The 57,671-nt window shown below is 49.8% G+C and carries 57 protein-coding genes, 1 riboswitch and 1 other annotated feature (1 of these 59 only partly in view); of the genes, 3 read left to right on the top strand and 54 right to left on the bottom strand.

The genetic code is table 11. The features are described 5' to 3' along the window. Window positions 1-53 precede the first annotated feature (53 nt). The 18 genes from C508_RS0104425 to C508_RS0104340 all read right to left on the bottom strand — a co-directional run bounded on the left by C508_RS0104425 (window position 54) and on the right by C508_RS0104340 (window position 16,756). On the bottom strand, window positions 54-413 hold the full coding sequence (locus C508_RS0104425; protein WP_018702342.1) for an HNH endonuclease: 360 nt from the start codon (window positions 411-413) through the stop codon (window positions 54-56). Window positions 414-602: 189 nt separating this feature from the next. Next, window positions 603-1,322, bottom strand: coding sequence for a hypothetical protein (locus C508_RS0104420; RefSeq protein WP_018702341.1), 720 nt, complete (start codon window positions 1,320-1,322; stop codon window positions 603-605). 117 nt (window positions 1,323-1,439) lie between these two features. Further along, a complete protein-coding gene (locus tag C508_RS0104415; RefSeq protein WP_026319353.1) occupies window positions 1,440-1,805 on the bottom strand; it encodes a type II toxin-antitoxin system PemK/MazF family toxin in 366 nt (121 codons plus the stop codon). 5 nt (window positions 1,806-1,810) lie between these two features. After that, window positions 1,811-2,302 carry a hypothetical protein gene (locus tag C508_RS0104410; RefSeq protein ID WP_018702339.1) on the bottom strand — a complete coding sequence of 164 codons (492 nt, stop codon included), beginning with the start codon at window positions 2,300-2,302 and terminating at the stop codon, window positions 1,811-1,813. Then, the gene (locus C508_RS0104405; protein WP_018702338.1) at window positions 2,299-3,645 is read right to left on the bottom strand and encodes an SNF2-related protein; all 1,347 of its coding nucleotides are present in this window, start codon (window positions 3,643-3,645) and stop codon (window positions 2,299-2,301) included. Before C508_RS0104405 ends, C508_RS0104410 begins: the two co-directional genes overlap by 4 nt. Next, on the bottom strand, window positions 3,626-3,907 hold the full coding sequence (locus tag C508_RS0104400) for a VRR-NUC domain-containing protein (RefSeq protein WP_039796750.1): 282 nt from the start codon (window positions 3,905-3,907) through the stop codon (window positions 3,626-3,628). Before C508_RS0104400 ends, C508_RS0104405 begins: the two co-directional genes overlap by 20 nt. Window positions 3,908-4,142: 235 nt before the next feature. After that, window positions 4,143-6,530, bottom strand: a complete 2,388-nt coding sequence (locus tag C508_RS0104395; protein ID WP_018702336.1) for a virulence-associated E family protein — start codon at window positions 6,528-6,530, stop codon at window positions 4,143-4,145. Then, on the bottom strand, window positions 6,527-6,937 hold the full coding sequence (locus tag C508_RS0104390; protein ID WP_018702335.1) for a hypothetical protein: 411 nt from the start codon (window positions 6,935-6,937) through the stop codon (window positions 6,527-6,529). Before C508_RS0104390 ends, C508_RS0104395 begins: the two co-directional genes overlap by 4 nt. Before the next feature lie 13 nt (window positions 6,938-6,950). Further along, window positions 6,951-7,733 carry a phage antirepressor gene (locus C508_RS0104385; protein WP_018702334.1) on the bottom strand — a complete coding sequence of 261 codons (783 nt, stop codon included), beginning with the start codon at window positions 7,731-7,733 and terminating at the stop codon, window positions 6,951-6,953. A 14-nt stretch (window positions 7,734-7,747) separates the two neighbouring features. Next, window positions 7,748-9,682: a DNA polymerase gene (locus C508_RS0104380; RefSeq protein ID WP_018702333.1), complete on the bottom strand. Its 1,935-nt coding sequence runs from the start codon at window positions 9,680-9,682 to the stop codon at window positions 7,748-7,750. 56 nt (window positions 9,683-9,738) lie between these two features. Beyond that, window positions 9,739-10,281, bottom strand: coding sequence for a DUF2815 family protein (locus tag C508_RS0104375; protein ID WP_018702332.1), 543 nt, complete (start codon window positions 10,279-10,281; stop codon window positions 9,739-9,741). Next, window positions 10,278-11,411 (bottom strand): DUF2800 domain-containing protein, encoded by a 1,134-nt coding sequence (locus C508_RS0104370; protein ID WP_018702331.1) that lies wholly within the window; start codon window positions 11,409-11,411, stop codon window positions 10,278-10,280. Before C508_RS0104370 ends, C508_RS0104375 begins: the two co-directional genes overlap by 4 nt. Further along, a complete protein-coding gene (locus tag C508_RS0104365; RefSeq protein ID WP_018702330.1) occupies window positions 11,411-11,704 on the bottom strand; it encodes a hypothetical protein in 294 nt (97 codons plus the stop codon). Before C508_RS0104365 ends, C508_RS0104370 begins: the two co-directional genes overlap by 1 nt. Window positions 11,705-11,718: 14 nt before the next feature. Next, the gene (locus C508_RS0104360; RefSeq protein WP_018702329.1) at window positions 11,719-12,114 is read right to left on the bottom strand and encodes a DUF7768 domain-containing protein; all 396 of its coding nucleotides are present in this window, start codon (window positions 12,112-12,114) and stop codon (window positions 11,719-11,721) included. 41 nt (window positions 12,115-12,155) lie between these two features. Further along, the gene (locus C508_RS0104355; protein ID WP_018702328.1) at window positions 12,156-12,479 is read right to left on the bottom strand and encodes an HTH domain-containing protein; all 324 of its coding nucleotides are present in this window, start codon (window positions 12,477-12,479) and stop codon (window positions 12,156-12,158) included. Between the two features lie 309 nt (window positions 12,480-12,788). After that, on the bottom strand, window positions 12,789-14,690 hold the full coding sequence (locus C508_RS0104350; protein WP_018702327.1) for an ImmA/IrrE family metallo-endopeptidase: 1,902 nt from the start codon (window positions 14,688-14,690) through the stop codon (window positions 12,789-12,791). 101 nt (window positions 14,691-14,791) lie between these two features. Continuing rightward, window positions 14,792-16,003 carry a helix-turn-helix domain-containing protein gene (locus C508_RS0104345; protein ID WP_018702326.1) on the bottom strand — a complete coding sequence of 404 codons (1,212 nt, stop codon included), beginning with the start codon at window positions 16,001-16,003 and terminating at the stop codon, window positions 14,792-14,794. A 27-nt stretch (window positions 16,004-16,030) separates the two neighbouring features. Beyond that, window positions 16,031-16,756 carry a DUF5986 family protein gene (locus C508_RS0104340; RefSeq protein WP_018702325.1) on the bottom strand — a complete coding sequence of 242 codons (726 nt, stop codon included), beginning with the start codon at window positions 16,754-16,756 and terminating at the stop codon, window positions 16,031-16,033. 236 nt (window positions 16,757-16,992) lie between these two features. Between C508_RS0104340 and C508_RS0104335 the strand changes: the two genes are divergently transcribed. Further along, window positions 16,993-17,775 (top strand): MvaI/BcnI family restriction endonuclease, encoded by a 783-nt coding sequence (locus C508_RS0104335; protein WP_018702324.1) that lies wholly within the window; start codon window positions 16,993-16,995, stop codon window positions 17,773-17,775. 83 nt (window positions 17,776-17,858) lie between these two features. On the opposite strand, the gene C508_RS0104330 is transcribed toward C508_RS0104335, so the two are convergent. From C508_RS0104330 to C508_RS0104260, 15 genes are all read right to left on the bottom strand, one after another. Next, the gene (locus C508_RS0104330) at window positions 17,859-18,758 is read right to left on the bottom strand and encodes a DNA methyltransferase (protein WP_422664640.1); all 900 of its coding nucleotides are present in this window, start codon (window positions 18,756-18,758) and stop codon (window positions 17,859-17,861) included. Then, window positions 18,733-19,620, bottom strand: coding sequence for a DNA-methyltransferase (locus C508_RS0104325; protein WP_018702322.1), 888 nt, complete (start codon window positions 19,618-19,620; stop codon window positions 18,733-18,735). The genes C508_RS0104330 and C508_RS0104325 overlap by 26 nt, the downstream gene beginning before the upstream one ends. Before the next feature lie 72 nt (window positions 19,621-19,692). Further along, window positions 19,693-19,878: a helix-turn-helix domain-containing protein gene (locus C508_RS0104320; RefSeq protein WP_316843012.1), complete on the bottom strand. Its 186-nt coding sequence runs from the start codon at window positions 19,876-19,878 to the stop codon at window positions 19,693-19,695. Window positions 19,879-20,186: 308 nt separating this feature from the next. After that, window positions 20,187-21,554: a 23S rRNA (uracil(1939)-C(5))-methyltransferase RlmD gene (rlmD, locus tag C508_RS0104315; protein ID WP_018702320.1), complete on the bottom strand. Its 1,368-nt coding sequence runs from the start codon at window positions 21,552-21,554 to the stop codon at window positions 20,187-20,189. 10 nt (window positions 21,555-21,564) lie between these two features. Further along, complete coding sequence (locus C508_RS0104310) at window positions 21,565-24,000, bottom strand: Lon protease family protein (RefSeq protein WP_018702319.1); 2,436 nt, start codon at window positions 23,998-24,000, stop codon at window positions 21,565-21,567. 126 nt (window positions 24,001-24,126) lie between these two features. Further along, the gene (aroF, locus tag C508_RS0104305; RefSeq protein ID WP_018702318.1) at window positions 24,127-25,140 is read right to left on the bottom strand and encodes a 3-deoxy-7-phosphoheptulonate synthase; all 1,014 of its coding nucleotides are present in this window, start codon (window positions 25,138-25,140) and stop codon (window positions 24,127-24,129) included. Between the two features lie 131 nt (window positions 25,141-25,271). Beyond that, window positions 25,272-25,479, bottom strand: a binding site (T-box leader). Window positions 25,480-25,718: 239 nt separating this feature from the next. After that, window positions 25,719-27,158, bottom strand: a complete 1,440-nt coding sequence (gatB, locus tag C508_RS0104300) for an Asp-tRNA(Asn)/Glu-tRNA(Gln) amidotransferase subunit GatB (RefSeq protein ID WP_018702317.1) — start codon at window positions 27,156-27,158, stop codon at window positions 25,719-25,721. Continuing rightward, complete coding sequence (gatA, locus tag C508_RS0104295) at window positions 27,158-28,627, bottom strand: Asp-tRNA(Asn)/Glu-tRNA(Gln) amidotransferase subunit GatA (RefSeq protein ID WP_018702316.1); 1,470 nt, start codon at window positions 28,625-28,627, stop codon at window positions 27,158-27,160. The genes gatB and gatA overlap by 1 nt, the downstream gene beginning before the upstream one ends. A 15-nt stretch (window positions 28,628-28,642) precedes the next feature. After that, window positions 28,643-28,933: an Asp-tRNA(Asn)/Glu-tRNA(Gln) amidotransferase subunit GatC gene (gatC, locus tag C508_RS0104290; protein WP_018702315.1), complete on the bottom strand. Its 291-nt coding sequence runs from the start codon at window positions 28,931-28,933 to the stop codon at window positions 28,643-28,645. 61 nt (window positions 28,934-28,994) lie between these two features. Beyond that, on the bottom strand, window positions 28,995-31,025 hold the full coding sequence (ligA, locus tag C508_RS0104285) for an NAD-dependent DNA ligase LigA (RefSeq protein WP_245553714.1): 2,031 nt from the start codon (window positions 31,023-31,025) through the stop codon (window positions 28,995-28,997). 11 nt (window positions 31,026-31,036) lie between these two features. Then, window positions 31,037-33,241: a DNA helicase PcrA gene (pcrA, locus tag C508_RS0104280; protein ID WP_018702313.1), complete on the bottom strand. Its 2,205-nt coding sequence runs from the start codon at window positions 33,239-33,241 to the stop codon at window positions 31,037-31,039. A 15-nt stretch (window positions 33,242-33,256) separates the two neighbouring features. Beyond that, the gene (locus tag C508_RS0104275; protein ID WP_018702312.1) at window positions 33,257-33,490 is read right to left on the bottom strand and encodes a putative Se/S carrier protein; all 234 of its coding nucleotides are present in this window, start codon (window positions 33,488-33,490) and stop codon (window positions 33,257-33,259) included. Between the two features lie 100 nt (window positions 33,491-33,590). After that, window positions 33,591-33,803 carry a sulfurtransferase TusA family protein gene (locus C508_RS0104270; protein WP_018702311.1) on the bottom strand — a complete coding sequence of 71 codons (213 nt, stop codon included), beginning with the start codon at window positions 33,801-33,803 and terminating at the stop codon, window positions 33,591-33,593. A 15-nt stretch (window positions 33,804-33,818) separates the two neighbouring features. Continuing rightward, window positions 33,819-34,871 carry a YedE family putative selenium transporter gene (yedE, locus tag C508_RS0104265; RefSeq protein WP_018702310.1) on the bottom strand — a complete coding sequence of 351 codons (1,053 nt, stop codon included), beginning with the start codon at window positions 34,869-34,871 and terminating at the stop codon, window positions 33,819-33,821. A gap of 99 nt (window positions 34,872-34,970) precedes the next feature. Further along, complete coding sequence (locus tag C508_RS0104260; RefSeq protein WP_018702309.1) at window positions 34,971-36,605, bottom strand: putative manganese-dependent inorganic diphosphatase; 1,635 nt, start codon at window positions 36,603-36,605, stop codon at window positions 34,971-34,973. A gap of 161 nt (window positions 36,606-36,766) precedes the next feature. On the opposite strand from C508_RS0104260, the gene C508_RS0104255 reads away from it, so the two are divergent. Continuing rightward, the gene (locus C508_RS0104255) at window positions 36,767-37,591 is read left to right on the top strand and encodes a tRNA 2-thiocytidine biosynthesis TtcA family protein (RefSeq protein WP_018702308.1); all 825 of its coding nucleotides are present in this window, start codon (window positions 36,767-36,769) and stop codon (window positions 37,589-37,591) included. A 145-nt stretch (window positions 37,592-37,736) separates the two neighbouring features. Here C508_RS0104255 and C508_RS0104250 read toward each other — a convergent pair whose 3' ends face one another. From C508_RS0104250 to cobT, 3 genes are all read right to left on the bottom strand, one after another. After that, window positions 37,737-38,663, bottom strand: coding sequence for a FliG C-terminal domain-containing protein (locus tag C508_RS0104250; protein ID WP_018702307.1), 927 nt, complete (start codon window positions 38,661-38,663; stop codon window positions 37,737-37,739). A gap of 137 nt (window positions 38,664-38,800) precedes the next feature. Then, on the bottom strand, window positions 38,801-39,892 hold the full coding sequence (locus tag C508_RS17800) for a nicotinate-nucleotide--dimethylbenzimidazole phosphoribosyltransferase (RefSeq protein WP_018702306.1): 1,092 nt from the start codon (window positions 39,890-39,892) through the stop codon (window positions 38,801-38,803). Continuing rightward, the gene (gene cobT / locus C508_RS0104240) at window positions 39,892-40,944 is read right to left on the bottom strand and encodes a nicotinate-nucleotide--dimethylbenzimidazole phosphoribosyltransferase (RefSeq protein ID WP_018702305.1); all 1,053 of its coding nucleotides are present in this window, start codon (window positions 40,942-40,944) and stop codon (window positions 39,892-39,894) included. Before cobT ends, C508_RS17800 begins: the two co-directional genes overlap by 1 nt. Before the next feature lie 91 nt (window positions 40,945-41,035). Beyond that, window positions 41,036-41,236: riboswitch (cobalamin riboswitch) on the bottom strand. A 185-nt stretch (window positions 41,237-41,421) separates the two neighbouring features. Here cobT and C508_RS0104235 point away from each other — a divergent pair. Continuing rightward, window positions 41,422-41,796 (top strand): P-II family nitrogen regulator, encoded by a 375-nt coding sequence (locus tag C508_RS0104235; RefSeq protein ID WP_018702304.1) that lies wholly within the window; start codon window positions 41,422-41,424, stop codon window positions 41,794-41,796. 110 nt (window positions 41,797-41,906) lie between these two features. Here C508_RS0104235 and fucO read toward each other — a convergent pair whose 3' ends face one another. The 18 genes from fucO to C508_RS0104145 form a co-directional block, all read right to left on the bottom strand. Then, window positions 41,907-43,067: a lactaldehyde reductase gene (gene fucO, locus C508_RS0104230; RefSeq protein WP_018702303.1), complete on the bottom strand. Its 1,161-nt coding sequence runs from the start codon at window positions 43,065-43,067 to the stop codon at window positions 41,907-41,909. Between the two features lie 12 nt (window positions 43,068-43,079). Next, complete coding sequence (locus C508_RS20800) at window positions 43,080-44,117, bottom strand: PocR ligand-binding domain-containing protein (protein ID WP_018702302.1); 1,038 nt, start codon at window positions 44,115-44,117, stop codon at window positions 43,080-43,082. 39 nt (window positions 44,118-44,156) lie between these two features. Continuing rightward, window positions 44,157-44,708 (bottom strand): BMC domain-containing protein, encoded by a 552-nt coding sequence (locus tag C508_RS0104220; protein ID WP_018702301.1) that lies wholly within the window; start codon window positions 44,706-44,708, stop codon window positions 44,157-44,159. 21 nt (window positions 44,709-44,729) lie between these two features. Then, window positions 44,730-46,070: a 4Fe-4S dicluster domain-containing protein gene (locus tag C508_RS0104215; RefSeq protein ID WP_245553713.1), complete on the bottom strand. Its 1,341-nt coding sequence runs from the start codon at window positions 46,068-46,070 to the stop codon at window positions 44,730-44,732. Window positions 46,071-46,093: 23 nt separating this feature from the next. Beyond that, a complete protein-coding gene (locus C508_RS0104210) occupies window positions 46,094-47,533 on the bottom strand; it encodes an aldehyde dehydrogenase family protein (protein ID WP_018702299.1) in 1,440 nt (479 codons plus the stop codon). Between the two features lie 63 nt (window positions 47,534-47,596). Then, window positions 47,597-48,601 (bottom strand): cob(I)yrinic acid a,c-diamide adenosyltransferase, encoded by a 1,005-nt coding sequence (locus tag C508_RS0104205; RefSeq protein ID WP_018702298.1) that lies wholly within the window; start codon window positions 48,599-48,601, stop codon window positions 47,597-47,599. Window positions 48,602-48,625: 24 nt separating this feature from the next. Beyond that, complete coding sequence (locus C508_RS0104200; protein WP_018702297.1) at window positions 48,626-49,426, bottom strand: HFCD family protein; 801 nt, start codon at window positions 49,424-49,426, stop codon at window positions 48,626-48,628. Window position 49,427: 1 nt separating this feature from the next. Next, window positions 49,428-50,087: a phosphate propanoyltransferase gene (gene pduL / locus C508_RS0104195; protein ID WP_018702296.1), complete on the bottom strand. Its 660-nt coding sequence runs from the start codon at window positions 50,085-50,087 to the stop codon at window positions 49,428-49,430. A 24-nt stretch (window positions 50,088-50,111) separates the two neighbouring features. Beyond that, complete coding sequence (gene eutM, locus C508_RS0104190) at window positions 50,112-50,390, bottom strand: ethanolamine utilization microcompartment protein EutM (protein WP_018702295.1); 279 nt, start codon at window positions 50,388-50,390, stop codon at window positions 50,112-50,114. Next, a complete protein-coding gene (locus tag C508_RS21030; RefSeq protein WP_018702294.1) occupies window positions 50,387-50,992 on the bottom strand; it encodes a BMC domain-containing protein in 606 nt (201 codons plus the stop codon). The genes eutM and C508_RS21030 overlap by 4 nt, the downstream gene beginning before the upstream one ends. 4 nt (window positions 50,993-50,996) lie before the next feature. Then, complete coding sequence (locus tag C508_RS17795; protein WP_018702293.1) at window positions 50,997-51,488, bottom strand: glycerol dehydratase reactivase beta/small subunit family protein; 492 nt, start codon at window positions 51,486-51,488, stop codon at window positions 50,997-50,999. Between the two features lie 5 nt (window positions 51,489-51,493). After that, window positions 51,494-53,329, bottom strand: a complete 1,836-nt coding sequence (locus C508_RS0104175) for a diol dehydratase reactivase subunit alpha (protein WP_018702292.1) — start codon at window positions 53,327-53,329, stop codon at window positions 51,494-51,496. A 9-nt stretch (window positions 53,330-53,338) separates the two neighbouring features. Beyond that, window positions 53,339-53,854, bottom strand: coding sequence for a diol dehydratase small subunit (locus C508_RS0104170; RefSeq protein WP_018702291.1), 516 nt, complete (start codon window positions 53,852-53,854; stop codon window positions 53,339-53,341). 21 nt (window positions 53,855-53,875) lie between these two features. Continuing rightward, window positions 53,876-54,526: a propanediol/glycerol family dehydratase medium subunit gene (locus C508_RS0104165; protein WP_018702290.1), complete on the bottom strand. Its 651-nt coding sequence runs from the start codon at window positions 54,524-54,526 to the stop codon at window positions 53,876-53,878. Between the two features lie 19 nt (window positions 54,527-54,545). Continuing rightward, window positions 54,546-56,216 carry a propanediol/glycerol family dehydratase large subunit gene (locus C508_RS0104160; protein ID WP_018702289.1) on the bottom strand — a complete coding sequence of 557 codons (1,671 nt, stop codon included), beginning with the start codon at window positions 56,214-56,216 and terminating at the stop codon, window positions 54,546-54,548. A gap of 18 nt (window positions 56,217-56,234) precedes the next feature. Beyond that, entirely contained in the window at window positions 56,235-57,032 is a 798-nt protein-coding gene (gene pduB, locus C508_RS0104155) for a propanediol utilization microcompartment protein PduB (protein ID WP_018702288.1), read from the bottom strand. Between the two features lie 25 nt (window positions 57,033-57,057). Then, the gene (gene pduA, locus C508_RS0104150; RefSeq protein WP_018702287.1) at window positions 57,058-57,333 is read right to left on the bottom strand and encodes a propanediol utilization microcompartment protein PduA; all 276 of its coding nucleotides are present in this window, start codon (window positions 57,331-57,333) and stop codon (window positions 57,058-57,060) included. Continuing rightward, on the bottom strand, window positions 57,330-57,671 hold the 3' portion of the coding sequence (locus C508_RS0104145; protein ID WP_018702286.1) for a EutP/PduV family microcompartment system protein. It continues 144 nt past the right edge of the window; the window shows 342 of its 486 coding nt (coding positions 145-486); the start codon falls outside the window, past its right edge — the gene reads right to left on this strand; the stop codon is at window positions 57,330-57,332. The genes pduA and C508_RS0104145 overlap by 4 nt, the downstream gene beginning before the upstream one ends.

The following is a 57,671-nucleotide window of genomic DNA, read 5'->3' as shown; positions in this document are numbered from 1 at the left end:
GGGCGGCGGTCTTGGCGCTGGCGGCTCACAGAGATTCAGACCGCCCCTGGGGGTTAGTACTTGAATTCCTGGTACCGGTCCTCGGTCATTGTTTTTGTATCGTGGCATGATTTGCACAATGGTTGCCAGTTGCTTTCATTCCAGAATAGTTTACGGTCGCCTCGATGGGGAACAATGTGATCCACCACCGTGGCTTTCTCAAGCCGCCCGTTTTCAAGGCACTTCGCGCACAATGGATGTGCTTTTAAGAACCTTGCTCTTACCCCACGCCAGCGACTGTTATATCCTTTTTCCTTCGTGCCTTTCACGTCGTGACGGTGCATCGTCGCGTGTTCCTCACAGTACTGCGAACCGTAAGAAATGAGCCTCGCGCAGCCGGAATGCTTGCATGGGATGTTCGGTCTTTTCGGCATAATTGTTTTCTCCTTTCATATGTACGGATGCGTGAAAGGATGAAAGACGCATCCGGCCAAAGAAAAAGAGCCTGGGGGAGAACCCAGACTCTGTATGCTTTCCTGGCAATTATAAGTATAGCGCGGTCGAAATGAAAAAGCAGTACACCTTTAGTACACCTTCAGTAAACCATTCAGCGAAATATACTCTTATTCTTTGAATGACACATATCCAAAATGATACTGAGAATTTGATATGGTCTGTTTTAAATCTCTTCCAGTACTTGTTATTTGCATCATGCTCGCATTAATTTTTGTTTCATCTTGAATGTTAACAAGTTTAATCCAAATGCGCGCCTTTTCACCATCAAATTCAACCGGAAGCCCTTCTTCAGGACATTCCACCGGAAGCTTAGCAGAAAACACTTCCAGAACATCAGCGCTAAATGCGATGTCATTATCGAAATTTTCGTTGTTGACTGCAAAAAGGATTTTCACCTTTTTCCCAGCCGCAATCTGATTGTTGTAATGCTTCACTCGATCCTGACTCATCCCATAAAACAAAGACTGTGTAGAAAACCAAGTAAAGCCTCTGATCTTTTCATCGTTAATATAAACCCTAACTGTTTCTTCTCCATCAAGTTCATCGCCTTCATTTGTTGTGGATATTCCCAGCTTCATAAACAAGTACTCTGGTATTGAATCATCAATCTTACTATCTCGATCAGCAATCATGTTCTTCACCCCCTCAACATTTAAGTACTTTTTTTTGAGGTTCAAATACAATTCTTCGTCTTTAGCCAGCATATACATTTCTACTACATCATTAAGTGCTGCCGTTTTTGTAATCCCCTTGATTGTCACAAACTCGTTAAACATATCCTGAATTGTGTCTGCTACGGTAATCGTCATATAATTTTGTCTTCCCATATTACACCTCCATATTTTTGTACCATATATCCGGTAGACTTATCTTGAGATAAATGTACCATGCTACCGTTAGAGTGTCAATGGTAAAACAAAAAATCTTTTACTGCTAAAATTCAATCAGTTATATTCTTCGTATGCTCCGATCTGTATCTGTATTGCCTTTGTGATTTTCCCCATAATAACATCGCTAGCAATATACCCCTTTTTCTCAAGAAGGCGGTCTTTGTCAATGGCTTCCACCTGTTCAGCAAGAGCCAGGCTTCCACGTCTCAGTCCGCATCCGGCAGATACGGGAATATACACATGGGTTGGCAGAAACCGTTTCTTGTGGATTTTGGAAGTGAGCGGCACAACGGTGATAACAGGAGAATAGGCATTTGCCTTATTATTGCTGACCACAACCACAGGACGGATTCCGCACTGTTTTCTTGTATCTATGTTCTTTCCGAAATCCACGAAATAAATCTCTCCTCTTTTACACATCACATTCACCTCAAAATATATTCTGCCATTTCCTGGTCGTGAATGGCGTACAGAATTTCCAGTTCACGGATTGCCTTCTTGCGATACTTTGCCACCATCGTCCGGCTGACATGGTATTTGTCAGCTAGGTCGTCCCAGGTAAGGCCTTCGATGACCATATCGGAAATAAAATCAGGGAGAATGCCGCTCAAGGAAAGAACAGCTGACTCGAAAAAGATCAGTTCCTCTGCAAGGATAGAATGTTTCTTCTCTAAATGCTCCCGCCACTCACAATTGATACGTTCCATTTTGTTCTTGTATGTTATGGCAATACGGGCAGTCTTATCGGAAACACCACTATCCTGAACTCGCTCACCCTCCGGCTGCGTAAAATACATGGACTCTATCATTTCGGTTCCTGTAATGCCTTTAAAATTCAATATCTGATTTTCTAAACAAGTCCGTTCCATCACCATCTGCGGATAATCCTGCATTATTTTCTCTATCCTTTCGTTCATGGTGCACCTCCAATCCTGGCTTTGACCGCTGCGATCAAAGCGGACTGCCTCATATTCTTTGCTTCTAACGCCTTCATCACATCTTCATCATGGGTGCCGCTGGTAACGATATGGGCAATCACCACGGTGTTTTTTTGACCCTGCCGCCAGAGCCTTGCGTTCAACTGCTGATACAGTTCCAAAGACCATGTTAGCCCGAACCATACTACGGTGGAGCCGCCTTCTTGGAGGTTCAAACCGTGACCCGCCGAAGCCGGATGGATCAGAGCCACAGGTATTTTCCCGGCATTCCAGTCGTCAATATCCTCTGGGGTATCAATTGTTCGTACATCGAACCGCTCACGAATTCTGGAAAGGTCGTGCTTATACCAGTAAGCTACAAGGATCGGCTTGCCGTTAGCGGCTTCAATCAGATCCTCCAAGACATCCAGTTTTCTATCGTGGATGCGGAGGACTTTTTTCTCCTCGCCGTAGACCGCACCATTTGCCATCTGCAGCAATTTGTTTGAAAGGCCGGCAGCATTGATGGCGTCAACATCCTCACCACCAAGGGAAAGAACCATATCCTTTTGAAAACGGTCGTAAAGCTGTTGCTCCTTCTTCTCCATCGAAACCTCAATGCGGTTATACACCTTCTCCGGCATATCGAGGAAGTCCACGGCTTTCATGGAAATGCAGATATCGGAAATCAGTTCATATATTTTTTCCTCCGCACCGTCACGGGGTTTATAAGTATAGATAATTTCACGATTGCGCTTATCCGGCTTAAAGAACCTGTCACGGTAGCCGCCGATGAAGCGCCCGAGCCTTTGGCCCATATCCAACAGATACAATTGCGGCCAAAGGTCAAGGAGCGAGTTCGGTGCCGGAGTGCCGGTAAGCCCTATAACCCTCTGCACTTTCGGACGGACTTTCTTCAAAGTTTTGAACCGCTGTGCCTTATTGGATTTGAAGCTGGACAGTTCATCTATAACCACGGTGTCAAAATCCCATTGGCCGTTTTCAATAAGCCACGATACATTCTCCCGGTTGATGATATAAACAAAAGCACGTTTGTTAAGGGCTTCCTCTCTCTGTTTCTGGCTGCCAAGCACCAAAGAGAATGTAAGTCCTGTCAGATGCTCCCACTTTGCCATCTCCTTTGGCCAGGTATCTTCAGCTACTCGCTTGGGAGCGATAACGAGGATCTTACCAATGTCGAAGCTATCCAAAGCAAGCAGCCATAATGCCGAAAGCGTGATAATTGTCTTGCCGAGTCCCATGTCGAGCATAAGGCAGCAGACCGGATTTGCCAGTATGAACTCTTTTGCATATTCCTGATAGCTATGCGGCTTGTATTTCATCAAGCACACCTCCAATCATTTCTTTGTTGTCCACGCAGTAGACTCGAAAGCCTAAAGCGGTTAGCTGCCTTGCCCGCTTCTCCTGTATAGGCCGCATGTTCTTACCGGGGGCTTTCAGTTCCACGAAAGCCATCTTGCCGCCGGGGAATAGAACAAGACGGTCCGGCACTCCATCAAGACCGGGCGATACGAATTTGACAGCAAGCCCACCACGCTTTTTTACTTCAGTGACCAATTTTCTTTCTATTACACTTTCTCGCAAAAGACCATCTCCTCTCAGCACTTGTGCCGATGTTCCGTGCCTAAGCCAAAAACCTCTATACGCGTGTACACGTACTTACATGTGCCTATTCCTACTATTTCATATATTTTTATTGCTCATTATGGTTTTTTATAGGCACGATAGGCACAAAGCTTGCAGGCCACCCTATTTTACTATCGTTTTGGTCTATGCCTATCTCTGTGCCGTTGGTTTTTACGGAACGATAGGCATGTGCCTAACTCTGCGATTTTGTGCCTTGCTTTTCACGGACGAAGGTTTTCTGCGGGCCATAAAGGGGGTAATAAGTCTTTCCGGTTTTGTTGGAGGTCAGTTTCCGCCACCCCCCGATGCGAGTCAAAATACCTTCAATTTCATAGGAGTCGGTGCGTTTAAGATTCTGACGCTCCTTGCCAAAGCACTCACACCAGATTTCCATCACGCAGACTTTGTCGCGGCTGACACTCCCCGTTGTGGTTGCACCGTCAAACTCGCTACCGCCCAGGAAACTCCTTCTTTGATAAAGATCCATGCCATCCCAGTTTTCCGGCATCAGATGGTCTAGGTAATCGCTGATAATTCCCTCGCGGTCATCGGATTCCATTGCCTGTTGCTGAGCAACGTATGCTTGCGTTGCCACTTCGCCTTTAAGGAACAGTTCCTCTCCGGCACGGTACTTCACGACGGCCTCCGCCCAAATCTGATCGACCTCGGCCAAATCCCAGGCATTGTACTTTGCCTTACCCGTAACATGTACAGGCCAGAAACGGCGGTTGCCCGTGATGTCGCGGAGAAAGCCGCTCTCAGCATTTGTTGACCCCACGATGATGTTGGTTCTTGGATGGCTTTCCACATTGACGCCATAGGACTGACGGAATTTATCGTCTGTCCTGCTGATGAAAGATTTGACTGTCTCCACATCCACCTTCTTGATGCCCGCCAGCTCCCCAAGCTCAAGAATCCAATAGCCCTGCAGCTTCTCTGCAGCGGTCTTGTCCTTCATATCCGAAATGGACAGACTGTCCGAATACCACTGCCGTCCAAGAAGAGCAAAGAGTGTGGACTTGCCAACTCCCTGCGGACCATTAAGAACAAGGATGGAGTCGTACTTGATGCCGGGCTCATATACACGGGCAACAGCGGCACAAAGTGTCTTTCTTGTAACTGCTCTGACGAATGCGGTATCGTCTGCACCGAGATAATCTATAAGCAGTGTGTCGATACGTTCCTCTCCATCCCATGCGATTGTTGCCAGATATTCCTTAATTGGATGGTAGGTGCGTTCTGCAGATGAAACCGCTAGTAGCGCGTCCTTAAATTTAGTAGGTGACCAGATCCCGTACACCCTCTCAAAGTACACTTTTGCGCAGGCAAGGTCGGCATCACCCCAACCGGGGCGCACTTGGCTCCACGGCAATTCTCCAATCACATCAAGCATACTTTTGAACTCGTTGTATACGATGGGTTTGAGGTTGCTGTCATAGCGGATAATATTAGCAATATTAGTCAGGGTATCTTTAACCCTCCCCTGTTTGTCCAGCTCTAGAAATGTCTGCCAGTTTTCTTCATCAACTCCATCAAACTCTGCCATAGCCTGACTCTCGCGCTCTTTGGCAAGGCGTAGCTTCACCTTTTCGTCATCAACGAGAAATTCTTGCATGGCTTTGAAGGATGGCAGCTTGGAGGGCTCTGTGTCCTCGTCCGCTCTGGCATCCAGACCACCGAACTTATGGATTCGCACCACATCAAAGGCGTTCATGAGATGCCCGCAAGCAGGGTCTGTAGCATGGTGGCTGTATGCATATTTATCTTCATAAATAACTACACCCGCCTGGGAGTCTGCAGGGATATAGTCGTAGCGACCGGTCATTGCACTCTTGCGATATACATCATTAAGGAAAGTATCAATGGCATCCGTCACAGAGTAAGTACGGCAGAAGGCTCCAACCGTTCCTGGCTTTTCCAGAGGGTCAGCCTGTTTCTTGACCTCCCGCTGCACCACAGTCTGCTGCCTTTTTGATACCGGCCATTCAGCTGAATTGTGCCAGTCCTTATATTTGGCAAGGACTGCATCTGGGTCAAGGAGATCTCCGTCTATCTCACGGAACAGGACCTCCCCGTTAGCGGAGGTCGATGGCCAATACATCAGTCGGCTCGGTTCATAGGTGGTATCGTCAAAGAGCTCAATGCCGATTTCCTCTGCCACCTTTCTTGCTACCGCAGAGTACTCATCGGGTGACACCTCGCGGGCGAGTGGAATAATTAGTCGAAGGCGTGGCTTTTCTTGAGTATGTTTATGTGTGGAGTAGAAATAGCATTTGAAGGAAAAGAACATCTCGATCTGTTCGATGGTGTCTGGCAGTGCGTAGTCCATATCCAGACATAGCCCCGAGCGGGTCAGGACACAGTCCTTTTTTCGTCTGCCACCTTTCAGGGTTCCAAGTACAAAGCCTCCAACGTCTTTAATCTCATCCTGCTTGGCCTTGCTGAGTTTCTTGTACTGCTCCACCGTCTCTGCGGTTCTGTGAGTGGTGGATATGCGGTTACGGAACTCGTCTAGTTCCATTTCCGTCAGGTTCCAATGTTTGTCCATACGGGAATTGCCCGTACAAAGCCTTATTTTCATCTGAGTTCCCTCCCTGCGGTAAAGAGTTCTATGTTTCTTGCGGTTCGCTGACGGAGCCGCCTTGCTTCCTTAAACCTTGAAGTGTACTCTCGATACTCCTCTGTTTTCTCAGGATAGTACATTGCCTTATCGGCATACTCCTGCATCTGGGCACCATATCTGCTCTCCAACCCATAAAGGAATGCAAGCAATCTGTCTTTGTCGACTTCCGATGAATATCTGTGAATCAGAGAAAAGACCTTCCTGGCTTTGTCCAGAGTACAGGGAAAAAAGTAATCAAGGTTCAGCTCCATATATCCTGTGGGATACTTAATCTTAAGTTTTCTGGCATCCGCTTCTGCATTGCGGATGCCTTCATATGCGGTCGGATCATAGTAACCTTCCGCGTTGTATTTGCTGATTCCCAAAGAAACACACCCCCTATGCGCTTAGCCTGCGTTCAATAACCGGCAACAGGCCGCATTCATTTTTCAGCAAGTCATAAAGAAACAGTCTACCCTTCTGCGTCCAGTAGGTGTGCATCGCACTTCGTTCAGCATCAATGGCATATGTCTTGGACTGGGTGTAACCTTGGTCAGCATAATTCTGGTATAAGAGCCATGTGTTACACTGCTTGAACTGAACACCCAGGTCGTGCAGCATCTTATTAAAGGCCTTACCGGACATCCCGTAATCTTTCGCAATCTGGCTGACAGGGATAACACTCTTATTCTGTAAAATCAAATCGTAGTAGCTGGCTTTCGGCTGCAGTTCACAAATGATCTGTCTGCTTTGCGCATTCTCAAGCTCCAGAAGTTTGATTCTCTCTTTTTCTGCCTTCAATTCCTGAAGGGCGGATATAAAGAGGTCCGGATCATTCAGTAGTTCCTCTTTGGCATAAAGACCGTGCTTTCTAACAGTTGGGAGAACATCATCAAAAACCCAGCGTTCAAACTTTTCTGCGGATGGCAATTTACTGTTAACAATCAACCGATAAAGGTCACCCTCAGGAATAAAGAGCATTTCAATTGTTTTCTCAGGCGATTGTGGGTGCGGTATGCCTCGTTTTAGGGCATACCTACAATGTGCATCGATAGCATTCTGTGGCTTGGCATAGCCTAACGCCTTTGCCACATCGCTACCGCAGAATAGTGGCTTGCCGTCCTGTTCCAGTGTTCTAATTTCACCAAACTCGATATTTTTGAAAATCTTAATATTATTCATAATCCTTAATCCTCCTAATCTTTTTTATAAAAATCACATTCGTAACCGTCCGCTCTAAGCGGCAATCCTGTTGCCCATTCCGGAGCAACCGACATTATCCTGCATATATCTTCAACGCTTGAATATCCTTCTGAAACCTCCAGCACAGCTTCATCGTGAATGTGCATCACAATTTCAAATCCGCTGTTGCGAAGCCTGAGCATGGCGAGTGCCAAAAGGTCGCGGCTTGTTGCCTGCACGATGTTCTCGACCAGTTTTGGGCCATAGGTTTCGATCCTCAGCCACTTCTTGCTTTCGCCAATCCCCTCATAAGTCAGGCCTTCACGGCCAAACTTGTTGGTATCGAGTCTCGGCTTGATATAGGAGAGCTTTCTGCCGGAGGGCAGTGTGATGAACAGGATGCCGGACTTGTAGGAAAAGCACACCTTGCCGACGACCATTTCCTTCTTTTCACGTACAGCCGAAGTGGCAGCTGCATCTACATCCCACCAGAACTTTGTAATGTGGGGATTCGCGCTTCTCCACTGATTGACCAGTATGGGCAGTTCTTCTTCAGTCAGCCCCATGTCCAAAGCTCCCATTGAAGTCAAAGCTCCGACAGATCCGCCATAGCCCAAAGCCAGTTCCGCAATCTTGCCCTTCTGCCTAAACGGGCTGCCTTTTGTTATTTCCTCAATAGGAACACCGAACATGGCGGATGCCGATGCCTCATAGATCTTTCCGTGGCTGGCAAATACATCAAGACGCCATTTCTCACCAGAGAACCATGCGAGCACTCTTGCTTCAATTGCAGAAAAGTCCGCTACGATAAACCGGGTACCAGGCTTTGGCACAAAGGCAGTTCGGATTAGTTCCGACAACACACCTGGAACGGAGTCAAATAGCAAATCCACATCCTCATACCGGCCTTGTTTTATAAGGCTTCTGGCAAGAGCCAAATCCGCCAGATGGTTCTGTGGCAGGTTCTGAACCTGGACAAGCCTTCCTGCCCAACGTCCTGTCCGATTCGCCCCATAAAACTGGAGCAGACCGTGGACCCTCCCATCCGAGCAGACGGAGCGCTCAATGGCTTCATATTTCTTGATCGAGGTCTTTGCCATCAACAGCCGCAGCTTCAGAACCTCCAGCACCTCTCCATCCGTTTCTGGAATGAGGCCCTTGACCGATTTTTTATCAAGGCTCTCCACCTCGACACCTCTGTCCATAAGCCATTCTTTGATTTGGGTGACAGAGTTAGGGTTGTTAAGCCCAGTCAATTCATAAGCCTGTGCAGTCACCATATCTTTGTACTGAAGATCACACTCAACGGCATGAGATACAAGATCACGGTCAACCATGATGCCTCTATCATTGATTTCCTGGTCGAGCCTGTAGAGTTCCATCTCGCTGCCGGGAATTGGAAAGTTCCTGAGCTTCCACCGTATCTCCCGCTCCGCATCTACATCCCTTATGCAATAGGTTTTGAATAGCTCCCATTTTTCAGATGCATGTTCCGGGAGGTTCCTCGTCCTGCCGCCGTTTGCCTTGGTAGGCTTGCAGGGGATGGAGAAATACCTGACCAAGTCAGTTCCTTCCTTCAGCTTCTTTCGCTGTATATCCAAAACCCCGCCCACACCGTCAAGAGACAGTGGCAGTGCAAGCATCGCCGACTGCACCGCCGTACACTGCCAGGAAGCCGGAGATAGAGGTGTGTTCAGGTATCTTGAAAGACAGGTTCTTTCGAATGCTGCATTGAAAGCTGTCTTTATAACGCTTCCATCGGTTAGTGCTTCAAGGACTTCTGCAGGAAGCTTCTCCCCGCAAGCCAGATCCACTATCTTAGTTTCTTCATCATCAAATGCGTAAGCGAATAGCAGCACTGTAAAGTTGGGACTGTCTACATAGGCATAAACGCCGCATTTCGTCAGATCCACATCTGAATAAGTCTCAATATCTATTGATAAATACATTTCATCCTCTCCTTGTATGTAAAGGGCAGCAGTTGCCCACCGCCCCACATTAGTTCTTAGCCGAGGAAATCCTCATCTTCCGCAGTTCCAAAATCATCGGTTGCCCTTGAGCGTCCTCCGAGAGCTTCACCGTCCTTGAGCTTCTGAATGTTACCAAGACCCGCCGCAACGCCTCGATTGCCGTTGGAGTTATAACCGTAGAAGGTTACGCTGACACGACCGTAACAACCGGAGTACACTTCACTCTGATCAAGGATGGGCTGTACTTTGCCATCCACCACTTGTGGAGCCTGACGGCTGTTGGCATTGATGAAATAGCAGCCCTTGTAGGCTTCGTCATCGGGGCGGTCAATGTCGCCATCGCGGAGCGGAGTCTTGAGATTGGTTGGAATCTTACCTCCCCACTTGGAAGCAGAGTCCTTCTTGGCCTGTTCAATGGCGGCCTTGATGGCTTCCACGGTCTTGATGTCGCTCTTCGGCACAATGGCCGAAACGCTGTACTTTGGATCGCCGCCGTTTACGGAGTCTGGCTCCCAACAGTGAAGATAGGAAAAACGGCATGGTACGATGACTTTAGTTGCAGACGTATTCTTTTTCATAATGAAACCTCCTGAAATTCCGCCGCAGCGGTAGTTTTATTGATTGCTTCTCTTTTATCTGAAACCGGCACCAATGTGATCTTGCCTTGAGGCTTGTACACCAGGCGTCCGAGAATACGGGTAAATTCCTGTTTGCCCATAAGTCGCTCCATCTCTGTGATAGTCACCAGTGAACATTTATAGATATCTGTGTAGCCGGCGGTCGTTGCGGCCTCTGCCACCTCGTCCTCGCTTGTATACTTGCGGTTGCTGCGACCTTCCACCAGTTTGAATCCGTTCCACTCTTTCCCATGGACGATAGCCTGGTCCTGGGCAAAGGCATAAACATCGGAGGCCCATTTTGCCAGATCGTCAGCTATCTTCAGCACCTCTGCGATTTCATCATCCGAAAGCAGAGCGGGCTGGCGAAACTCCATCTTTGCTAAGGCAAGGAATTCTTCGGCTCTGGCACGGCACTGATTTCTTGCTTTGCAGAAGCGGCACCAGCTACCCGCATTGAAATCTCCAGCTCCCATCAGTGCCATAGCGCCTCTGGGCTTTAACACATCCTCTCCCCAAGCCTTCAAGACTTCTGGAGCGATATCCCATGTGCTTGAATTATTCAAACGGGGCTGAAATATGGTAAGCCGGACGGTTTCCACATCATAGAGCATTTCTGCCATACCAAGGATGCCGAGTCCGTAAATCATCAGCTGCGGATTTTCCTCCGCAAAGACTAGGACACCTTTGCCCAGTTTGAGATCAATGATATGCGCCACCTTATCAGTGACAATGACCATATCCGCCGTACCGAAGCATTCATCCACATAGTCCGAAGCATCCACGCGCTGTTCAACAGTGAATACCGGGCCGTTGCAGACCCGCTTGGCTTCCTCAATTTCACCTATAACATAAGACACATATTCATCTACAGCATCGAGCAGCTCGTCCGAGTAATAATCGGAAACAGGGCGTTTGCTTCTTTGTTTAAGGTGCTTTCTGATGAGATGCTCTGCCAGCGCATGGCCGGCAGAACCCTCTGCTGCATATTGGGACTCTTCTTCTGCGAACTGCTCCTCAAGCACCAAAGACGGAGGACAATTCAAACGGCGATTTGCCGATGAAGGAGAAAATCTTGCATGTCCGCTCATTAAAGCACCTCGGCTTCTTTGAGAAGAGACTCATAATCCTCCGGCTTCACACCGGAGAGCTTTCCTGCATCGTATTTCATCAGCAGAGCCTTGACCTCGCGGGTTTTGCCTACCTTGCTTTTCTCAGCAAGAACGGCGCGAACCATCTCGATACTGATTTTGCTTTCCTGTTTGGGTTCAGCTACAGAAGGTTGTTCTGTGATTTGACCTTCAGCAGAATTAGCCGCCAAGGTACGGTATCCGGCTGCGAGTTTCTCGAACCCATCAGCCAAAGTCAAATAAATTTCACTCATTGCTACTCATCCTTTCATTCAAATTTCAGACCTTTGACAACGCTGCGAAAGTGATCATCCACACGCTCGTCAAGAATCAGGGTTTTAGGGTTTATCTGACGCAACTGGTCATCGTACATCCTCACTGGAATGCGGATTTCTTTTGCGGCTTCAAGTTCGTATTCCATTCCGCTTGTAATGCTTGGGCCGATCAACCATATCAGATCACAGCCCTTCATCAGTTCTATGCCAAGGTCAATTCCACGCATTCTCTCAAACTCGTCATTTTCGTCCAGGAATTGAGGGAAATAGAGATGTGGCACTACTGGCATATAGCCGCAGCCACACGCGATTTTGGCAGCGTACGCAGCCTTCTTAGTGTTCTTTTCGATATTTCCGCGGTAGGGAGAACATACAAAAACCTTTTTCATTACATTCACCATCCTTTCAAAATTCGGGGGTGTAACCCGTGCTATTTGCTCAGAGCAAAGTCTTTGAAGATGCTGTTCATTATGGCGAGGTCATTGCCGGACAACTGCGCGCCGAGCCGTTCCAGCAATTCCTTCTGTTCAGGTTTCAGATATTTGCGATTCATATAGAACCCATCTATAACCCGGACACCGCCCCCATAGCGTCCACGTATAGTTTCCAGAGGGTAAGAAAGCGACAGGCAGGCAATATCGTTTCTTATGGTCCGGACACTGACTCCGAACTCAAACGCCAGATTTGCCATAGTCTCCTGCCGTCTATTGCAGAGTGTTTCCATTATTTCCTGACGCCTTTCGTTTGGTCCCATCGCTTTCTTCACCTCCTTTCCCTTGCTCTGTGGCTTAATACTAAAAGTTAAATAGGCAGGCTCTTTTCCTATTTAGAAAAACTTTTTCGCGAAACTTAGGAAAAGAAAAATGCCACGAGTTGGCCAACTCATGGCTTAATACTACTGCTCTAACGCAGGTTTGCCCCTGACATGAAATGTCCGTTTTTAACGCAAAAAAGACTCCCTACAAGCTGCAAATTTATATCGCAGTTTATAGAGAGCCTTGGAATTATAGTAAAAAAATAACCGGACAAAAAATGTCCGGTCTCATTAGAAATTATTTGATTTTTATTCTTCTTTACCTATTGTATTACAATTATTCGCCCTCAATATCTCATTGCATTCATATATGGAAGATTGATATTTTGTATTCAACAACAGCTGGTAGATTACGTGCTCCTCATCATATTGCTTGAAGGTGAATCCTGCCTTATCGACCAAATCCATGCTGAATATCGGATGCAACTGCAAGCCGATGCAGATAGCCACGACATTCCCAAGAGATGTGGAATAGCTAAGATCATTTCTCATTCTCTGGATTGTCTTTGGCCCCACTTGTGAATGCTCTGCCAATTTCTCCACTGTGCATTTCTGTCGCTTCATGTGAGCCGCGAGGGTATCTGCAAATGCAGGCGGCAGAGTCCTTGCAATACTGGCGATCTGTTTTGCCTCGCTACCGATTTTTCTGAACTCCTCGGCTCTTTCCTCAGTTGTCCTGTTTCGTTCCGAGTCGCTATATTTAAGCTCGACAATCTTCTCTGATATGGCGTCCCTGAACAGCACGGCTTCCTTATAGTATTGGACCCCATACCTGTCATTCTGCCTTGCAGTCACGTCGAAAATCAGGCAGCATTCATCGATGTGCTGTCTGGCGTAATCGGTAAGTTGAGCATAGCCCTCGTCATTAAGCCGCACATACTTGGAGTCATTGATGCAGAAGTGGGCATCGACATATATATATTTTCCGGAATCCAGAATTTTTCTGAACTCCTGGTTCATTGCATATTCATGCAGGGCATCCTGTATGCCGATGCTAAAAGTCTGGTTGCGCTTCAGAACCGATTTCTCAAATGTATGATTTCCCACATACCGGTCGTCAATATAAGTGTAAACTCCAATGGCTTCCGAATACCCAAGGTCGATCATCCGAATTTTGGCTGAAATTCTCGATACCTCAAAGAACCCTGAAAGCTCGTAGACTACAGATTCCATTATGTCAGCGATATTGTCAGTCTGAAGAACCCGTTTGTTCTTTTCTATTAACTCCTCAATTTTCTGCAATGTCTGCTTTGCAGGCATCAGTATTCTTGGAGCCAGATGGTTGGCATGCCACTCCATCCAATCCAATGGCGTCCTGTTTCTTTCAGGCCTGATTCCTTCCTGCACCTGGCAAGTGATGGATCTGGCGTCTTTGTTATACAGCTTTTCCAACTCAAAAAACTTTTTGTGGAGATCCCAGTGGACGCACTCGTGTATGATGGTATTATTCATTGATCCAACGCTTCGCATAAAAAAGACATTGGGATCTACTAGAATTGTCCCTCTTTTCACAGGCAAAGGCTTATACACATTTGCATTACTATCGTAATGCTGTAGTTCACAGTCAGTGAAAACCATCTGTCCGAATATAGAGCAATACTTTGTAATATGTACTGCCTGGATATCGAGACCCATCTTCTTGGCTATTTCACGGGCCGGCACCGCCATAGGTTTTGATAAAGCTTCAGGGTAATATTTTTTCATGAATTTCTCTGCTGCATCATCAAGCTTATCCTTACTGATGATGGGGACCAGATATTCAGACAGATGGAGCTCTTTACAATCCCTGTATTTATTATAGATATGTATTCCTGTTATATCGAAGTTCTTAAGCCCATCCTCCAGTTCCGCAGAGCAGGAAATCCTGAACCATTGCTCCACCCCATCGGTTTCACGATTCCTTCGTACTGTTTCCGCGACTTCAATTTCCGCAGCCACGACCACATCAAAGAGTATCCCGTTCCCCTCTGAATCGGTAATATTGATGTACCTTATTTGAACATCATCCAATGAAGCTTCGTCAGGTCTTTCCACCACGTACGAATTGACATCCAATCTGCCCGGATTGCTTTCAACATATTCAGATAAAGCATTAAAGATGCCATCGTAGTACACATCTTCGATGACATCTCTGAATGAAGTAATTCCCATAAACACGCCTCCTGTAAAATAAGTCGTTTATAAGAAAGAGTGGCTACAAGCCATTCTTTAAACACCTTGAGACTTATCTTAGGAGGCGGTTTTGTTGCATTTTATTCGTTGCCTCTATGCGTATCATCAGGGCGTTTAAGCTGTATGATTTGCGGTTTGCTCTCCTCAACATAAAGCGTTCCCTCTCGCAGATGGAGCAGTTCCTCGATATCTTGACGGTACAGTGTAATACCGTACTGTTTTAAAGTCCGGATAATGTTTGCAGGGTTGAGTATCTTTTCTTCAGCAAGAAGATCCATAGCCCCTTGAAAAATATTTTCGTTCAGAGAATGCGGGACATCGCCTGGTTCTTTAGTGCGCCATCCGTTTTTGGATATTTGGCGCATCATATACTGGAACTGGTTATCGGTTATAATGCCAAGCTGGTTACTTCTGTAAGCCATCGCTTGAATGGAAACTTTCCATTTTTTCTTAAGGAACTGGTAGTATTTGAGGTCGGTGGGATAGGCCTGCACATCTTTGACAAAGCTGCTTTCGGGAAGCAACAAGGCGCTTGCAAACATGTTTGCCTGTTTTTCACGGGCCTTGAACTCCTCCTTGGTAATAAGTTCAAGATTTTCGCTCCAAGGGTGGAGCAAAATGTGTCCAAGCTCATGCGCCATATCAAAACGGATTCTGCCTTCCGGTCGCTGTCCAAGAGCAACTGCGATAAAATATCTATCCCCTTTGCCAACAATGGTTCTCTGACTGAATGCGTCGATTTTATCTTCCTTTGTATCGAAGCCGGTTACAATGATTCCATTCTTTTCAAGCAAAAACTGTAGATTTTTTATTGGAACGTCGCCAACGCACCATAGCTCTCTGACCCGTTGTGCGATTGATTCAATTTGCTCTTGGGTATCCTCAATACCCTTGTCATCAAACTCATCATCACTGCCGTCAAAGGATACCTCAGGCAAATTGAGGGCTGGAAAATCAATATAGTTCAGCAGCACCTCGTAGATTTTCGCCACATATTCAAGCTTTATGCTCTGTGCGGTACGATCCATTTTGGTCGCGCTTGCAAGTGAACGGAAATATGTGACATCCGTTACTGTTTCCCATGCGTCCTTTTGGAAAAAGAAATCATAAGGGAAGTTAAGGGATGTGGCTAAAGCCCGCACCCTTTCATGTTCCGGAGTGTTCTTCTCATTTTCATAAAGAGACAGCGATTGTTTGCTGATTCCTGTGTTTTCCGCTAATTCTGTAAGGGTAAGTCCTCTGAACAGCCTTGCGTTCTTCAGGCGCTTACCGTTGAATATCTTTTTATCCATAATATTTCATCTCCTGACTATAATTTGTCAGGCCTGCTTTTCAACCTCTCGAAGTTTCGGGCGGAGTCCCTGCTTGATTGTCAGCAGACTCCTTGTTTCACCATCAACTTCATCGCCATAGGCTTCAGCAACAGGCTCGACATCTGTAAGCCTTGCAAAATCCGGCTTTATGTACTCATTCAAAGATGCCGCAGCTATAATGTTGAAGTCCTTGTCCAGGAACTCCAGCTGAATATCTCGAAGTTCGCTGTTCTCTGCCTCATAAGCGATGATATAATGGCGATACCCTTCCGCAGAGTCAATCAGGTCTCCGACAATAGAGTAATAATCATCTTCCAGAACATCTTCCTCAAACGGGAAAAGATCCATAAGTGTCATCTGCTTTATCGGCGCTTCGTAACCGCCGTTTTCCTTATATAGGATTGTCTGAAGAAAATGCGGCTTATTGCGTTGTTTCCTTGGCACTGCCCTAAGCGTCTTCTGGGTTGTTATCGTATATGTAATCTTATCAGCCCGATCTACAATCATTCTGCCTTCCCACACATACCTCTTGAAAGGAACAAACTCGATGTTCCCGCCAATGACAAGGTTTCTGAGGTTGTCATTTATGCAGTCTCCACGAAGCTGTATTGCTGCATTGTTGGTTTCTTTATGCTGCTCCCGCAGATACAGGGGAACATCATCTACAATCGCTTTATCTATGGCGCGAACGATTCTACGCATAAGATTTTCGTTGATTTTAATGTTATCCAATAAAATTACCTCCTATTGTTTATCTGTTTCCTATTTTTACACATTTAACCTATTTTGTCAAGTGCGCTTACATAATAATGTCGTTGTGTTCATTCTTAGTGTTGCTTTTGTGTGTGCATTTAAGCTTTTTAACCATTATATATCGGATATTTAAAATGTACATTTTGTGTTTTATCTGATATACTAAATTATGTAAATTCATTTTATTCTATGTTAAAATGAAAGGATGTGTTATTTTGGTTTCAAGAGACCTAAATAATTTGATTCATCGACTTTCTGAAATAAAAGATTTGGGATGGATTGAAAATAAACGTTACGGTAATCAAGGTGGAGTTGGCAACACGTTAGAGGACCTCTTAGAAATTTCAGAAAATAATTTGCAATTACCTGATTTTGGTGAATGGGAAATAAAAAGTCAAAGAGCAGAAACAAGTTCTTTACTAACTTTATTTCATAGTGAGCCCAAACCTCGAAATGCAAGATTTGTTCCTAAAATATTACTACCTAAATATGGTTGGCCACATCAGGAAGCAGGCACTACATATCCAGACTATGAAATGAGTTTTCGCCAGACAATAAGTGCATCGAGTTATAGTGACCGAGGGTTCACCGTTGGTGTCGATAGAGAAAACGAGAAAATTTTTATAACATTTGATTCTGGAAAAATAGCATCTCATCATGACCATTGGAAAAATTCTGTTGCAGATCGAATAGGCCTCTCTGAGCTGAATCCTATACCTTTTTGGGACTTTCATGATATTGAAAGTAAAATTTCCGCAAAATTAAAAAATACGCTTTATGTTAAAGCTACGACAAAAAGAGAAAACGGTATTGAATATTATCACTATGAGCACTTCGAAGTTTATACCGGACTTGATATTGATAATTTTGTTTCTTTAGTTGAAGAAGGACAAGTATATATCGATTTTGACGCCAGAACAGGTCATAACCATGGCACAAAATTCAGGGTCCGCCCTGCATATAAAAATCGACTTTATAATGAACAACTTGAAATTTAACTGTTTTATGAAAAAGGACAACGTCACATTTTTAGACGTTGTCCTTTTTAGCCTTCTATATTCACATTAATAATTTATAACTCCTATTTAGTAACTGTCGGTTCTACAATAAAATCCAGAATATATTCGAATGTAGTGCCCATCGTTATATAACTACTTGGCCAACCGAAGATGCCAATTTGATTGACAATATTTCTTCTATCCCATATTATTGTGTTTCTGAACTGATATCCAGCATCCTCCATAGCTTTAATAACATTGATATGAAGAGGCACCCTTCGTCCCTCTATCCACGCATCGGTAATATTTATTATACAATGCGCTTTAGGAGCCAGCAGAGGTTTTATGGATGAAAACACTTCTTTGATTGCATTTTCAAAGTCTGCTTGTTCTAGAGTTCCCAAATCTCTTGGATCCTGACTGTATTGTTCAACAACCCCTAGTTGATCGTTCTTACGTTTATCTCCACGTCTACTTTTATTTTTACGCTCTCGGTTTAATAAATTTGCATACGGCGGAGAAGTGAACACACATTTGACTATTCCTTCATGTATATACTCTTGAATATTTCTAGCATCATCACGTACTGCTATTTGCTGGCAATTATGAATCAAATCAGAGACTATCGATTGTTGCATTATCCTACTTTCAGCGATTTTAATATATTCTTGTTTTAAATCAAATCCAATAGCATTTCTTGCCAAATCCTGTGCTGCAACAAGGGTGGTTCCTGAGCCAACAAAAGGATCTAAGACCAACTCCCCAACATGTGTAAATTGCTCCATTACTCTTTTAGCCATACTTATTGGAAACGTTGCAGGGTGTAGCTTTTTATCTCTAATGTCTCTTTCCTCATATTTGAATTCCCAAACACCTATTTGATTAAGTATCCACTGTTTAGCTGGAATGCAAGATAAATGCCCCGGCTTACAGTCACATAACCTCTCATGGGAAATATTAATAAATTTCGGCAATATTTTCACCTCTTGATGTCTTTTCAACTCTATCTTTTGCATATTCACAAAACCCTTGATTAATTTCATGTCCGATAAAGTTTCTATTTAATCGGTCGCTCACTATCCAAGAAGTGCCGGTACCCATAAATGGATCATAGACAATTCCGTTCTCTGGTGAGGCACATGAGATTATCTGTTCTACCAGTTTTTCAGGGAACGAGGCTGTATGGTCGCCATCTAATGGTTGAGTATTTATTGCCCATATATCACCAGGATTTTTCATTTTCCCATTAGCCCCCAATACCTTTACGGAATCAAGGTCAAAGTAATATGATTTTGCCATTACAAAATGAAAAACGTGCTCATACATATTGTTGAATCTATCTTTAACACTAGCTGGTATTCGATTAGGTTTATGCCAAATTATATCATCCCTTAATATCCATCCTCTTTCTTGCATTTCAATGGCAAATCTCGATGGTATTAGAAGCAATTGTTTATTCTGGTACAGTCTACCATTTTGTTTGATTTTCGGCTGCAACGGTTTTAATGTAAAGTATTTTTCTTTTCTTTCTTTTTGATATTGAGTTATATCGCCATTGTCATCAACATATTTATTCCATGCCCCTGCTCCGGATCCAAAATATGTATCACCAATGTTAATAAATAAATTTCCAGTTTTCTTAATGTATGGTTTAAAAGTATCAAAATAGTCAGCTAACGTCTTAACATATTCTTCTGGTGTTGGCTCAGATCCTAGTTCTCCCGAGCCATTATAAATACGCTTCGCCCAATATGGGGGTGAAGTCACCAACAAATCAATAGACGCTTTTTCCTGTTCTTTTATTAATTCAAGGCAATCGCCACATTTGATAATATGTTTTACCATTAAAATTCCTCCTGAAAGTTCTTTCTTACACTAGTCTTATTTTTTAACCAAAGTATAGTTAAAAGATATATTCTATTTCTCATAACTATCGTTATTATGGTTTTTTTTAATTCTTGCATCTGCAGGCTTCTCTGTATTTTGAGGTATCGCCCACATAGTTCCTAAACGTTGAGCACCTTCAATCCGGTTCTCCACACAAAGTATTTGTACTCTTCGTTTTGTAATACCCCATTTTTCAGCCGCTTCTTGAGCAGTCATGTATTCCACAGCGCACCTCCATAAAGCCCAACCGTGTTATATTATATTCTCTTTCGCGAATAACATCAAGCCATTTAATCGAAACTGTAGTGAGACATTTCTTGACTTCATTTCGCCACAAGGTTATTCCTTTTGCCAAACGGTTAAACCCTATCAGCGTAACTGCACACCGTTTTTCTACTTCTCAACTACAAACAAACCAGTAATTACCTTAATACACACCAAGAAAGCCGCCTTAAATTTAAACTATATAATAAGAACAGCCCTTGAAAATGGCTTATTTACGGCATTTTCAAGGGCTGTTCTATTTATTTTTTCTCCAGCAGTGCAACGCACTCGACGTGATGCGTCATTGGGAATAAATCTACCGGCTGTACTTCTCTCACCGTATAGCCCAGTTCCGTCAAAACAGCGGCATCCCTAGCCAGGGAGGCAGGGTTGCAGGATACGTAAACGATACGGTCAGGACGCATGGTCGCGGCAGCCTCCAAAACGGAACGTTCGCAGCCCGCCCGGGGCGGGTCCAAGACGACCACGTCCGCTTTTTGACCTTTGGCTGCCAATTCCGGCATCCAAACGGCTGCGTCGGCGGTTACAAAGGTAGCTTTATCTTGCAGTCCATTGCGCTCGGCGTTTTTCTTCGCGTCTTCGATGGCGGGCGCGACAACGTCAACGCCGTAAACTTTGGCGGTCTGACGCGCTAAGAATAGCGTAATGGAGCCAGTACCGCAATAGGCGTCCACTACCGTTTCACTGCCTTTTAAGGCGGCGTATGCCAGCGCTTGGCGGTAGAGAACTTGCGCCTGCAGGGTATTTACCTGAAAAAAGGACAATGGCGAGATGCGAAAAGTCAGCCCGTCCAGCGTTTCTTCGATATATTCGCGCCCCCACAGTTTTTTCGATACCGGCCCCATTACCACATTGGTGCGACGGTTGTTGATATTCTGCATCAACGACGTCAGCTGCGGCAACCGCTGGCGCAGCTTGGCAATGACCTCCGTCTTGCGCGGCAACGTTGGCGTCGCCGTAACCAAGGCCACCATCAGCTCGCCGGTGTTTACGCCGGTGCGAGCCAGAACATGGCGTACCGATCCTTGACCGGTTTTTTCGTCATATAAAGGAATCGACAATTCCGCCAGCACTTGGCGCACAGCGGTAGCGGCTTCATTGTTCCGCTCCTGCTGAATCAAGCAATCTTCTGTATTGACGACCCTGTGCGTTCCAGGCGCAAAGCAGCCGATTTCCACTTCGCCTTTAGCGCCGCGCGCTACCGGCAGTAGCAGCTTATTCCGATACCGCCAAGGATCTTCCATCCCCAGCACGGCATGCACCGGCACATCGCCAAGACCGCCAATGCGCTGCAGAGCCGCTTGTACCTGGACTCGTTTTTCCGTCAGCTGCCCCCCATAGGACAGATGCTGCAGCTGGCAGCCGCCACAGGCGACATATACCGGACAAGGCGGCTGCACACGCGCTGGAGCCTGCTGGAGTACTTCCACCAGGCTCCCTTTTGCATACTGTTTTTTCACTACGCCGACACGGCAGCGCACGGTCTCTCCCGGCAGTGCTCCTTCGACAAATACAGTAAATCCTTCGATGCGACCCACACCTTCGCCGCTATGACCCAAACCGGAAATAACAATCTCTTTTATTTCTCCCTGCCTTACAGGCGCCATTCAACATTCCTCATTCTTCGCTTTTATCGCCGTTTTTCTTGCCTTCCTCATTTTTACCGAGGCTTAGCAGAATATCATTATACTCTTTGAGTTTGGCACTGACAAGAGCATGTACTGTGCCTTCCGGATAGGAGCCGTCTTCTTGCTCTTCGCCAGCAGGAACTCCTGTTAATAACTCAATTCCTTCGTCAATGGTCCGCACCGGATAAATATGGAATACGCCTTGCCGCACAGCCTCAACTACTTCGTCATCCAACGTCAGCTCATCCACATTTTGATGTGGAATCATAACGCCTTGATCTCCAGTGAGACCCTTGATCTTGCAGACGGCGAAGAATCCTTCAATTTTTTGCGTGACCCCGCCAATAGGCTGCACTTCCCCTTTTTGATTAACCGAACCGGTAATGGCAATGGACTGTTTAAGGGGCAGGCCGGAGAGGCTAGAGAGCAGCGCATACAACTCCGTACTGGAAGCGCTGTCACCGTCAACGCCGCTGTACTGCTGCTCAAAGGTGAGGCTGGCAGTCAAAGAAAGGGGCTGCTTTTGCGCATACTTAGCGCCTAAATAGCTGGAAAGAATGAGCACGCCTTTACTATGGCTGCTGCCGCTCATTTTGATTTCCCGTTCCACGTTGATAATGCCGCTGCGCCCTAAATAGGTGTTGGCGGTAATGCGCGAAGGCTTGCCGAACATATACTCACCGATGCCCAGCACCGCTAAGCCGTTCACCTGACCGACCACTTCGCCGCTGACATCAATAAGGAATTTGCCTTCTGCAAACATTTCCTTCAATTTTTCTTCATACTTATTGGCCCTATGACGCTTCTCGTCAATAGCCCGCCGGATATGCTCCACGCGCACCAGCTTGCTTTCATCCAGAGCCGCCCAAATATCCGCCTCGCACAACAATTCCACCAGCTCGTTAAAGCGGGTAGTCAGCTTTTTCTGGCTTCCTGCCAAGCGGCAGGAATACTCGACGACTTTCGATACCGCTTTGCGGTCAAAATGACGCAGTTTTTCTTTTTCCACCGTGGTTTTTACGAAATTCGCCAATTTGCGCAAATTCACCGCATCATTCGTCATTTCCACGTCAAAATCAGCATGTACTTTGAAAAGTTTTCGGAAATCCTCATCGTATGCGTACAAAAGCTGATAAATCTGAGCGCTGCCGATCAGCACAACCTTTACGCTAATCGGCACCGGACGAGGCTTCAGCGAAGACATCGCCAGCATGCCATATTGCTCACCCAAATTTTCAATCTGCAAACAGCCTGTTTTCAGCACGCGCTTTAAGGCTTCCCATGCACCAATGTTCATTAAAACGTCTTTGACGTTTAAAATCAGATAGCCGCCGTTAGCCCGATGCAAAGCGCCAGCCTTGATCATAGTAAAATCCGTACTAGCCACGCCCATACGGGCTTCATATTCCACACGGCCCACTAGATTGTAGAAAGTTGGATTGGTTTCCACCAATACCGGAGCGCCGTCCAAATCGTGATTATCCACCAGCACATTGACGGCATAGCGGTCTTTCACGCCGTCTTGCTGCGGCTTCTTAAAGAGCATCAACGGATTATTCTGCTCCTCTTCCGAAGCAGGCCGGAAATCATGAATATGCTTCACAACATCGTTTTTTACCGCTTCCAGATAGGTAGTAAGCTGATCATAGTCCTGATACTTTTCTTTCAGCGCTTCAATTAAATGGCCTGCCGCATACAAGCCGATTTTAGAATCCAGTTCTTTTACTTCTTCGCGAATGCTTTTCTCCAGATGCTGCATTTCCCGAACCACTTCCGTCGCCCGCTCGTGCATCATCAGCATTTTTTCTTCAATGGCTTCGCGCTCTTCTTTTTCGAGCTTCTGGTATTCTTCCGGCGTCAACGGTTTACCGTCAATCGTGGGTACGCCTACAAAGCCAGTTGTGCTCCATTGCGGCAAAATGCCATTCGCCTCTGCCATTTCATTAAAGCGTTCGACAATTTCCGCCCGTTTAACTTGATAGCTTTTTATTAGCGCCGCTTTAGCCCTCTCATATTCTTCGCCGCTGAACGCTTTAGGAATATCGGTTTTAAGATCATCCACCAATTCCCGCATATCCTGCTTAAAAATACGCCCCATGCCTGCAGGCAGCATCATCGCCAACGGCTGGCTGGAGGAATCAAAATTATTCACATAGCACCAGTCGACAGGCACGGCTTCTTGGGAAGCTACTTCCTGCACCGCCGACTTGGCGTACGTAATTTTACCAGTGCCAGTTAAGCCGGATAAAAACAGATTATACCCATGGCTTGAGGTAGCCAAGCCAAAACGCACGGCTCGAACGGCTCTCTCTTGACCAATCATGACTTCCAGAGGCGGTACATTCTCCGTGGTTTCAAAAGCAAACAGACAATCATCACAATGAAAACGCAATTTTTCCAGCGGCAATTCTTGGATCTGTGCCATGCTGCATAACCTCCTTCGATGTTCCGAACATTCTGTCTCGCCACTGTATTCGACTCAAAAAAATAGAAATCCTGCTCTATATGTAAAACAAAGGAGCCGCCGAGTTAAATCAGCAGCTCCTTACTATTAGATCGCGTTTTCTTCCAAGGCGGACAAGCGCTGCAGCTGCCCCATAAGGCGGTCAAAACGCTCCGGTTTCAAAGATTGCGCTCCGTCGCAGCGCGCCCTCTCCGGTTCGTTGTGGACCTCAATCATGAGGCCATCCGCTCCGACTGCCACCGCCGCCTTGGAGAGCGCTTCCACCATCCACCACATGCCTGCGGCGTGGCTAGGATCCACCACTACCGGCAGATGGCTCAGGTGCTTCACTGCCAGCACGGCGCTCAAATCCAACGTATTGCGCGTATAGGTTTCAAAAGTGCGAATACCTCGTTCGCAAAGAATGACTTGTTCATTGCCGCCAGCCATAATGTACTCTGCAGCCATCAGCCATTCTTCAATCGTCGCGGACAAGCCGCGTTTGAGCAGTACCGGCTTATTTACTTCCCCGACGGCTTTTAGCAGTTCATAGTTTTGCATATTCCGCGTACCGATTTGAATCACATCAACATCATCGACAAAACGCTCTAATTGGTCCGTAGAAACCAGTTCGCTCACAATGGGCAAGCCAGTTGCTTTTCGCGCGAGTTTCAGCAATTCCAAACCTTCTTCCTGCATGCCTTGGAAGCTGTACGGTGACGATCTGGGCTTATACGCACCGCCTCTCAGGAACGTCGCACCGGAAGCTTGCACCTGTTTCGCGATGCCGACGATCTGTTCTTCGCTTTCCACTGAGCAAGGTCCGGCAATCACAGCCAGCCCGCCGCCCCCAATCCGGCTGTTGCCTACCTGAATAGCCGTATCCAAAGGATGGAAGAGGCGGTTTGCTTTTTTGTAAGGATCTTGCACCGCCAATACCTTTTCAACGCAACGGAAGGACATAACCTGCTCCCGGTCTACTTTATGGGTTTCGCCAACAAGTCCCAAAATATCTTGAAACGCGCCTTTTGTCGGCCACACTTCGCAACCTGCTTCCTGCAGTACCTCGCGCAGCACCGCCACCTCTTCTTCTTTAGCCCCTGGAGTCAATACAATAACCATCTTTGTTTCCTCCTTTTTAAAAGTCGATTGTCACTGCAAAACACAGGGACGAAAAAAGACGCTCCCAAAATTCAGGAGCGACTCGCGCGGTACCACCCTGTTTGGCTGCTGACAAACAAAAAAGGATGCTACTCCGGGACGAACTTGCGCTCGCGGTACCACCCTTATTGACAACAGCCCACTTGAATCCCTTAACGCGGGAACTCGGCCAAGCCTACTCGTTATTCTTTCAGCCCGCTGCTCCGGAATGAACTTCACTTTCCCGCTCCGTCGGATTCTCACCAACCATCCGCTCTCTGCACAGTTGAGAAAAGCTACTCTTTCCTTCTTCGCATTTCTATTTTTTAATTGTTTTTAGTATACATCGCGCCACAATCGAAGTCAAGTGTAAATTTAGAAATTACATTTTTATTTTTACGGCTGCATTATTTTTTTCATTTTGTTAACTAATAGTTAAGTACAAGTACAAAAGAACATGATTTATTCTACTCCTTCGGGCCCTCCATCTACTCACTCTACTCTTGTTCAATTTAAAAAAGCTGTGCGAGAGGTACTCCCGCACAGCTTAGCTTATAAACTTATTGTAGCTTCTGCTTTAGCATTTCGTTGACCATGCCGGGGTTAGCGCGGCCTTTCGACTGCTTCATAACCTGGCCTACCAAGAAGCCCAAAGCGTTTTGCTTACCGGCTTTGAAGTCAGCCACCGGTTGAGGATTAGCGGCAATCACCGCTTCCACAATGGCGTCTACTGCACCGGTATCGGAAATCTGCACCAGGCCTTTTTCTTTCACGATAGTTTCCGCGTCTTTGCCGCTTTCCCACATGAACTGAAAAACGTCCTTAGCAATTTTACCGGAAATAGTGCCCTTGTCCAGCAGTTGAATCAAGCCCGCCAACGCAGTCGGATTGACCGGAGCGGTTGCCACCGTGTATTCGGAGCTATTCAAATGCTTGGCGAATTCTCCCATCACCCAGTTTGCCGCTACTTTAGCATCGGCTTTCTCGGCTACAAGAGCATCGTAGTAGTCCGCCAGAGCCCGGCTGGAGGTAAGGATGGATGCGTCATAGGCCGGAAGACCATAGTCATCCATTAAGCGCTGCCGCCGTGCATCAGGCAACTCCGGCAAGGTAGCGCGAATGGCTTCAATCTTTTCCGGAGCAATGACGATTGGCACCAGATCCGGCTCGGGGAAGTACCGATAGTCATGAGCCTGTTCTTTGCTGCGCATGGAAAGAGTCATGCCCTTAGCGTCATCCCAAGTACGGGTTTCCTGAATGATACGTCCGCCATCTTCAATAACGTCAATATGGCGGGCCACTTCATACTCTAGGCCGCGTTGCACCGCCTTGAAAGAATTGAGGTTTTTAATTTCCGTCTTCGTGCCCAATTCCTTAGCTCCCACCGGACGAATGGAAATGTTGGCGTCGCAGCGCAGACTTCCCTCTTCCATTTTGCAGTCGGAAACATCCAAGTATTCCAAAATGGTTTTAATTTTTTCCAGATACGCTTTAGCTTCCGCAGGAGAAGAAATATCTGGTTCCGAAACGATTTCAATCAACGGCACGCCGGTACGATTGTAGTCGACAAGGGCGGAATCCGAGCTGGTAATGGTACTGCCAGAATGTACAAGTTTACCTGCGTCTTCTTCCATGTGAATCCGGGTAATGCCGATGCGTTTCGTCTCGCCTTCCACCTCAACATCCAGATGTCCCATCCCTACGATGGGCAAATCGTACTGCGAAGTTTGGAAGTTCTTCGGCAAATCCGGATAGTAGTAGTTTTTACGGTCAAACTTGCTAAAAGAGGCAATGCTGCAATTCAGGGCTAAGCCCGCTTTAATCGCGTATTCCACTACTTTTTCATTGATGACCGGCAGCACGCCAGGCAAGCCAAGGCACACCGGACAAACATTGGTATTTTGACCGCAGCCGAACTCGGTGCTGCAGCCGCAGAAAATCTTGGACTTGGTCTTAAGCTCCACATGGATTTCCAGACCAATAACTGTTTCGTATTTCATCACTTACCCTCCCCGAGCGGCGCCAGGCGCTTGTGATAATCATGGCTTTGTTCAAAGGTATAGGCCACACGCAGCAGTGTTTCTTCCGCCAGGGGCTTACCGATAAACTGCAAGCCCACAGGCATGCCCTGGGCGAAGCCGCAGGGAACGGAAATGCCGGGAACGCCAGCCAAGTTTACGGGGATGGTGCAGACATCCTGCAAGTACATCGAGAGAGGATCGCCGCTCTTTTCGCCAATCTTAAAGGCTGTGGTCGGCGCTGTGGGTGTTACCAGAACATCTACTTTTTCAAAAGCCTTGTCAAAGTCCTGCTTGACCAAAGTGCGGACTTTGAGGGCTTTCAGATAATAGGCGTCATAGTAACCGGAGCTTAGGGCATAGGTACCCAGCATGATGCGGCGTTTTACTTCCGCTCCGAAGGCCTCGCTACGGGTCTTCTTATACATGCTGACAATGTCGTTGCCCTCAGCGCTGCGATGACCAAAGCTGACGCCGTCATAGCGGGCCAAATTAGAGCTGGCTTCCGCCGGGGCAATCAGGTAATACGCAGTCAAAGCATATTCCGTATGCGGCATGGACACTTCTACGCAAGTAGCGCCCAACTCTTCCAGGCGGGCGATAGAGGCGCGAACCGCCTTCTCTACTTCCGGGTCCATCCCTTTTACAAAGTATTCTTTGGGAATGCCCACTTTCAAGCCGCGAATGTCTTCCACCAGCGCCTTGGTATAGTCAGGCGCTTCTTGGTTGATGGACGTTGAGTCCAAGGGATCGTGCCCGGCAATAGCGTTGAGTACCATTGCACAGTCCGTGACGTTGCGCGTCAACGGTCCAATCTGGTCCAAAGAGGAAGCAAATGCTACCAAGCCAAAACGAGACACTAGACCATAGGTAGGTTTCAAACCTACAATGCCGCAGTATGCCGCCGGTTGGCGAATGGAGCCGCCTGTATCCGAGCCAAGAGCCCAGATGGCTTCCCCTGCTGCCACAGCTGCGGCCGAGCCGCCGCTGGAACCGCCGGGAACTGCCGCCAAATCCCACGGGTTGTGAGTAGGAAAAAATGCGGAGTTTTCCGTAGAGCCGCCCATAGCGAATTCGTCCATATTGGCCTTACCCACCATGACAAAATCCTGCGCCGCCAACTTTTGCATCACCGTCGCATCATAGGGAGGTATAAAACGCTCCAGCATGCGCGACGAACAGGTCGTCCGCACGCCTTTGGTGCACATATTATCCTTGATAGCACTGGGAATGCCAGCCAAAGGAGACACGGCTCCCCCTTGAGCGATTTTCGCGTCAACCGCTTTCGCCTGAGCCAACGCCGCCTCATCAAGACGAGTCACATAGGCTTTCACATCGTTTTCTACCGCCCCTACGCGCTCTAGTACGGAACGCGTAATTTCCTCAGACGTCACTTCGCGCTGAGCTAGGCGGGTATGTAATTGGTGCAAGGATTGCTGCCACAAATGCATGCTCATCGCCCCTTTCTAACCTTCTACAATCTTGGGAACCTTAAAGTAGCCATCTTCGGCTTCGGGCGCATTAGAAAGCGCCAAATCATGATCCAACGAAGGGCGCACTTCATCTTTGCGCAACACGTTCTGCAAAGGAAGCACATGCGCCGTCGGCTTGACATCCGCTACATCCAAGTTTTCCATCATTTCTGCGTAATCCAGAATGGAATTGAGCTGCCCGGTAAAGGTCTCCAGTTCGCTTTCGGAAAACTCCAGACGCGACAAGAGAGCTACTTTTTCTACATCTTTTTTATCGATTTTCATTTCTACTCTCACCATCCTATTTGACAGTTTACCCTATATATTGGTTAATTATAGCACATTTTTATTCCGCCAACAGCGCCAAGAGCGCCGCTTCGTCCAAGACTTTAACGCCCAGAGTCTGCGCCTTTTCCAGCTTGCTTCCTGCAGCCTCGCCGGCCACGACATAACTGGTTTTTTTACTGACACTGCCGCTGACCTTGCCGCCTTGCGCCTCAATCAGCGTTCCTGCTTCCTGGCGGCTCAGCGACGGCAACGTGCCGGTAAGCACAAAGGTCAGACCTTGCAGCCGGTTAGCGCCTGCTTCTTGGGTCATTTCCTCCGTCATCACTACGCCGGCTTCTTGCAGCCGCGTCACCAGCAGCTTAACCGTATCCTTTTGCAAATACTCACGGATACTGGCAGCCATTTTAGCGCCCACTTCCGGCAGCGCCGTCAGCGTCGCTTCATCCGCTTGCTGCAGCGCTTCCATAGAACCAAACGCTCTAGCCAGCGTCCGCGCCGCTTTAACTCCTACATGACGCATGCCCAGCGCAAAGAGCAGTCTAGACAAACCCGCCTGTTTACTGGCTTCAATGGCGGCTAAGAGATTGGCGGCCGACTTTTCTCCCATACGTTCTAACGCCGCAACATCTTCTAGCCGCAGCAAGTAAAAATCAGCAGCGTCCTTTATTAAACCCGCCTTGAGCAAAGCTTGCACCACTGCCGGCCCCAGGCCGTCAATATTCATCGCGTCGCGAGAGGAAAAATGAATCAACCCTTCTCGTAAAAGGGCCGGACACGCCGGATTGACGCAGCGATGCGCCACTTCCCCTGCCATCCGCTCTACCGGTCCGCCGCATTCGGGACACTCTTTCGGTATTGAAAAGACGCGTTCTGAGCCTGTTCTTTTTTCCGTCAACACACCCAGCACTTCCGGGATAATTTCTCCTGCTTTATGAATACGTACAGTATCCCCTATACGGATGTCTTTTTCTCGCAAATAATCTTCATTATGCAGCGACGCCCTGCTAACGGTAGTTCCTGCCAAACGCACCGGCTCCAGCACGGCTGTAGGCGTCAAAACCCCCGTGCGACCCACGCCGATTTCAATATCGAGCAGTACCGTCAAGGCTTGCTCCGCCGGAAATTTATAAGCCATCGCCCACCGCGGGTCCTTCGCCGTACTCCCCAACTGCTGCTGCGCTGCCAGAGAATCCACCTTTACTACCAAGCCATCGGTTTCATAAGGCAGCTCATGGCGCAAGGTATCCCATTCTTCGCAGCGCGCCACCACTTCATCCATCGTAGCGCAAAGCCGATACAACGGATTCACCTTAAAGCCAGCTTCCTTCAAATAGTTCAAAAACTCCGAGTGCGCTTGCCAAGTTAACCCCTCGCAAGCTCCATGTCCGTATAAAAAAGCGTCCAGCTCCCGGTCAGCGGTCACTTGCGGATCCATCTGCCGCAAAGAACCAGCCGCCGCATTGCGCGGATTGGCAAAAGGAGGTTCGCCGTTTTCTTCCTTCTCCTCGTTCAGACGCTGAAACGATTTTCGAGGCATAAAGACTTCACCGCGCACTTCAAGCAGCTTTGGTACCACGCCGTTTACCGGCCGCAGCTTCAGCGGAATGGAACGAATAGTACGCACATTAGCGGTCACGTCTTCGCCCTCTACACCGTCCCCCCGAGTCGCCGCCCACCGTAGCATGCCGTCTTGATAGCAAAGATTAATCGCCAGACCATCAATCTTGGGTTCCACAACGTATTGAACATCCTGACGCTCCAAGGCTCCCGTCACGCGAGCATGGAAGGCCTGCAATTCGGAGGCGCTAAAGGCGTTGGCCAAGCTTTTCATCGGCTCTAAATGCCGCACCTTGCTAAAGCCGCTGGCTACCGCCGCTCCAATCCGCTGCGTAGGCGAATCTTCCGTTTTCCACTGCGGATAGGCTTCTTCCAGTTGCTGCAACCGCTGCAGCAGGCTGTCGAATTCCGCATCCTCCACCACCGGCGCGTCCAGCACGTAATAATGATAGCTGTATTCCTGAAGCCGCTGCCGCAGCTCTTCCATTTCCTGGCGCGCTGCGCCTTCCTGCGAGGCAGTCAATCCTGCCACTCCTTCCAATACTATGCTTTGCTGATCGGGGCGAATTTTACAGCCAAGGTCTTAATGCCTTGCCCCTCAAAAGCCACTTTCAATGTTTGATCCTCGCCGCTGCCGCTAACGCTGACAACGGTACCTACGCCCCATTTACCATGTTTCGCCTTATCCCCGGGCCGCCATACTTCATGCGTCGCTTCACTGTCGCGCGCCTGCGTATGCGGCGCCAATCCCAACGAACCTCCGCGATGCAAAGGCACCACCGGCCGAGGCGGTAACGCCGCTTTAGCCGCTGCAAAGCGAGCCCGCCCGCTTTGGTGATCCAGGCCGCTTTCCGGCATTTCCTGTAAAAACCGAGACGGAGGAAATTGCGTACTGCGCCCGTAGATATTGCGACTCATGGCATGGGACACATAGAGTTTTTTCTGCGCCCGCGTGATGCCCACATAGCAAATGCGCCGTTCTTCTTCCACTTCCGCTTCATTCATCAACGTCCGCGCATGCGGGAAAATGCCTTCTTCCAGCCCCGTCAAAAAGGCTACGGGGAATTCCAAGCCTTTCGCTGCATGAAGGGTCATCAGCGTAACCCGCCCGTCGCCCAATTCGGCGTCATCCACATCCGATACCAAGGCTACGCGAGTAAGGAAGTTTTCCAGGTTGTCTTCCATATCGCCAATCGCAAAATCCCGCGCCACCGTCAATAATTCCTGGAGATTTTCCAGCCGGTCTTCGCCTTTTTCGTCTTTCTGCAGTTCCGCCACATAGCCGGACTCTTCCATAACGGCTTTCACCAAGTCATAGGTGCATACCGTCGGCGTACGGCCCATCAAATCAAAAAGCAAGCCTGCCAACTCATCTAAATGTTTGCGCGCCCGAGGAGACACGCCGGTCTCCAGATCCGGATTGGAAATGACCTCGAAGAGCGTCATACCGGAACGGGTTGCATAATCAGTCAGTTTAGAGACCGTCGTATCGCCAATGCCGCGTTTAGGCACATTTAAAATGCGCAGCAAGTCCTGCGAACTGTTGGGGTTATAGAGCACTCGCAAATAGGCGATAATATCCTTGATTTCTTTACGGTCATAGAACTTTACATTTCCCACCATGACATACGGAATGGCATGTTTCATCAGGCCTTCTTCAAGAGCGCGGGACTGGGAATTGGTACGGTACAAAATCGCCATATCCCCATAGGGCAGGCTTTCATCTTTGCGATGCTTTTGAATGCTTTCCGCTACAAAGCGCGCCTCATCCCTCTCATCTACCGCCTCATAACAGGTGATAGGCTCACCGCCGGCGATATCCGTCCAGAGGTCTTTCGGCTTGCGGTTTGAATTGTTGGCAATAACGGCATTGGCCGCTTCTAAAATCACTTCGGTAGAACGGTAATTTTGCTCCAATTTGATGACCTTCGTCTCTGGATAATCCCGTTCGAAATCGAGAATGTTGCGTATATCCGCACCGCGCCAGCCATAGATGCTCTGGTCAGCGTCGCCTACTACGCATAGATTGCGATGATGCGCCGCCAAGTGTTTAGCCAGCAAATACTGCGCCCGGTTGGTATCCTGGTATTCGTCAATCAAGATATGAGAAAACCGCGTCTGATAGCGTTGTAGCACATCCGGCTTTGTTTCCAGAATGCGTACCGCCAAGAGCAGCAGATCATCAAAATCAAGAGCGTTATTTTGTACTAATTTCTTTTGGTACAGTTCATAAAGTTCCGCTTCCTGTTTAGCGCGGAAATTATCGGCATTTCGAGCATATTCCCCAGCATCTTGCAGGGCGTTCTTCGCATTAGAAATCAAACCTTGCATGCTTCTGGGAATATACTGCTTGTCGTCAAGATTAAGCTCTTTCAAGCATTCTTTAATCAACACCAGCGTATCGCCAGCGTCATAAATGACGAAATTTCGATTGTACATACCCAAGCTTTCAATTTCTAGCCGCAAAAAGCGCGCACAAAAAGCATGGAAGGTGCTGAGCCATAAATGACGCGACACATCTCCCACCATTTTATTAACCCGCTCTTTCATCTCCAGGGCGGCTTTGTTTGTAAAGGTAATAGCTAGGATGGAGGAAGGCGCCACGCCCTGCTCCAACAAGTAAGCAATCCGACAGGTCAAAACCCGCGTCTTGCCGGAACCGGCACCAGCCATAATCAGCAACGGCCCCTCTGTATGGCGCACCGCCTCCGCTTGTGCTGGATTAAGACCTTCTAACAGTTGGCTCATGACGTTTTGTCCTCCTCATTCTGCAATCGAAAACGCTTCCTTCAACAATGGCACTCCGGCTTGCTTTAAACGTTCCACCGCTTGGCGCGCCGCTTCTTCCGAGTCCAGGCGCAACGCCAAACCTTCACAAGAACCGCTTAGCTGTCGCGGTACGGCGATCAGTTTTCCAGACAAGCCTGCCTGGGTCAACAATTTTTCCGCCCGATACGCTTGATACACCGAAGGAAACGTGATTACCCAATATGGCATCGTGTCTCCTCTTTTCTCCTAAGAATCGGTCTGCCTTAACTTATATAGTATAGCAAAAAATGACGCTTAACGCCAGGATTCCAAGCTCTCCTTCGCCTTTTTAGCCATTTTTGCGCAGTGTCAGCGTCCATTCGCTCTCTCCGGCGGCACAAATCCACTTCCAACCTTGAGATGCAGCCAGCTTTCCAATATTTTCCCAAGCTGCCGGTTCGTCTACCAAGACTTCAATGTCCACTTCCCCGGCATCCATGGCTTCTTTCGTTTTCATTAACGGAATAGGACAGCTAAGACCTCTCATGTCCAGACTCTTCATCGCATAAATTCCCCCTTAGACCGCTTCTTTACAATGCAAATAGCCGATGGCCGCCGTGACAACGAGGCCAGCCACTACCGCAACTTGCCCGTTCCAAGCCAACCCGGCCGGACTTCCCGCCGTATTCAAACCATGCGCCACTGCCGCTCCCGCCAGCATGCCCAGCACGCAGGCAGCGGCGTCCAGATTTCCCTCGCCAGCCTGAATCAACTGCCGCAACGGACAGCCTCCCGCTAACGTAGCAGCCAAGCCAACCAGCATCAAGCCCAAGAAATTCCACAAATGCATGGTATGCGCCAACGGCTGCGCATCAAAACCAAGTTTAAAAAAGCCGAAAGCTATATTACCCGCCAAGGCGGCTAAAAATAACACTCCATAAATTTTTAGCAAGTACGTATCTTTCACCAAAATGAAATCTCGAATCCCGCCGGAAAGACACATTCTCGTTTTTTGCGCCGCCACCCCAGCCAGCAACCCAAAAACCAAGCTCATCACAATTGGGGCATGCATGGACCCTGGGCCGCTTTTGCTAAAGGCCAATACGCCAGCGCCGCCGACAAAAACAAGCACTGCTAACACGACAGCCGCCAAAGGAGTCGCATAGCCAGCCGGTTTCCAGGCACTGCTCTCGAGCGAATGAGAGCGGCCCAAATTATAGCCCCGTTTCAAAAACCAAATGCCTGCGCCAATGCCGCTGGCAAATCCGGCCAAGCCGGTTAAGCCGTTCAAATCGCCGCCGGCTAAACGCAGAATGCCCCGAAGGGGGCAGCCAAGAAACGCCAAGGCTCCGATCATCATGACCATGCCTAAGAAAAAGCGAATCAGCGGTTTCGAACCGCCGCGCACACGATGTTCGCCGCGAAAAGCCGCCATAACCGCAGCGCCTAAAATAATCCCCAGAATTTCAGGCCGTGCGTACTGCAGCGTCCCCGCCTTATGTAAGCCTAATGCACCGGCAATATCGCGCAAATGACAAGCTGCGCAAAAGCCGTAGTTCCCTGGATTCCCTTGCGACACCAGCAGTACCGCCCCTAATCCAAAAATCAATCCTGTCAGTAAAATCCACACTATATAACACAACTCCTACATTGATAGAGCGGACCAACGTCTACTCTACGTTGACGTTGGTCCGCCGCTAACTTGTTTTTACTACTTTACACGCTCAGCTTATACTTTGGCCGCTTCTGTCAGCGGAGGCACAATTTGCTTTTTCCGCGACATAACCCCTGGCAAATACACTACCTGATCTTCGCCTTTGCTGCCAAAAGCTCTCTCAATTAACTCCACCGGCTGCCCAACATAGGCCAAATGCGTTGCTTCAGTCAATATATCGGTAATCATCAAAAGCGCCATATCGTAGCCGCCCTTGGCCCGGGTCTGCTCCATACTGTGCAGCAGTTCCTGCCGTAGCGCCAATACCTCGCTCACATCCATCACCGACAGTTGCGCAATGGTCATGCGGTAATCGCCCATCCGAAATTCCTTCAAGTCAGTTTGCGTGATTTCCGGCGGTGTCATATCCTGCAGCCCGGAACCCGCTTTCAGCATCGCCATGCCGTACTCTTCCAAAGAAACTCCGGCAATGGCCGCCAGCTTTTCTGCAGCCGCTCGATCCACAGCAGTCGCCGTAGGCGACTTAAAGAGCACCGTATCGGAAATGATGGCGGACAAGAGCACGCCGGCAATATCCTTAGGAATGTCAATTTCCAAATTCCAATGCATATTGGCTACAATGGTTGACGTACAGCCTACCGGTTCCTGACGAATTAGAATAGGCTCGCTTGTCGTCAAACCGCCCAAACGATGATGATCGATGATTTCCAGAATCTTCGCCTCTTCAATACCTTCCACCGCTTGCGCTGTTTCGTTATGGTCCACCAAAATAACCCGCTCCGGCTCCGGCATAATCAGCTTATCCCGATCCACCAGGCCTACCAAACGGCCATTTTCTACTACCGGATAGTTCCGGTAGTTCGTCGCGGCAATGGGTCCTGTGATGTCATTAATCAAATCGGTAGGTTTAAAAGAAAGCACCTTGGCCTGCATGATCGCCCGTACAGGCGTACTCTGATTAATCAGCCGCGCCGAAGTATACGTGTCATAAGCCGTTTGCAGCACAAGTACGCCTTGCTGCTTGGCTTTTGCCAAAACTTCTTCATCCACCGCATAGTCTCCGGTAACCACCAAAGCGCCTACGTTCAGGTCCAAACAAGACAAGTGGGCTTCCCGGCGATCCGCCGTCAAAACAATATCTCCCGCCTTAATAACGCGAGATACCGCCGCCGACGTTCCCGAGGCAATCCGCACCCGCCCGGCCAAGGTACGATTCAGCAAATCATCGCCGCAAAGAACTTTAGCGTCCAGCACCCGCTGCACTGCAGCATAGTCTACGCCGCTTTCCGCCAAATCATCCGGCATCTGCAGCTCATTAAAATACAATTTTGCCAAATCGCTCACAGATAAAATACCGACCAGTTGATTATCCCCTACTACAACAGGCACCGATTTGACATTGCCGCATTGCATCAGCTTTCCTAATTCCCGCAGCGTCGTTTCCGGCGCCACCGAAAGATAATCGGTACACATAATATCTTTTACCCGCGGATTGAGATCCGGCAAGAGCAGCGGTTCCTCCAGGCGAAACTGTTCTAAGGCGTACTTCGTTTCGGCATTAATTTTGCCAGCCCGAGCCGCCACCACATTTTCCCCTAACGCTTGCTTTAAATGCGCATAGCCAATGGCAGCGCAAATCGAATCCGTATCCGGATTGCGATGTCCAATAGCATAAATCGGTTTCGCCATAATCGAATCAACACTCCTCGTTCTGGTTTACCTGCAAAAAATGCAATTAGTTTTATTATACCTTATTCCAGCCTTTTCCGTAACCCCGTACCTTGACGCCAGGCTGTATAATAAAGAAAAGCAAACAAGAGTAACGGAGTAACCGGAGGGTACGATAGCGAATGACGACGACAATTCACAACTTGCCGAAAGCCTACTTCAGCCGCCTGTTAAGGGGCGTCCTTGAATTCGATCTAATTGAGGAAGGGGACCGCATCCTTATTGGCCTTTCCGGCGGCAAAGACAGCTTGTTTTTGGCATTTGCCCTAGCAGCGCTGCAAAAAGTATCGGTTAAACCTTTTCAATTGGCGGCGTTGACTCTCGACGCCGGCTTTGCTCCAAACTTCCCGCAGGAAACATTAGCCTCTTTTTGCGCCAAACTGGATATTCCCTTTCATTTTATTCAGGCGGATATTGCCTCCATCATTGAAGAAAACCAAGGAAAAGATCCTTGCTTTACTTGCGCCTTTTTCCGTCGCGGCGCCATTAACCGCTTTGCCTCCGAACACGGCTTTCAAAAAGTCGCTTATGCCCACCATCACGATGACGCCGTAGAAACCTTGCTGATGAACCTGCTCCATTCCGGACAAATCGGCACCTTCCTACCGAAGACGATTTTGGAGCGCAGCGGCGTCACTGTGATTCGCCCCTTGCTTTTTTTCCGCGAAGCGGAACTGCGCGACGCTTGGACGCTGCACGGTCAAGAACCCATCCCCAACCCTTGCCCTTTTAACGGCAAAACGCAACGCCAAGCCACCAAGGAACTCATCGCTTCTCTGGCTTCACAAAACCCATCTATTTACGACCATTTGGCCGCCGCCATGCGCGAAGACTCCGTACACGAGCTCTGGCCCAAAGAAGCTACCCGCTCAGAATTAAAAGAAAAAAATCTGCTCTTTTGGAAAAAGCCATTGATAAAAACCAAACAAGAGAACCGGAGTAACTGAAGGTACGATGAGGGTTATGGTTTAAAAACCATTCCGCGTCTTTCGTGTATTTCGCGGTTCGTCTTCAACGTCACTACAATAAAAGCTGCGGACAACTTGTTTCCAAGTCGCCGCAGCTTTTTTATAGTTAAATTTCATACTTTGCTTATTCTTCTTCGTTCTTTTCTGCGTCGCGCCGAATTTCCCGGCACATGCGCCGCAGACCGTCTAAGCCTCTACTAGTGGTTGCTTCGGTTTCCGCTTCCACCAATTCCTGCAGCATATTCCAAGAGGCTTCGTCGAGCACCTCTTGCAGCAGCTTGGCTTCCGCGCCGCTGCTTAACCTCAACAAGATCGCCACATCCACCCATTGCAGGCGATCTCGTAAAAACGAAGCCAATTCTTCATCGCTTCTAGTTTTAAGCCAGCCGGAAGCTTCATTACGCAACTCCAAAAGCTGCCAGCCTTCCTCTTTGGTTAAAACATGAGCCGGACCTAAAATATCGCCTGATTCCATTAAGGACAACACAACTTGTGCAAATGCCACCTTGCGCTGGCGCACAGCCACTGATTCTTCCCGTTTTTCCGGCGGCGGCAGCGTATTCGCCACATCCGAGGCAGCCCGACGGGAAACATTGCGCAACAGCTTCGCGCACAATTCTTCGCTAGTCCCAAACAAAAGAGACGGATGCAGACCTTCACGCCGCAGTACCTCTTGGAGATCGCGATCCCGCATCCCCTGAAGTTCCTCAAAAAACAAAACATGCGAGCGCATGCGGCTGCGGATTCCCGGACGAAGTTCCTCTAAACGGTCCATGAGACGCAATGTTTCCGAGTCTCCCCGGCGCAGGGCCATCGCCATCAATACCGCCCCTAATTGCCGAACCGGTTGCCCAAATATGCGCAACGAGGAAAAATCTTGCCAACTCTCCCGGATCTCTTCCGGCAACATTTCCGGAGACAACTCGTCTAAGGCCAACAGCCACTTAGTTTGTACTTCCAACGTAAGCCGTCCCATCCACTTCGCCGCTTCCTCAGCGGAAAAACAAGTCATAGCCCACGCCATCGACATTTTTTCACATTGCGTTTCCATGGTTTCGCCTCCTTTAAAGGCATACTAAAATATTTACACTTATAACAGGTATAATAAAAATTCGCCGTCAACCTTAGACAATCCTGCCCGCATTTCTTCATTAAGCTAGTGCTGCGTTCCTATGTTTTTCAGTGTTTTTAGTCTCGTACTGCATGACTCTGCCGCTCAGCCCCCGGCCCGTCTTGGGCCACCGCCACAGCCGCTTCTCCAAAGGTTCTCATATCATTCAGCATATGCAAAGACGCCCGCAAAAGAGACATTCCCAGTACAGCGCCAATACCTTCGCTTTGCTGCAACTGCAATTGCAAGTAGCTTGGCAGCCCCAGCAAAAATAACATTTCCTGAAATCCAGGTTCCGCAGCAACATGTGGCGCAATCAGATAGTTCTTTACCAACGGCTGCATTTGCGCCGCCGCTAAGGCAGCCGCAGCCGTCTCAAGCCCGTCAAGAACCAACAACATGCCTCTAGCTGCTCCGCCTAAAATCGCCCCACATAAAACGGCCGTTTCCAAACCTCCAAAACGGCTTAATACGGCTTTTGCTTCTGTTTCGCCATTATACGAAGCAAAAGCTTTTTCCACCAAGACCAATTGCTTCGCGATCTTTTCGCTTACAGTCGCTTGCTTTCGCAGTGAAGCGGGAACTCCTCCGCCTAAAACAGCTAGCAAAATCAAGGCAGAAAGCATACCTCCTTTGGCAATACTGCCTAGACCTAAAATCCGCACGCCTTTGTCCGCCTCCGCTTGCGCCAGAGAAACCCCTAAACAAAGAGCTTCAACAACCATGTCTTGCTCCAGCGCCGGTCCTTGACGCCAATCGCAGGTCCCCAAAGCCAGGGATGCCTGCAGCACCTGCTCATGAATAATTTTTTCACGCAGCCCAGCATTCACCACGATCACTTCGGCAGAATTTTTCGCTGCAAAACTGCGCAGAGGACTGTTTAACCGGCAGGCGTCTGCTACACGCTGGGCCGTTGTCTTCTCCTCTTCAAACAGCGACTTCGCAATACCATGATCCGCCGCCACTACTAAAATTGACTGTTTCTGAGATAATGCCGGACGATGCTGTCCTGTTACACCCGCTAGCTTTAACGCTAAAAACTCCAAATGATGCAAGCTTCCTAACGGCTTAGTCAAATTGTCCAAGCGCGTTTGGCAGCGTTCTAGCGCCGCTGCATCCATCGGACCTACTGACGCAATAATTTGTTCGATCGTTTGTTCCTTTTTCATTACGCCAATCCCTCCTCTGCACTTGCGTAGGCGTCTTGCAGCATAGCCAAAACCATCTGCAGCATATCCACCACCAACGAGGCCCCTATCGCCTCTCCAAGGCGAATTCCCAAATCCACGCACGCCTCCAACTCTAGCTGACGCAAGGCAATACGATGAGCCGGTTCTCCAGACAAATGGGAAGCTAATAAATAAGAGGCGCTGTCAGCATGAATACCTTGCGCCACCAAGGCCGCCGCCGTGGTGTTCAACCCGTCAACAATTACCAGGCACTTGTGCGCCGCAGCCCCCAGTACCACTCCCGCCAACACGCCCAGTTCAAAGCCGCCAACCTTGCGTAAAACATCCAGCCCGTTAGTTCCCCAGGGTTGATTGACCGTTAGCGCTTGCCGGACATATTGGCGCTTGTCCGCCAAACGTTGATCAGAAATACCCGTGCCCCGCCCGGTGGTTTGCAGCGGGTCCTCGCCGGATATAGCCGCTACAATAGCAGCACTGCTGGTTGTATTGCCAATACCCATTTCCCCTAATGTAAAGCAGCGATATCCTTCTTGCACTTTTTCCTGCACAATCGAAATACCAATTTCCAATGCTTTTACAGCCTGCTCCTGCGTCATGGCCGGCCCCTGCGTAAAATCTTCCGTTCCATAGGCAATTTTTCGCTCCCAAAGCCCGGGATAAGACGGCAGCTCCACTGCTACGCCTGCATCAACAACTACCATATCCGCCCCGCAAAAATTAGCAAATGCATTGGCGCTGGCGCCCTTCGACGCCACATAGTTAATTGTCATCTGCGCCGTTGTTTCTATGGGATAAGCGCTGACAGAACGCCGGGCTACGCCATGATCCGCGCAAGCAATCACCATGCAAGCCTTTAGTTCCTGCGGCTTTGCGTTCCCAATAGCCGCTGCATAGGTCGCCGCCATCTCCGGCAGACGCCCCAGCATCCCCGCAGGATATACGCTCTGAGCCAAGCTTTTTTTGACAATTTCATACGCTGCCGCATCGGGCTTTTCAATTTTCTCTAGGGTTTCTTGCAACAAACTCATCATTTACTCCCTCTCTTTCCGGAAGACCCCTTACCTTAATAAAAAAAGCTTTTTAGGAAGCGGAAGCAATCCTAAAAAGCCTTTGTATCCAACAAGGTCTTCCTGATCTGAGGCAGGTCTCCTGGCTCCCGGTTCATCGATACATTGCCGCCTTCCCTGCAACTTTTCGGCGCAAGTGGCATCTGGCAAGCTCTCTCCGGTACAGTGGCGGGCCCGCGCGTACACGGCCTTTGCTTAAGCCGCTCCGACTTCCCTATTCTCCGCAATTAGCGGCACCTCAGTCATAGATTTATGAAATTGAGGTCAGTATACCAACACTTTTCTCATTCGTCAAGAACGGAATAGCTTGCTTTATCACCGCAGTGCCGCTATAATTATAAACATAGTTTGAATATGTTTCGGAACAATGGTCGTTCCTCTGACAATCGTTTTGATTGGCAGTGGAGCGATTTTTTTGTTCCCCAAAAAGGAGGAATACACATGGAACCTATTACTAAGGTGGAAATCATCACCCGTCCCGCCAAGTTGGACGAACTCAAAGAAGCCATGAATAAAATCGGCGTTACCGGCATGACCGTCAGTCAAATCTTCGGCAGCGGTCTAACGAAAGGCCATGTAGAAGTATACCGCGGTTCCGAGTATTCCGTAAACTTGCTGCCAAAAATCAAAGTGGAAATTGTTGTTTGCGAAGTACCGGTAGAAACGGTAGTCAAAACCGCTAAAGAAATCTTGAAAACAGGCAAACTCGGAGATGGCAAAATCTTTATCCAACCGTTGGCCAATGCCGTGCGCATCCGTACTGGCGACGAAGGGCCAGCCGCTATCAAAGCTCCAAAAGATACCAAAAGCGCTTAAAATAAAGAAGAAGAGCCGGCAGAAACCTGCCGACTCTTCTTCTTTGCATGTCGAATGGGTCCTATCGTGACGCGCCGTCCCCGTGAGGCGTCGCGGCGGCCCCCAACGGCCTAAGAATACGCCTTCTGATACAAAGCAAGAATTTCTTTTTCATTCGTCTCGCGAGGATTGCCAGGCGTACAAACATCGGCAAAGGCAGCGGCGGCCAGTTTAGGCAGATCCTTTTCCTGTACGCCGATATCTTGCAGTTTTTGAGGAATCCGAATCTTCTTAGACAGTTTTACTACCGCATCTACAGCCGCTTTGCGATACGCATCCTGCTCCATTGCATCCACACCCTGAACACCCATAGCGCGAGCAATTTCTCTGTATTTTTCTCCAGATGCCGGAGCGTTGTACTCCATAACATAAGGAAGCAGCAAGGCATTAGCAACGCCATGAGGCGTATCATAGAGCGCTCCCAGCGGATGCGCCATGGAATGCACGATGCCTAAACCGACATTAGAGAAACCCATACCAGCCACATATTGCGCCAAGGCCATGCCGCTTCTGGCTTCCACATTAGCAGGCTGTTCTACAGCCGTAGACAAGTGCTTAGCAATCAGGCTAATGGACTGCAACGCAAACATATCGCTCATATCCCAAGCGCCCTGGGTAATATACCCTTCAATCGCATGAGTTAGCGCATCCATACCAGTGGCCGCCGTCAGTCCTTTAGGCATAGAAGTCATCAGCTGCGGGTCTACGACCGCCATAACGGGAATGTCGTTAGGATCCACGCAAACCATTTTCTTGACGTTTTTTTCATCGGTAATAACGTAGTTAATCGTAACTTCCGCCGCGGTTCCCGCCGTTGTCGGCACCGCAATGACCGGCACGCTTTTGGCTTTAGTCGCTGCGCAGCCTTCTAGCGAGCATACGTCGGCAAATTCAGGATTGTTCACCACAATGCCAATCCCCTTGGCTGTATCAATCGGTGAACCGCCGCCGATGGCCACAATACAATCAGCGCCGGACGCTTTAAAAGCAGCCACGCCGCCATTGACATTAGCCACTGTCGGATTTTGTTTTACTTCATCATAGAGAGAGAAAGGAACTGACGCTTTTTCCAAAACCGCTGTAACCTGAGCAGCTACGCCGGCAGCTACCAAATCCTTATCGGTCACTACAAAAGCTTTGGAAAAACCGCGCCGCGTCATTTCTTCCGGAATCACTTCAATAGCGCCTGCGCCAAAATAGGATGTTTCATTGAGAACCATACGTTTAACCATATTGCGCACCCCCTACAATTGTAGTTTCATCTCGTCGGCGGCAGCTTGTACGTTGCGCGCCATGCCATCCAGATCCTGAATCGCATCGGAAATAGTCCGCATAAACTCTTGATGACGTTCGACAATCGCTCCGGTGTTGGAAATTTCTTTTTCGATTTCCTGCATACCTTTTTGTATGTTCTGCAGAATCCCTTCTATTTTTTGCGCTGAATCCACGCTGACTCCAGCCAGATTCCGCACCTCCTGCGCCACTACGGCAAAGCCGCGGCCCATTTCGCCAGCCCGCGCCGCCTCAATGGCGGCATTCAAGCCTAATAGTTTTGTTTGATCGGCCACATTCCGTATAAAGCGCAAGATTTCATCCGTGTCTTTCACTTTCTGCTTCGTTTCCGAAGTAGAGCCCAACAGCAGCTGTGAGTTTTCCACAAGCGAGGAGACATGCTTCGTTACATCCTCTACCCGCCCGGAAACGTCGGCAATACGATTTCCCATGCTTCCGGAAACGTCTAAAAAGTATTCCGTACTTTTCATTACCTTCAACCGCTGGTACCCCATGCGAGACAGCGCATTGGCCACAATGTAGAGCAAATCTGCCGCCGCTCGTATGCTTTCTTCCGGCACAATTCGGATTTTCCGCAAAGCCCCTAGGTATTCTTCCGGTTCAATGCCCAGTTCCACCGCAATCCGGCGAAATTTTTCCTCATCCGGCGGCTGCGGCAGCACCTGACCTCCCAGCATGGAACCAAGTTGTTTTCCTTCTACAACAATGGGAGCGGCAAAATCCATCAAACCTCCATGGCAGTAGTAAATCGCCGGTTTTCCCGTACGGGCTGCTTCTTGGCCGCCTTTGATATCGCATTCATTGCAGCGTTTAGCCCCTTCGGTGGTATTTCTGGTTTTTTTCATGCAAAAATCAGTAAAATTGCTCGGCTTCGTCACCGGGCCTTCATGGTCTACAGTAATACTGGCCATCCCCATAGCCAACGCAAAACGGTCCTGTATCTGCTGCAGCAAATCCAGATCGATAACATCACGTAACGTATGTTCCATCTCGTCCGTCCCTTCCACTCCTTGGCAGGTATGTCCGTTTTAGAATAATGCTTCGTGCAAATTTTTATGCGGCGCAGGCAGGACCAGTTGATCCACCAGGAATCCGCCATGTTCAATGGCATGCGCGCCTGCACGTACAGCAGAATTGACAGCGCCCACGTCACCTGTTAAGGTCACAACCGCCTTGCCGCCCATACCGCGCGCTAAACGCACATCAATAAGAGCGACATTAGCCGCTTTAGCCGCCGCATCAGCAGCAACCACTGCGGAAGCCACTGAATAGGTTTCAATCACGCCCAAAGCATGAATTTCATGGACGTCGCTGCAGCCGCTCACAGCGCCAATCAAGGAGTCATGCGGGTTAGGCAGCACAAACTCATCCACTACATTTTCTTCGCCGCCTACCGCCTTGCCGCTGCGAATCGCGCTTTGCACCGCTCCGACATCACCGGCTACCATAACCACATATTTACCAGGACAAAGCGGCTGAGCCATAACCATGTCCACATTAGCCGCTTTAAGCATAGCATCCGCCGATAAAATGCCCCGCGTGATGTTCTTCAATTCCAACAAGCCAATGGCTCGCTTCATGTTCATTCCCCCTGTACGCTACTACGCCTGAATGACAATGGCGCCGTCGATGCTTACAACCTTACCGGCTATACTGGCATGCACGTTAGCTCCCAGCCCGGCTCCTTCGGGAATCTCCGCCACCAATTGCCCTTTCGCGACACTGTCTCCCACGGCTACAATCGGCTTTGCCGGCGCTCCGATGTGCTGCGATAACAATAGTTTCACGCTGCGTACCTGCGGCATTTCCGCCAACAGCGGCGCTTTCACATCATACTGCGACAAGCCCAGCCGAGCCACAAGGCGTTTCGTGGGAATCATGCGATATTCACGGCCCCCGCGTACCGCGCAAGGAGCTTCATGGTATGGATTGCGCACTTTCTGTTTGGCAAATTCCTTTTTCAAATACCCATTTACCAAGCGTGGCGACAACCCCATGGTACAGCCAAACACTTCACAAGCGCCGCATTCCGAGCAAAGCATGGCTCGCTGCAGAATATCCGGTTGCTCGCTGTTGCTGTGGCCGATGGCTTGCATAATACGATGCGGCTCTAAGCCGTGTCCCAGAAGGTTTCGCGGGCATACATCGGTACAAGCCCGACAATTGCAGCAAACCGCGCGGGAACGATTGAGCACATGCTCCCAAGACAAGCGCCGCCCTCGAATAATGCTATGACTTTCCGGCAAAACCAACAAGCCGCCGGTTGTTTTCGTAATTGGCGCGTCTTCTTCAATCAGTTTTCCCATCATCGGACCGCCGTCAATAATGGCGTAAGGACCGGTTGTGGGGCCGCCCGCCATAACCAAGGCTTCCTTTACAGACATGCCTACAGGCGCCTTAATGGTTATCGGCTTGGCTACCGCGCCGCCGATAGTGACGTACTTTTCGGTAACGCCTTCTCCCTGCAACGCTTTGGCTACGTTAATCAACGTCTCCACATTGGCGACTACTACCCCTACTTGCAGGGGAATACCGCCTTCCGGCACAATGCGCCCTGTAATTTCACGAACCAGCACTTGCTCGTCGCCGGCCGGATAAATATCCGGCAAATACGCCAGTTCCACATTTTTTTCGTTCATATCGGCCAAGGTCTTTGTCAGACTTTCAATAGCCGGACCGTATTTGTGTTTTAGCCCGACATACGCCTTTTGTGCTCCAGTAGCCACCATCACGGCCCGCAGGCCCAGCAGCATGGCCTGGCTTTCACTGGCCATAAGCTGCTGATGCGCCCGCAGAAGGGGCTCGCACTCGGCGCCATTCACCAGAATGGTGTCGACACTGGCGTTGATTTTTACATGCGTAGGGAAGCCGGCGCCGCCGGCTCCCACTACACCTGCCGCCTTAACGGCGGCAATGATTTCTTCACGTACATTCTCAGCCAATTGGTTCGCCCCCTGTTCTTCCATCAAACGATGGAGAAGCCATCCACCAGCACGCAGCGGCGCTGACGGGTAAAGCTTTTGGCGGAAGTCAGTCCCTCGCCGGTGGGGCCGGCAATCGTAAAGGTGGTGTACCCTTCGCCGCCTACGCCAATACCGGCATAAGACGGTGCATTTTTTACAAAAATGGTGGTTTCAATGGCTTTGGCCATCTGCGTCAAATTGTCTACATTTTTGGAATGCATAATGGCCGTATGACGGTTGCCGTGCTCCACTTTGACAGCCAGCGCAATAGCGGCATCAATGTCTTTAACGGATACCACCGGCAATACCGGCATCATCAGTTCTTCCACAACAAAAGGATGATCCGCGGGCGCTTCGCACAGAACCACTTTGATCGTATCCGGCACCGAAATGCCGATCTTATCCAAAATGTACTGCGCCGATTTACCTACATAATCCTTGTTGATGCCATAGACTTTTTTGGCAGGACCTGTGCAGCCTTCGGCAATCTTGCCTTCTTTGGCGGTCATGATCACTTCTTTGAGCGCTTCGCGCTGCTCTTCATTAATCAAGTACGCGCCATTGCGCTGCATGTACATCATCAGCTGATCCGCGATAGAGCCGACAGCGATGACCTCTTTTTCCGCAATGCAAGGCAAGTTGTTGTCAAAAGAACATCCATTGACAATATCCTTGGCCGCTTTGGGAATGTCTGCTGTTTCATCAACAACCACAGGAGGGTTGCCTGCACCCGCGCCGATGGCTTTCTTGCCGGACGACAGGACGGCTTTTACCACGCCAGGTCCGCCGGTAGCCACCAGCATGTTGATATCGGGATGGTTCATCATAGCATTAGCCGCCTCAATGGACGGATTCGCTACGGACGTCATAAGGTTAGCCGGACCGCCTGCTTTAACAATGGCTTCGTTAAAAAGCCGGATGGTCCAAAGAGAGGTATTCTTCGCCGTCGGATGAGGGCTGAAGAAAATCGCATTGCCTGCGGCAATCATGCCGATGCCGTTGCAAATGATGGTTTCCGTAGGGTTGGTGGTCGGCGTAATGGAGCCAATCACTCCGTACGGTCCCATTTCCAGCAGAGTCAAGCCATCATCCCCGGTCCAGGCGGTCGGTTTCAGATCCTCCGTACCCGGGCTTTTCGTAGCTGCCAGCTGATTTTTGAGAATTTTGTCGCTTACACGGCCCATACCGCTTTCCCATACCGCCATTTCCGCCATGGTAGACGCGTTGGTATAAGCGGCATCCCGTATAGCCTGCACGAACTTTTCCCGTTCCATACGAGAAAATTGTTTCAATTCTTTATACGCCTTGCGAGCGGCGGCAACGGCTTCATCAACCGTATCAAAAATGCCGTCTTGCACTTGCTTCGCGTTTCCTTCGCCGCCTTGCAATGAAGCTACAATTTCAGCGGTGATTTTTGCTATCAGCGCCTGATCTACTACCATTCTTGTTCCTCCTTCCGGCGCTACTGCGCCGTTTCGAAAGCAGTCGGCCAAAACCGCGCTTTCTTAGGCTCGGACGTTTTTCCAGGCGGCCAAAGCCGCATTGGCAACTTGTACGTCTTCATGCACCGCGCCGCCGCTGACGCCGATTCCGCCTATGACCTCTTTGCCGCTTAGCAGCGGCAAACCGCCGCCGAAAACAACAAAGCGTCCTTGCTGCGCCGTATTAAGACCATACAAGGGACCTCCCGGCTGCACCAATTGCGCCACTTCCTCCGTAGACATCTTAAGCGCTGCCGCCGTATAGGCTTTATCCAAAGCCAGCGAAATGCTGGCCAAAAGAGAGCCATCCATTCGATGCTGCGCTACTAAGTTGCCTCCGGCGTCTACCACAGCAATAACCATAGGTACACCGATTTCCATGGCCTTATATTCCGCTTCTTCAAGAATCTGTTTCGCCTTATCCAGCAAGGTTTTCGCCTCCTTGCAAGCCGAGCCTCCCGGACGCTGTTGCCCATTTGTCAAACGCTCCACAATTTGGGCCGTTGCCTTTTGCACCACCTCTTCTTGCTCCACACAGCGAGCCATCACAAAAAGTAAATCTGACAGGCGGTTCAAATAACGGCGGTCCGCTTCGGGAACAAAGGCCTTTTGGCTTAAGGTAATCGTACGCCGTTCGGCGCGGCGCACAATGGTGCGCGCCACATCCAACGCCGCGCTGGCCTTCGACTCGCCGGGAGTAACAAAATAATGCTGAGGAATGCGCCGTTGCTCCATTTCATCGATGACTGCCTCCAGCCTGGCCACATGGATTTCAGTAATGCGCCCTGGGGCCTGCTCGGTAAAGTACGTCGCCAAGTCGGCATTCAAATCGATCAGCTCGCTTTGCAGCGTTTGCAAGCATTCTTCCGCCCAGGGAAAACAAGCCACTAACGCCCGAGCTGCGCCCATAGCCGCGCTGGCTTCATCCACCGTGCCGTAGGCCTCGACTCTTATGTCGTCTTTAGAAACGCGTTCCTTACTGTATAAGCTGGTTGTACCGCCATCTCCGGTTCGCGTATACACACTCATGTTACATTCTCCCATTCCTCTGGGTTATCTGAGTTCCACACCGCACTCCCGAGCCACATCGCGCGCCAAGGGCGTCACCAGGTCTTGGGGACCAACCGTCAGGATGGATTCCCCTTGAGCTGCCCGCACTTGAATCATCGCCGCGTCAATAACCCGCCTTCCCTGCCCTTTGGGCAAAGACGGTTTTTGTGCAGTTTCTTTTGCTTTCGTCATCACGCCAGTAGTCACGCCCAGCTGTTGCATAGCCTCAGCCGCTAGCGCACCGGCGTCCACCAACGCCACCCCGTAGGATTCCAAGGTTTTCAGATTATCCTGTAATGCTCGAGTTAACGTCGGTCTGGCTGCGCCCATGCCTCCATGGACACGCCAAGGATCCTTGGGATCCGCGGCATTACGCGCGGCAATGACCGCTTTCCCCATTAAGAGCGCCTGCATCACCAGGGTCGAAATAGTTGTGTCTGCTAAGGTGCGAGCCAGTTTAGCCGCAGTGTTCTGCGTCAATACAGGCACAAGCACGACATCAGCCTCTTTTAGGTCTTGTTTCGGCAAAGGATCTGTCGCCAAACGAATGTCCAGCTCCATTCCCAGCGCCTTGCGCAATCGCTCTACACCGATCACCGTCTCCGCCGCCTTGGATAAGACAGCAGTTAAACGAACGCCCTGATTCTGCAACTGCGCCAGTTGCGCCAGCGCCTCTTCCAGGCCCAACGCGCCGCCTGTAAACAAGGCCAGCGCCTGTTTGACCGCTGGCTGCACAGGCTGCGGCGTTCCTAAACGCCGCATGACTTCTTCCGTCACCAAACGGATTATGTCTTCCCGTTCCACTTTACGCCTCCTGTTCCCGGCGCAGTGTCACCGTAGCCCCCGGACCAATGCCCAGGGCATTGGCTTCGTCCGTATCAATGTGCATTTCCAAGCGAAACTCTTCTTTCACCCGAACCAAAACATGTTTCAAGTCCGCTCCTCGCGGACCGTCAACCTCCACTATGACCCGCTCGCCGTCTTTCACACCGAAGCGGCGGGCATCATCATTGTGCATATGAATATGTCTGGCTGCGCAGATAACACCCTTTTCCAAAGTTACTGCGCCGCAAGGTCCTGTTAGGATAATTCCGGCGCTTCCTTCGATATCGCCGGAATCCCGTACAGGCGCTTTGACTCCCAAAGCAAAGCCGTCGGTACGGGAAATTTCCACCTGCGTCGTGCCGCGGATGGGCCCTAGGACGCGCACATTGCGAATTACTCCCTTAGGCCCAACCAACGTCACTGTTTCCGCTGCCGCAAATTCCCCCACCTGTTTCAAATCTTTTTGGCGAGTCAACTGGCTGCCACAGCCGAACAAAATCTCCATATGCTCAGCAGAGAGGTGGATGTGCCGGTTTGATATCCCGACAGGAATCCCTTCCGTCACCGCCATTGCTTCCGGCTCTACCGCCAAAGACTGCAAAACCTGGGTCACAATGGCTTCGATCGTTGCGCTGTCCATCCTCTCACCTCGTTACCATAGAAATTATAAAGATTTAGGAAGAATTTTCTCAATGTCCGTATGCGGACGCGGAATGACGTGCACCGAAATCAGCTCGCCAACCCGTTGCGCTGCTGCAGCGCCGGTATCGGTAGCCGCTTTCACCGCGCCTACGTCACCGCGCACCATAACGGTTACCAAACCGGAACCGATTTTTTCATACCCAACTAGGCTTACGTTGGCTGCTTTCACCATGGCGTCAGCTGCTTCGATCGCACCTACCAAGCCTTTGGTTTCAACCATTCCCAATGCCTCTCCACTCATATTGATTCATCCTCCTTGTCGTTTTTTCCATAATGCAGGCAAGTATTACGAGGATCACCCTTACGCCTCGGGCAATTTGGATCGTGACACAAATTGCAGCTATCCGCCGGATCAACGGCTGGCTCTTCGCTCAGAAGTTCCTGTTCTTCCTCCACGGTTTCAAGCTCTTCCTCAACCATGGTCTCTATTTCGGCTTCCGCAGACGTTTCTTCCGGCACGTTTTTTTCCGGCTCCGACGCTATGGGCGGTTCTTCTTCCGCTTCCATCTCTGCTTGCTCTTCCGGCATTTCTTCCACCGCAGTTTCCAGCTTCGTTCCTACCGTTTCTTTGGTAAGAAGTATACAATCCAACTCCTGGTGCGGCCGGGGGATGACATGAGTGGCGACAATGCGCCCCACTCTTGCCGCAGCGGCGCTGCCGGCTTCTACAGCCGCCTTTACGGCGCCTACGTCGCCGACCACTTTGATCAGGACCATGCCGCTGCCTTTCGCCAATTCATAACCTACTAATTTTACATTAGCCGATTTTACAGCTGCATCCGCCGCCGTAATGGCGACAGGCAAGCCAACGGCTTCAATCATACCTAATGCTTGTCTGACCATGCATTCACCTCCCATGGCCTCCTGGCCCTCCCGGGGCCCCCGCCGTTTCTTGCAACATCCTGCGGACAATCTCCGCTACCAACGAGGTCAGATCTTCTTCCGCTACCGCTTCCGCCTCGCCGGCAGGCACGCCGACTTCCTCAGCCTTTTCCTTAAAAGGAATGCCTTTGACAAGCCTGGCGGCGTTATACCCAAACAACCGCCACACGCTCGGATCTCCAGGCCCAGGATGTATAAAAAGCGGCTCTTCCAGTGCCAATTTGCGGTAATGGATGCACAGCCCCTCGCCACTAACGCCTACGCCCACCCCCAGGGGCGACGCGAAGGCTGCTTCATGCGCTAAGCGGGCAGCGTCTCCTGTTTCCTGCTCTGTGAGTCTCCAGGGTATGCCTTCTTCTTCCATGCCAGCCTTAATCTCGCGCAGTTTGGCCTCCAACTTGTCGTGAGCCGCCACAGCGAGAAATACACTGGGCCGGACTTTCTGATCTCCCAACATCGTCTTCACGCCTCTCTGCCAGGGCCTTCATGCGTATACGACAGCACCAAGCCAGTAGCTACGGCGTTGCGCGGGCCTTCACAACCTCGAATGTTGCCGCGACCGCAAACAATGCCATATTCAGCCAACGCATCGCTTACCATATCCGCAACTTCAAAATCCAGCGCCGAACCGCCAACAAGAACCACGAACTCAATGTGCCGAATGTTTCCCGTCGGAGCCACTCGCGCCAACGACCGCAGCGCATTGGTCACGAACACTCTTTTCTTGGCCTCCCGCCGGACATGGCGAATGCGATCCAGCGCATGATCCGTCGGAATGGGAACCATATCGTCTTCTTTTAAAATTACGTTTCTAGCGAAGACATGCGGCGGCAGATGCTCCGAGAAAAAGCGCACTGTGCCGTCTTCCAGACGAATATGGTACAGGCTTTCCACCTTGGCCAAAGGATACTTTTTGATTTCTTCCGCCAGGGACAAATCATTCAACCCTAGCTCCGAATTGATCAACATGGTCACCATGTCTCCGGCGCCGCCAAGATGAATGGCATGCACCTTTTCATCGCGGGTGATAATAGCCGCATCGGTCGAACCGCCGCCCATATCCAGAATCGCCAAAGGCTTATCCGTTCCCGGTGTTGTCATGGCTCCCAAAATGGCCATATTCGCTTCTACGCCGGCGATGACCACGCCGATTCCCAGTTCGGACGTCAGCCGATCAGCAATCTGCTGCATCGGCAACCGGCTGGTTTTCACCATGGCCGCCAAGGCCACGGCATTCTCCAAGGCAAATTCGCCGGCCAGACCGCCTTGCACCTTTTGAGGCACAAAGGTATCCACCGCCAAGATGTCCTGGATTTTCATTTCGCCTAAAGGCTGCGCCGTCAAATCGCCCATGACCTGCCGCACACGTTCCAGCATGCCATTGACATTGGTTCCCGCTTCTCCTTGCACATCCTGTACCGGCTGCACACGTTCCACGGCTTCCATGATTTTCGAGGCGCCAGCCTCCACATCCACTTCGTTCCGTCCCTTTTGCCCCAGCACGGTAATAAAACCGGCCGGAATGGCGCGCGCCTTGACATCCCCTTGAGGCGTACGCACCACCACTGCGGAACGATTGCCGATCAAGGCTCTGGCAATAGGCACTACCATCTTGGTTTCGTCCGCGTTCAGGCCAAAGACCGTCGCAATGCCATAGGGATTGGACAGGGTCGTAATGGTTCGTCCCGCTTCGGCCACCTCAACAGCCGCCAACATGTGCAAAGGAACTTTGTCGATAAACGCCACCTCGTCCAAAATGGGCATCGCTTTGTTTACCCGGTTGGCAATGAGCACCGCATCATCCTGACAGACGATGGCGCCTTGCACGTCAACTCCTCGGGCTAAGGCCGCATTGAGCGTTTTGGCAGCGTCTTCAAAATCAACTCCCCGGGGAATAATACACAATACGCTTTCCCCGGCATTGGTGCGCGGCAATTCTTCCATAAGAATCGTCACGCCCACGCCCAGACCGATTCCGCCCGGCGTGGAAGGATTGTGCCCGATCATGGTCGATTCGGTAATAATGGTTTCCGTAATGGTCTCCATTGCCAAATCGCCGATAACCGGCGTAGCTTCGTTCAAACGAACCTGAGACAAATCGCGCATGGTAAGGCCGGTCTTCTTTAAGGCGTCCTGAATCGCCTGCACGATGCCCGGCACATTAGCCAGCGTCCCCTTAATCCCGGTTGTTTTTACAATGCTGCTGGCCAAAAATTGCAAGGGCTGACCTGCATCAATTCTGGCCAGGCATACTTCTGTGGTGGAATTGCCGATATCCACCCCTGCAATGATCGCCATAACCGTGTCCTAGTCTACGCGGAGACGATTGCGGCGTTCGTATACGTCAGCAGCTTCCCGAACAAAGTCGGCATTGATTTTGGCGCTGTATTTATGTTCCATTTCATCGGCAATCGCCAAAAGTTCCGCTTTGGTCGAACGGTTCGGGCGCAGCGCATTGTAGATTTCCAAAATACGGTTATCCGGAATGGCTGTCAGTTCTGCAGCGCGGCGCAGATTAGCAGCAAACTGCGTCCGGCCTACGCCGTCGGCAATTTCCGCTTGCATACGCAACGTTTCCGGGCTGATGCGCACATCGTCGGCCGTAACCTGACCGCCCAATACTTTGTCCAACGTAATATCGTTCAGCGATTTGCCGCTAGGAGTCTTGACCAAGTCAGGATGTTTTTCCGCCAGCGGATAATCCTGAGCCGGGCAGAATCCTTTAGTCGGCACGGCAGCAGCCACAGCGCCGCCTTGCGGAGCCTGGTGCATGGAGCGCATGACCTCACGCACAATATCTTCAATCATCTTATTTTGAGACATCGTTTGATTCACCTCCGTCGTTTAAAACTGCACTTCAATTTCTACCGCTTTAGCACCGGGAACGACATGTTCCGTTTCCTTGATGTGAAGGATAGCGGCTTTAGCCTGGAATTTAGGCCGGGCCATCTGATCATTCCGAGTCGGTACCGGAGTCGGAGATTCGCCCTTCGCGTATTTAGCAGCATTACGGCCAATGGCGCGGTACGCTTCCAAGTCCAGCAGCGGCGACTGCGGGAATAGTTCCAGGTTGCTCAGCGGCGGCAGGTCTTTCTGATGAATGACTGTCGTGCCGCGAGACTGAATGCCGATCGAAATGCCGGAACCACTCAATTTTGTTGCATCATGAGCGACAAAGGCCACATCCGAAGAGCGCAGCACGCGGATAACCCGTGCTTTGAGCCCTTCTTCCTCAATACCGGAGATGATTTCCCGCAGCACATCGCTGTGGGGCACGTCTACGATGGTTTTGTTCTGGTATTTGCCAAAGGCAGGGGCCAGAGCGATGATCACTTCATCGGCCCAAGTTCCCGCTTTTGCTTCGCCTTTTTCCACCAAGGTCATCGGACGGCCGACAACCGCTTTTTTTACAGGCGCACTGGCGGCAGTAGGCTGTTCCATGCCTTGCATCACCTGTGCGACAATCTCACGAATCATTTGTTCGCTGATTTGCATATTCGGCGCACCTCCCCGCTTAAACGTCAAAGTCAGACGGATTTAAAGCCTGACGAATGGTCTTGATTTCGTTCCAGCGCTCATCGCTCATGCGATAGCCGGTTCCGGGACCGCGATAGTCGTTGGCGTCATTAACGGCGCTAACTACATGGAAGTTGCTGTCCAAAATAGCCGACGTATGGAGATAATCTCCGGATACGCGCTGTTTGAGCAGGTTGAGAACGTTCTCCGCCAGGTCTTGGAAGCCGGCTTTCGACAAGGCTTTGACTACGTCAATGCCGGTAATGCCGCGGCTCATCATTTCCTGAGCGGCTTTGAGATCCTCGACGATATTACGGGCGGGCATATCCTTGCTGCCATGAGCATAGGTAGCCGCTTCCACTTCCTCGTCAGTAATGGCCGGGAAGCCCAGCTCGCGGTACACAGCCTGGAGAGCCCGAGCTGCTTTATTACGTACGGCAATGACATCTTCTTCCGCTGCCGGACGCAGGCCGCCGTCGACTTTAAGGTCACGCTGGATAATGTTCCAGTCGTCATAATCATCTACATCCCAGTTGGAGCCGGCGAACATGTTGTCATAGTTAGGCACGCCGCTGTAACCGGAGCAGATAAAGTCCGTGCCAGGCAGCATCTGCATGAGCGTACGAGCTGTCCGGCGAATGTCGGAATGGGTGAAGGTCTGGTCATTACTAGAGGCAACTTCCAGATCCAGCATGGTAGTAGTCAGGTTTTCCGCCAAAACAGCACGAATGCCGGACGGAACCGCCGCAGGCACGCCGATGCAGCTTACCGAGCCGTTCTGGAGGCCCTGTACGCCAGCGCCGCGGGTAATCATGATGCAGCGCACTTCCAAGTACAGCATGGATTTGCCTTCGGCGTAACCCATCTGCACTTCGGCGCCAGTACCGGAGGTAAAGCGCATTTTCAGGCCGCGCGAAGCATAGGCCGAAGCCAAGAACGCTTTGGACCAAGGAGTGTCATCGCCGTCAACAAACACGTTTTCCGTGCCATATACGGAAATAGTCTCCGCATAAGCCGTAATGCCGCGCATGCCCAGCTGCAGCTCGGTAGCTTCTTCCAAAGCGCATTGGATCAAGGTGCCGCGACGTCCGGTTTGGCCGCCAATCAGCATGGACAGCGCATTGAACGGAGCGTAACGCACAACAGCAACAGTGGTTTCCATTTCATCGAAGCCGCGCATGGAAGCTTCCGCTGCATCAGCAGCAATCAGCACCGGATTGTCAGCTACGTTGGTAATATGGCATTGGTTGGAAGGACGCTTACGCGCGCGCATCTTCTGCAGCGCCATCATCATTTCCACCACGTTCATGGTGTTAAGTACCGCCACGATCTTGGCGGCGGTCAGGCCACGAAAGACCTTGACGATCTCGTCACGGGACACGTTTACGTCCACAAGCAATTTGGCAATTTCTTCATTGCCCATCGCCATGGATTTTTCCGCTACCGTCACGTCAATGGCATAGTCCGCAATAAACTGATCAATAAAATCGAATTTATCACGCGGCACGCCGTCCATTTCAACTACACGGCCGTTTTGGATTTTAATGCTAGGAATCGGATCGTTGGGACTGCCCATGGCAATCAGACCCACTTCGGGCCATTCAACCACGAAGCCGTCCTGGTTAACAGGGCGGGCTTCCAACGCTTCAAACCGTTTGGATCGTTTCATTTCGTTCCCTCCCTGCTATTAAATATAAGGTTTAGTCGCGGACGGAGCCGGGCCGCCCAAGGCTTCGAGCAACTTCTTGCCTGCATCTTTAGCAGCCAAAACCGACTGGCGAACCGCGCCGGAGTCGCCGGTAATCATGATGATCACTTCGTTGGAGTAGCTGGTGCCGCCAGCAGGGCTGGCATAACCGACAAGCTCCACATTCGCTGTTTTGACAGCCACATCGGACATCAGCACGCCGATAGCCGCCGGAGCGCCTACAATCAGGCCGAACGCTTTGCCAACAGGCGCATTGAACGCTTTGTTGATGGCGTAGCTGGCGCGAGCGGTGTATTGCAGCTCCAGATGGCCTGCGTCATTGCCGTATACGTCGCCGAAGGTGCGGTCCAGTTCTTTCAGGGCCACTTCAACTGCGCGGCGAGCGTCAGACACTTCTTCCGCACCAAAAATGATGAGACATCCATGACCAGCGCCACCTTTAGTATCACGGGCCAGTTCGATGGTGACGATTTCCGTATTGGTCGCTTTAACCGCTTCGTCCGCCGCCATGATGTGCGGGCCAGCGCCGGTACGACCGCCGATGATACCGATCGAGCGGTATTTGGGATCCAGTTTCATCTGCGCATGTAGCATGGGATCTACGTTAGCAATTACCAAACCGATAGTATCGCCGATAGCAGTACCAACGTATTCAGTCATTCCCGGGTTAGCTGTGCAAGCGGCAGCGGCCGGAGCTTCCGTCGGAGCAGCAACTCCTTGAGACTCCATGCGTTTTTTAATTTCATCCATAACCTTGTCAATTAACTGTTCTTGCATATGTCTTCCACCTCCAAATTAATGCTTAAACCTGTTTCGGCAGAATGCTTTCCACATCCGTGTGGGGGCGAGGAATGACGTGTACGGAGACAACCTGGCCTACTTTGCCGGCAGCAGCGCTGCCAGCGTCGGTAGCCGCCTTAACAGCGCCTACGTCGCCACGTACCATAACCGTCACCAGGCCGGAGCCGATTTTTTCGTAGCCAACCAAATGTACATTGGCTGCCTTGACCATGGCATCAGCCGCTTCAATGGCGCCGACAAGACCTTTCGTTTCCACCATACCCAATGCTTCGTTCATTTTATGTCCTCCTTTCCTCCGGCGGATGAGTTTCGGTCCATCTGTTCCAGACAATCCGTCAATTCATCCAAGCCTTCACCTGTATGGGAAGAGACAAAGAACACAGGCTCTTTGACTCCCGCCTGCACTAAAAATCGTTTTGCGCGTTCACGATCCGCCTGTTCTAAATCCACCTTCGTGACTACGCCCACCACCGGTCTGGTAAACATGCCTGCAAAACCGGGTGGCAGTACTGGCATTCTCTGCGAAGCATCCTGCACAATCAGCACGCCTGCCGCTTGCATGGAGGTCACCAAGAGAGCCGAGTAAAAACGCGGGATTTGCGCATATTCCCCTGG

It is taken from the genome of Anaeromusa acidaminophila DSM 3853, from assembly GCF_000374545.1.
Lineage (GTDB): Bacteria > Bacillota > Negativicutes > Anaeromusales > Anaeromusaceae > Anaeromusa > Anaeromusa acidaminophila.
This window is presented reverse-complemented; position numbering and strand designations above follow the sequence as displayed.

Excerpts from the sequence above, each read along its gene's own strand:
- C508_RS0104425 (WP_018702342.1), bottom strand. The coding sequence starts at position 413 with ATGCCGAAAAGACCGAACATCCCATGCAAGCATTCCGGCTGCGCGAGG.
- C508_RS0104420 (WP_018702341.1), bottom strand. The coding sequence starts at position 1,322 with ATGGGAAGACAAAATTATATGACGATTACCGTAGCAGACACAATTCAG.
- C508_RS0104415 (WP_026319353.1), bottom strand. The coding sequence starts at position 1,805 with ATGTGTAAAAGAGGAGAGATTTATTTCGTGGATTTCGGAAAGAACATA.
- C508_RS0104410 (WP_018702339.1), bottom strand. The coding sequence starts at position 2,302 with ATGAACGAAAGGATAGAGAAAATAATGCAGGATTATCCGCAGATGGTG.
- C508_RS0104405 (WP_018702338.1), bottom strand. The coding sequence starts at position 3,645 with ATGAAATACAAGCCGCATAGCTATCAGGAATATGCAAAAGAGTTCATA.
- C508_RS0104395 (WP_018702336.1), bottom strand. The coding sequence starts at position 6,530 with ATGAAAATAAGGCTTTGTACGGGCAATTCCCGTATGGACAAACATTGG.
- C508_RS0104385 (WP_018702334.1), bottom strand. The coding sequence starts at position 7,733 with ATGAATAATATTAAGATTTTCAAAAATATCGAGTTTGGTGAAATTAGA.
- C508_RS0104380 (WP_018702333.1), bottom strand. The coding sequence starts at position 9,682 with ATGTATTTATCAATAGATATTGAGACTTATTCAGATGTGGATCTGACG.
- C508_RS0104375 (WP_018702332.1), bottom strand. The coding sequence starts at position 10,281 with ATGAAAAAGAATACGTCTGCAACTAAAGTCATCGTACCATGCCGTTTT.
- C508_RS0104370 (WP_018702331.1), bottom strand. The coding sequence starts at position 11,411 with ATGAGCGGACATGCAAGATTTTCTCCTTCATCGGCAAATCGCCGTTTG.
- C508_RS0104365 (WP_018702330.1), bottom strand. The coding sequence starts at position 11,704 with ATGAGTGAAATTTATTTGACTTTGGCTGATGGGTTCGAGAAACTCGCA.
- C508_RS0104360 (WP_018702329.1), bottom strand. The coding sequence starts at position 12,114 with ATGAAAAAGGTTTTTGTATGTTCTCCCTACCGCGGAAATATCGAAAAG.
- C508_RS0104355 (WP_018702328.1), bottom strand. The coding sequence starts at position 12,479 with ATGGGACCAAACGAAAGGCGTCAGGAAATAATGGAAACACTCTGCAAT.
- C508_RS0104350 (WP_018702327.1), bottom strand. The coding sequence starts at position 14,690 with ATGGGAATTACTTCATTCAGAGATGTCATCGAAGATGTGTACTACGAT.
- C508_RS0104345 (WP_018702326.1), bottom strand. The coding sequence starts at position 16,003 with ATGGATAAAAAGATATTCAACGGTAAGCGCCTGAAGAACGCAAGGCTG.
- C508_RS0104325 (WP_018702322.1), bottom strand. The coding sequence starts at position 19,620 with ATGGTAAAACATATTATCAAATGTGGCGATTGCCTTGAATTAATAAAA.
- C508_RS0104320 (WP_316843012.1), bottom strand. The coding sequence starts at position 19,878 with ATGACTGCTCAAGAAGCGGCTGAAAAATGGGGTATTACAAAACGAAGA.
- rlmD (WP_018702320.1), bottom strand. The coding sequence starts at position 21,554 with ATGGCGCCTGTAAGGCAGGGAGAAATAAAAGAGATTGTTATTTCCGGT.
- C508_RS0104310 (WP_018702319.1), bottom strand. The coding sequence starts at position 24,000 with ATGGCACAGATCCAAGAATTGCCGCTGGAAAAATTGCGTTTTCATTGT.
- aroF (WP_018702318.1), bottom strand. The coding sequence starts at position 25,140 with ATGGTTATTGTATTGACTCCAGGGGCTAAAGAAGAAGAGGTGGCGGTG.
- gatB (WP_018702317.1), bottom strand. The coding sequence starts at position 27,158 with ATGAAATACGAAACAGTTATTGGTCTGGAAATCCATGTGGAGCTTAAG.
- gatA (WP_018702316.1), bottom strand. The coding sequence starts at position 28,627 with ATGCATTTGTGGCAGCAATCCTTGCACCAATTACATACCCGCCTAGCT.
- gatC (WP_018702315.1), bottom strand. The coding sequence starts at position 28,933 with ATGAAAATCGATAAAAAAGATGTAGAAAAAGTAGCTCTCTTGTCGCGT.
- pcrA (WP_018702313.1), bottom strand. The coding sequence starts at position 33,241 with ATGAGCCAACTGTTAGAAGGTCTTAATCCAGCACAAGCGGAGGCGGTG.
- C508_RS0104275 (WP_018702312.1), bottom strand. The coding sequence starts at position 33,490 with ATGCCATATTGGGTAATCACGTTTCCTTCGGTGTATCAAGCGTATCGG.
- C508_RS0104270 (WP_018702311.1), bottom strand. The coding sequence starts at position 33,803 with ATGAAGAGTCTGGACATGAGAGGTCTTAGCTGTCCTATTCCGTTAATG.
- C508_RS0104260 (WP_018702309.1), bottom strand. The coding sequence starts at position 36,605 with ATGGCGAAACCGATTTATGCTATTGGACATCGCAATCCGGATACGGAT.
- C508_RS0104255 (WP_018702308.1), top strand. The coding sequence starts at position 36,767 with ATGACGACGACAATTCACAACTTGCCGAAAGCCTACTTCAGCCGCCTG.
- C508_RS0104250 (WP_018702307.1), bottom strand. The coding sequence starts at position 38,663 with ATGGAAACGCAATGTGAAAAAATGTCGATGGCGTGGGCTATGACTTGT.
- C508_RS17800 (WP_018702306.1), bottom strand. The coding sequence starts at position 39,892 with ATGAAAAAGGAACAAACGATCGAACAAATTATTGCGTCAGTAGGTCCG.
- cobT (WP_018702305.1), bottom strand. The coding sequence starts at position 40,944 with ATGATGAGTTTGTTGCAAGAAACCCTAGAGAAAATTGAAAAGCCCGAT.
- C508_RS0104235 (WP_018702304.1), top strand. The coding sequence starts at position 41,422 with ATGGAACCTATTACTAAGGTGGAAATCATCACCCGTCCCGCCAAGTTG.
- fucO (WP_018702303.1), bottom strand. The coding sequence starts at position 43,067 with ATGGTTAAACGTATGGTTCTCAATGAAACATCCTATTTTGGCGCAGGC.
- C508_RS20800 (WP_018702302.1), bottom strand. The coding sequence starts at position 44,117 with ATGGAACATACGTTACGTGATGTTATCGATCTGGATTTGCTGCAGCAG.
- C508_RS0104220 (WP_018702301.1), bottom strand. The coding sequence starts at position 44,708 with ATGAAGCGAGCCATTGGCTTGTTGGAATTGAAGAACATCACGCGGGGC.
- C508_RS0104210 (WP_018702299.1), bottom strand. The coding sequence starts at position 47,533 with ATGGTAGTAGATCAGGCGCTGATAGCAAAAATCACCGCTGAAATTGTA.
- C508_RS0104205 (WP_018702298.1), bottom strand. The coding sequence starts at position 48,601 with ATGAGTGTGTATACGCGAACCGGAGATGGCGGTACAACCAGCTTATAC.
- pduL (WP_018702296.1), bottom strand. The coding sequence starts at position 50,087 with ATGGACAGCGCAACGATCGAAGCCATTGTGACCCAGGTTTTGCAGTCT.
- eutM (WP_018702295.1), bottom strand. The coding sequence starts at position 50,390 with ATGAGTGGAGAGGCATTGGGAATGGTTGAAACCAAAGGCTTGGTAGGT.
- C508_RS21030 (WP_018702294.1), bottom strand. The coding sequence starts at position 50,992 with ATGGTCAGACAAGCATTAGGTATGATTGAAGCCGTTGGCTTGCCTGTC.
- C508_RS17795 (WP_018702293.1), bottom strand. The coding sequence starts at position 51,488 with ATGTTGGGAGATCAGAAAGTCCGGCCCAGTGTATTTCTCGCTGTGGCG.
- C508_RS0104175 (WP_018702292.1), bottom strand. The coding sequence starts at position 53,329 with ATGGCGATCATTGCAGGGGTGGATATCGGCAATTCCACCACAGAAGTA.
- C508_RS0104170 (WP_018702291.1), bottom strand. The coding sequence starts at position 53,854 with ATGTCTCAAAATAAGATGATTGAAGATATTGTGCGTGAGGTCATGCGC.
- C508_RS0104165 (WP_018702290.1), bottom strand. The coding sequence starts at position 54,526 with ATGCAAATCAGCGAACAAATGATTCGTGAGATTGTCGCACAGGTGATG.
- C508_RS0104160 (WP_018702289.1), bottom strand. The coding sequence starts at position 56,216 with ATGAAACGATCCAAACGGTTTGAAGCGTTGGAAGCCCGCCCTGTTAAC.
- pduB (WP_018702288.1), bottom strand. The coding sequence starts at position 57,032 with ATGCAAGAACAGTTAATTGACAAGGTTATGGATGAAATTAAAAAACGC.
- pduA (WP_018702287.1), bottom strand. The coding sequence starts at position 57,333 with ATGAACGAAGCATTGGGTATGGTGGAAACGAAAGGTCTTGTCGGCGCC.